Below are 57,671 nucleotides of genomic sequence, written 5' to 3'. Positions count from 1 at the left end.
GATACGGCCTGCTGGCTGACAAGCGATGTATGGACGGCTCTGCGCGACGGCGCCGGGGGATGGGGGAGAGATATATATCACCTGTCCGCCACCCGCTTGTCATCCCGGCCGAATGGCCTGCGAAAGCAGGCCGCAGAGCCGGGACCTCTTATCGCGAAAGCTGGCCGTACCGGGCGTAGGGGGCCCGGATCTGCGCCCTGATCAAGTCAGGGCTCCGCCCGGGAAGACAAAGGTATTGGAAATCCCGAAGCCACCGTCATGCCGATGACAATCGGGACCCAGCCTGCGACGCGACGCCATTGCAGGGTTCGGCGAAATCGATCCTGCGAGACTGGGTCCTGACTTTCGTCAGGATGACGCTGTGGGGCGGGGGTGTGCGTTGGATGAAGTGCCGGAGGTGTGTTTACCCACCAACCGCCCCCCGCATTTGCTCTCCCCCCTCGCGATTGTTAAGACTCTGCGACAGGAAAGCCGCCTGATTCACACCAATGATTCGCGCCCGCGCGCGAGGGTGTGGGATCGGCGGCGATTTTCGTGAGGGTGCGGTCGGGGCAATCGTGACTGCCATCGCGACACAATGAAAAGAGGGCCGCCTTGAGCGATCACGACGACACGCCGAACACCCCGGAAGACGGACCCGAAAACGGACCTGAAAACTCTGGCGGTCAGCCGCCGGCCCTGCCGGACGGGATTGGCAATATCGCCATCGAGGACGAGATGAAGTCGTCCTATCTCGATTATGCGATGAGCGTGATCGTGTCGCGGGCCATTCCCGATGCGCGGGACGGGCTGAAGCCGGTCCACCGTCGCATCCTGTATACGATGCACGAGAACGGGCAGACGCACGAGAAAGCCTATCGCAAATGCGCCACCGCGGTCGGTGACGTGATGGGTCGTTATCACCCGCATGGCGACCAGGCGGTCTATGACTCGCTGGTGCGCCTGGCCCAGGACTGGTCGATGCGCGTGCCGCTGATCGACGGGCAGGGCAATTTCGGCTCGGTCGATGGCGATCCGCCCGCCGCCTATCGTTATACCGAAGCGCGGATGCAGAAAGTGGCGCAGTCGCTGCTGGCCGATATCGACAAGAATACGGTCAATTTCATCGACAATTATTCCGCCGAGCGCCAGGAGCCGGTGGTGCTGCCGGCCCGCTTCCCGAACCTGTTGGTCAATGGCGCCGGCGGTATTGCCGTCGGCATGGCGACCAATATCCCGCCGCACAATCTCGGCGAGGTGATCGATGGCACGCTGGCCCTGCTGGAAAACCCTTCGCTGACCGAAGCCGAACTGCTGGATTATATCCCCGGGCCTGACTTCCCGACGGGTGGCCTGATCCTTGGTCGGACCGGCGCCCGCAATGCGGTGCTGACCGGGCGCGGCTCGGTGGTGATGCGCTCGCGCACCTCGATCGAGGAAGTGCGCAAGGACCGGATGGCGATCATCGTCCACGAAATCCCCTACCAGGTGAACAAGGCCTCGATGATCGAGAAGATCGCCGACCTGGTGCGCGAGAAGAAGATCGAGGGCATTGCCGATCTGCGCGATGAAAGTGATCGTAATGGCATGCGCGTGGTGATCGAGCTGAAGCGCGACGCCAATGCCGATGTCATCCTCAACCAGCTGTTCCGCTGGTCGCCGATGCAGACGAGCTTCGGCGCCAACATGCTGTCGCTCGTCGGTGGTCGTCCGCAATTGCTGGGCGCGCTGGACATCCTCAAGGAATTCCTGCGCTTCCGCGAGGAAGTCGTGGCCCGCCGCGCCAAGTTCGAGCTCAACAAGGCGCGCGACCGGGCGCATGTCATCGTCGGTCTGGCCTTGGCCGTGGCCAATATCGACGAGGTCATCGCCCTGATCCGCCGCGCCCCCAATCCGGCGACGGCGCGCGAGCAATTGATGGCGCGCGACTGGCCGGCCATGGATGTGGCACCGCTGGTCGAACTGGTCGCCGATCCGCGCTCCATGCTGCGCGACGACAAGACGCTGCGTCTCACCGAGGAGCAGGCGAGGGCGATCCTGGAGCTGCGCCTCAACCGCCTGACCGGTCTGGGCCGCGAGGAGCTGGGCAATGAAGCGGCAACGCTGGCCGAGCAGATCGCCGACCTCCTGGACCTGCTGCGCTCACGCCAGCGCGTGCTCGACATCATTCGCGACGAGCTGAGCGAGGTTCGCGACAACTACGCCACGCCGCGCCGCTCCGAATTCGTCGATGCCGAGCTCGACTTCGAGGACGAGGATCTTATTCCGCGCGACGAGATGGTCGTCACCGTCACTCATGGCGGTTATGCCAAGCGCACGGCGCTGTCCGACTACCGGGCCCAGCGCCGCGGCGGCAAGGGTCGCTCCGGCATGGCGACCAAGGATGAGGATTTCATCGCCACGCTCTTCGTCGCCTCGACCCACGCCCCGCTCCTCTTCTTCTCCAATCGCGGCATGGTCTACAAGACCAAGACCTGGCGTCTGCCGCTGGGCGCGCCGAACACGCGCGGCAAGGCGCTGATCAATCTGCTGCCGCTGGAACAGGGCGAGACGATCACCTCGATCATGGCGCTGCCGGAGGATGAGAGCACTTGGGCCGACATGAATGTCATGTTCGCCACCAATAAGGGCACCGTCCGCCGCAACAAGCTGTCCGACTTCGTCCAGGTCAATCGCAATGGCAAGATCGCGATGAAGCTGGAGGAGGATGATGACCGCATCGTCAATGTGGTGCTGTGCACCGAGCAGGACGATGTCTTCCTGACCACCCACAAGGGCCGCGCCATCCGCTTCCCGGCGACCGATGTCCGCGTCTTTGCCGGCCGTAATTCGGTCGGGGTGCGCGGCATCCGCCTGGCCGAGGGCGACGAGCTGATCTCGATGGCTATTTTGCGCCATATCGACGTGACTTCACCGGAAGCCCGCGAATACCTCAAGCACGCTACGGCAATGCGTCGGGCTCTCGGCGAAGAGGAAGTCGACGACACGCCGGTGGAGATCGACGGGGACGATGAGGGCGATGGGCTTGAGGGCCTGTCGACCGAGCGTCTCGCCGAGCTGGGCGCCGCCGAGGAATTCCTCCTCACGGTTGCGTCGGACGGCATGGGCAAACGTTCATCGGCCTATGATTTCCGGGTGATGGGGCGTGGCAATAACGGCGTCGCCGCCACCGATATCAAACGCGACGTGCCCTTGTCGGCCAGTTTCCCGGTCGATGATGCCGACCAGATCATGGCCGTCACCGATGGCGGCCAATTGATCCGATTCCCGGTCGACACCGTCCGAATCGCCAGCCGCTCGTCGCGCGGTGTCCGCCTTATCCGCTTGAATGAAGGTGAGAATGTCGTCGCCGTCGTGCGCATCCAGGATGCCGGTGACGACGGAGATGCGGTGGAGGAGGTCGATGTCGAAGGCGGCCCGATCCAGCCGGACACCGACGGATCATCCCCGTCCTCCGATGCTGATCCGGGACCGACCGAATAGCGCAGTTGCGGGCCGGAGTGATTGATATCGCTCCGGTCTTCTGCCAGACAGGGCCGGGCGCCAAGCCCGGGAGAGATTGGCCATGACCCGTACCGCGCTCTATCCGGGCACGTTTGATCCGCTGACCAATGGTCATATCGACATCATTGGCCGGGCTGTAAAACTGGTCGACCATCTGGTGATCGGCGTCGCCGTGAATGAGGGCAAGAAGCCGCTCTTCAACCTCGATGAGCGCGTCGAGATGGTCCAGGCCGAAATCGCCAAATTTGCTGATGGTGCCCAGATCGAAGTGCGGCCGTTCGACGGCCTCCTGATGCATTTCGCCGAGGAGATCGGGGCCCAGTCGATTGTGCGCGGGCTTCGGGCCGTGTCCGATTTCGAGTATGAATTCCAGATGGTGGCCATGAACCAGCAGCTCAATGATGATATTGAGACCCTGTTCCTGATGGCCGATCCACGTCATCAGGCGATTGCGTCGCGCCTGGTCAAGGAAATTGCCCGATTGGGCGGAGATGTCTCCGCCTTTGTGACGCCGAGTATCGAACGCCGATTGAAGGAGCGTCTTGCGTGATCATGCGTTTCACCCTTTCCGCCACACTGGCCCTGGCCCTCAGTGCCGCCGCCTGTGCCCGCGAAGCCGAGACCAGCGCCAGCGATGCAGAGGTCGCCCGTCATCAGCCTGCACCGACTGTGTCAGCCCAGGCCGAACCGACGGCGCCGCAATGGCAATTGCCGGACGATGCCTGGCGCACGGCGGACCAGGAAGACCTGCTCTATATCGACACGGATCACGGCATGGTCATTGTCGAAATGGCACCGGAATTCGCGCCCAACCACGTCGCCCGCATGCGGACACTGGCGCAGGAACGCTTCTACGATTTCCTGGTCTGGCACCGCGTGATCGACGGCTTCATGGCCCAGGGCGGCGGTTCGCGGTCCAATCCCGGTCATGCGGCCGATGTGCCGGGGCTGGAAGCCGAGTTCACCGTGCGTCGCTCCGGCGAGCCGGTCGTGACCGAATTGCAGGACCGCATCATCAATCCGCGCGCCCTGCCTCAGACCGCCAAGGCCGGTTTCTGGGACGGTTTCCCTGCCGGTACGCAGACTGCGGCACTGGCCGCGATCACCGGTGATGGGCAGGTCCAGTCCTGGTTGCTGCATTGTCGAGGCGCCGCCTCGGCAGCGCGCACGGGAGATCCGAATTCCGCCCGCAGCCAATTCTATCTCACACGCGGTCATTCCGAGCATCTCAACGCGCAATACACCTCGTGGGGGCGCGTTCGCGTCGGTCAGGAAGCGGTTGATGCGATTGCCGTCGGATCCGCCATGGACGATCCCGATTTCCGCCCGGATACGATCCGCTCGATGCGCACGGGCGATGAATTGCCGGCGGAAGATCAGGTCACGATCCAGGTCGCCGACACCGACAGCGCGGCCTTCGCCAGCTATCTGGACACGCTGCGTGACGCGTCTGGAAATCTGCCCGACATTTGCGATATCACCGTGCCGACCCGGATTATGGAATAGGAAGACCCATGGCTGAAGAACATCTCGTATTCACGCTTGAAGGCGGCGACGTCACCATCAAGCTGCGCCCCGACCTGGCGCCCAAGCACGTTGCCCGTATCACTGAGCTGGCGAAAGACGGCTTTTATGACGGTCTGACCTTCCACCGTGTGATTGACGGTTTCGTCGCCCAGGGCGGTTGTCCGAATGGCAATGGCATGGGTGGGTCCGGCCAGCATATCCCGGCAGAATTCTCTGCCGAACCGCATGTTCGCGGCACCATGTCGATGGCCCGGGCGTCGGATCCGGACAGTGCATCCAGCCAGTTTTTCATCTGCCTGGATGACGTGCCTTACCTCAACAACCAGTACACGGTCTGGGGCGAAGTGATCTCCGGCATGGAACATGTCGATGCGCTGCCCAAGGGCGAGCCGCCGGCCAATCCTGGCTCGATCGTCAAGGCGACGGTCGTCGAGGCCTGAGGCCTTGAGCTGGATAAAGACACTTGATCGAAAGGCGGCCACTGGCCGCCTTTCGGCTATCTATGACCGGGTTGCCGGCAAGACTGGTCAGATCGACAATATCCTCGCCGCCCATTCCCTGCGCCCGCACACGCTGGAGGGCCATATGGCCCTCTACAAGGCGGTGCTGCACCATTACGGCAACAGCCTCGACAAGGCCTATCTGGAAGCCATCGGCACCTGGGTTTCTTCGCTGAACAAATGCGCTTATTGCGTCGAGCATCATTTCGCCGGGCTTACGAGCTTGCTGGGTGATGAAGACCGCGCGGCGCAGATCCGCGCCGCCATTCACAGCGGTATTCTGGAGCGCGCCTTTTCAGGGCGCGAGCTGGCCGGCCTGCGTTATGCGGAAATCCTGACGCGCACACCCCATGCGTTGACAGAGCAACATGTCGTGGCCCTGCGGGAGGCCGGGTTCGATGATGGCGAAATCCTGGAGATCAACCAGGTCACCGCTTATTTCGCCTACGCCAACCGAACCGTGCTGGGCCTTGGTGTCAGCCATGACGGCGAGACGCTGGGCTTGTCACCGAAGGCCTCCGACGATCCGGAAAGCTGGTCTCACGATTGATCCGGGCGCGCGGCCGCAAGGAGCCGCATGCGCGCTATCAACGGGCGGTGGTCCGAGCCGGTATCCGGCCCGGCCGTGATCGACATTGTCCGCCAGTCCTCGCCGGCAAAGATATGGTCAATCCCGATCAACATCGGCGCGACGGGCAGATCGCCGGTCAGGCCTTCCGACGGCCAGCTCGGTAGGGCGATGGATCGGCGCTCCAGGCCGAGGTCGCGCTCAATGCGGGCGAGGGCGCGGGATGGGGCCGCCGCATTGAAATCTCCCATCACGATCAGGGTCGATTGATCCATCCGGGTCAGCGCACGCGCGAGATTGCGGCGCTGGCAGTCCTGCGCAGCGCTGGGGAAGGGCCAGGTGAGATGGACGGAGACAATGACGGCGTCGCGTCCGTCCGGCAGCTCGACCCGGGCCCAGACCGCCGGCGGCAACTCCCAGTCACAGGGTACGGCATTCTCGAAGGAGATTTCCGGCGGATGCCGCACGCAGCCACTGTCCAGCATCGGCAGGCGGGTGAGCACGCGGACGGACCGGCAGCGCGCGACATGCGGGAAGGCGGATTCCAGCTGGTCGACGGCCGACTTGGCCTGGCGGGTTGCCTCCTGCAAGGCGAGGATATCTGGCGCCAGGGCTTCGATCACGGCTGGTACGCCTGCCGCATTGGTGCCGAGACCCCACAGATTATGGGTCATGACGGTCAGTTCGGCGCCGCCGCCCGACGCATCGGCGACCGGTTCGAGGTCCAGCCTCCGCAGCCATTCCGGGATGGCTGGCAACAGGATCGCCGCCACGCCCAGCGACAATGTGACGGGCAGCCAGCGATGGCGATTGCGCAGTGAGAACAGCGTCACGGCGATTGTGGATATCGCGACCAGCGGCCATATCTGCCGCCAGGCGTCAAAGCCGCGCCAGACCGGCGCCAGTGTGATAAATGCGGCGAGGCTGAGGACCACGCACAGGGCCAGAACCGCGGAAATCGTGTGACGCAAGGCCGGGATTCTCCATTCGCAACGCAGGCTTTCTACACGCCAAAGATTGCGAAGCCGTGTGTCCGAATATAGACCCCGCAGCCATGCGTGTTTCCGACTTTGATTTCCACCTCCCCGAGGAGCGGATTGCCCTGCGTCCCGCCCGGCCGCGCGATGCCGCACGAATGCTCCATGTCGCCTCCAATGGCGTGTTGGCCGATCGCGGCGTGCGCGACCTGCCGGACTTGCTGCAGCCGGGCGATCTGATGGTGTTCAACGACACCCGGGTGATCCCGGCGGCGCTCAAGGGCGTGCGTCCCGCAAGGGCGGTGGGCGGCGGCGGACCGGTCGAGCTTGAGGTCAATCTGCACAAGCGCATCGACGCTTCGGCCTGGCGGGCCTTCGTGCGGCCGGCCAAGCGTTTGCGCACTGGCGACACGATCACGTTCAGCGAGACGCTCACGGCGAAAGTGACCGGAAAGTCCGAAGGCGGCGATGTCCGTCTGGTCTTCAACGCCACCGGTGCAGCGCTGGATGCGGCCATCGCGGTGGCCGGCGAGATGCCGCTGCCGCCCTATATCGCCCGCAAGCGCGGCGTCGACGAGCAGGACGAGGCTGACTACCAGACCCTGTTTGCCACCCACGAAGGTTCGGTCGCAGCGCCGACCGCCGGTCTCCATTTCACGCCCGAGCTGATGGCCGCGCTCGACGCGCGCGGCGTCGAGCAGACCCGCGTCACCCTGCATGTTGGCGCGGGAACGTTCCTGCCCGTGAAGTCGGACGATACCAATGACCATCAGATGCACTCGGAATGGTGCACGGTGTCAGAGCAAGCCGCCGCCGCCATCAATGCCGCCAAGGCCGAGGGGCGCCGGGTCATCCCGGTTGGCACCACGGCCCTGCGCACGATTGAGAGCCTCGCCTCGGGCCCGGGCGTGATCAAGGCCGGCAGCCGCGACACGGACATTTTCCTTACGCCGGGCTCAAGCTTTGCCATCACCGACATGCTGATGACCAATTTCCACCTGCCCAAATCGACGCTCTTCATGCTGGTCAGCGCCCTGTCGGGCCTGGACGTCATGCAGCGCGCCTACGCCCATGCCATTGCGGCGGAGTATCGCTTTTACTCCTATGGCGATGCCTGCCTGCTGGAGCGCCGCACATGACGACCTTTCCCTATGAGATCCACGCCACCGATGGCGCGGCGCGAACCGGTGTTCTGAAGACCAGCCGCGGCGATATCCGCACACCGGCCTTCATGCCGGTCGGCACGGCGGCCACGGTGAAGGCGCTCTATATGGACCAGGTCCGCGAGACCGGGGCTGACATCATCCTGGGCAATACCTATCATCTCATGCTGCGTCCCGGCGCCGAGCGGGTGAAACGCCTTGGAGGGCTGCACAAGTTTTCTACCTGGCAGGGTCCGATGCTGACTGATAGTGGCGGCTTCCAGGTCTGGTCCCTGTCCAAGCTGCGCAAGATGACCGAGGAGGGGGTGAAATTCCGCTCCCATATCGACGGGTCCGAGCACAATCTCACGCCGGAGCGCTCGATCGAGATCCAGGCTGACCTATTGGGTGCCGACATCTCCATGCAGTTGGACGAGTGCACGCCCTTTGGCTGTTCGGAAAAAGAAGCCCGCACCAGCATGGAGCTCTCCATCCGCTGGGGGCAGCGCTCCAAGGCCGCCTTCGGCCCCCGCGACAGTCAGGCCCTGTTCGGCATTGTCCAGGGCTCGGTGTTTGAAAACCTCCGCCGTGAGAGCGCCGAGCGGCTGATCGAGACAGGCTATGACGGCTATGCCATTGGCGGCCTGGCGGTCGGTGAGGGCTTCGAGAAAATGTGCGACGTGCTCGATTTCACCACGCCGCACCTGCCGAGCGAACGTCCGCGTTATCTGATGGGTGTCGGCAAGCCGATTGATCTGGTGGAAGCCGTCGCCCGCGGTGTCGACATGTTCGACTGCGTCCTGCCGACCCGCTCCGGTCGCCATGGCCAGGCCTGGTCGGATCATGGCCCGATCAATATCAAGCGCGCCGAGTTCGCCGAGGATGACAGCCCGCTCAATCCGGAGATCGATTGTCCGGCCAGCCGGGATTATTCGAAGGCCTATCTCCACCATCTCTTCCGGGCCGGAGAATATCTCTCGGCCATGCTGCTCTCCTGGCATAATATCGCCTACTTTCAGCATCTGACGGCGCGTATGCGGACCGCGATTGCGGTGGGTGAGTTCGAGGCGTTCCGGCGGGATTTCCGGGCGAAGTGGGAAGCGGGACAGGCCGAAGCCGCCGCGCGGGCTTCATGACGTTGGACCTTCGCATCGAGGCGCTGGATGCGGTCGCGATTGATGCGCTGAGGTCCGAATTTTCCGCGTTGCTGACGGACTGTGTCGAGGCCGGCGCGTCCATTGGTTTCATGTCCCCGTTATTGGCCGGGCGGGCAGAGGAATTCTGGCGCGGTGTGGCCGAGGCTGTAGCCCGTGGCGACCGTATACTGTGGACCGTGCGGGACACCGGTACAGGCACGCTTCTCGGCACCGTCCAGCTCATCATCGGCCTGCCGGATAACCAGCCGCATCGCGGCGATGTGGCCAAGCTGATGGTTTCGCCACAGGCCCGTCGCCGCGGCGTGGCCGACGCGCTGATGGCGGCGCTGGAGGCTCATGCGCGCAACACCGGACTGCGGACGCTCGTTCTTGATACGGTGACCGGTTCGCCAGCCGATGCGCTCTATCGCAAGCGTGGCTGGGTCGAGGTCGGGGCGGTGCCGGATTATGCGCTGTTCCCGGACGGCAGCCCCTGTTCGACGACTTTCTTTTACAAGACGCTTTGACCTTACGCCCGGCGCACTGAGTCGGTTGATCCCTGGCAGCGACACGTCAGACCCGCGCGTTCCGACGCGGACTGAACCATTGATCTCTTGTCTGCCAGCGGGCCTCAGCCCGGGTTTCAGGTCAAGGGCGCCGCAGGCGCCGCTTCGCGGGCAGGCCCCTTGAGCTGAAATCCTGGCTGAGGCGGTCTCTCGGCAAGCGATGAATGGGGCGGAGTGGCGCGCCTGGCGCAACCATCTGCCCGATGGCACTAGGGCATGGCCCGGTCCCTAGCCTGACTCCCGCACAAAAAATTGCCCCCGGGTTGGGCGACCCGGGGGCAGATGGGCTTCAGTCGGGGACAGGGGCTGAAGCCCGCTCGGGGAGGAGCAATTACCGGTTGGAACCGGACGGCCCGTCGTCGAGCTCTTCCGTATTCTCGTTGTCGCCATAGTCACTGTCCGACAGCGGGAATTCGCTGGCCGCATCTTCGTTGAAGCGCGGCAGGGCTTCATACTCGGCGCGGGTGTAGTCGATCACCGCGATCGGGCGACGGCCTTCCGGGGAGAAGGAGACCTGCGAGGCGTCGATCTGGACCTCGTGACCGCCGATATCCAGCCAGCCGCCGGCTTCGACCACGATGGCCTCGACTTCGCCCTCGGTGGTCAGGCGGACCCGTTCAATCTCGCCCAGGCGGCCACCATCCTTGGTGTGAACCCGCAGGCCGACCCAGTGGTGGTCGTCCGTATAGGGGGCGCGGTCGAGGTCGGAATTGTCCCAAGCCTCGGCCGCAGCGCGGAAGAGATCATTGTCCTGGATGAAGCTGGAACGCTGCGGTGCGTTGGCATCACCCTCAACCTCGATCACGTCTTCGGATCGGGACTGCGACAGATCCTGCTGCGCCATTGTGGCGGCGCCGATCAGGGCGAGACCACCACCGGCGGCAGTGGTCACGGCGAAAGCACGGGTCAGAATGGAAAGGCGTGTCATGATGACCTCCTTGGTTGTCCAACAACCGGCGTGAGCCGGGAATGACGACGTGCGTCATCATCATTCACCAGGACAACGGGGAGGGGCGGGGATTTGTTCCGCCAGCCTGCATGACAATGCGGTAAGGCGCGGTCTATTCCTGTTCGGCCTCGACCAGTCCATAGGCCTCGAAGGCGCGTCGCATCTGTGCCGGCGGACAGCCGAAACCGTCATATAGGCCGCGCAGATAGGCGCGTCGGCGTTGCGCCATTTCGCGTTGCTCGCGGGCCTCGCGTTCGATCCGGCCGGCGCCGCCAAGGAAGCGAACAACGGGACGGACCGGGTTCAGGCCGACAATCGTGGAGTGATAAAGGCCACGGGCGCCGTCCGCCGCGGCGTCAGGCGCCTGTGCCGCGATATGGGCGCTCTGGCCCATCCAGGTGTCGTGGTCATGATCCTCTTCCTCGGCCAGGCGCTGTTCTTCCTCGATATCCGGGCCGAGCACCACCGTCAGGCGGGCAATGTCCTGGGAAACGGTGGAACAGCGCCGCGGCGAGCCGTCACCGCCATAGGGGGTGGGCACGGTTTCTTCGCCCTCATCGACCATGATCCGGCCCGGGCGCTCGCGCGGCAGGCCGACAGCGTCTTCCAGCGCTTCGGCGGTTTCCTCGCGCGCAAAATTGCTCGCACTGCCGGTGGATTGCCGGGTGGAACTGCATGCGCTCGCGCTCATCGCCACGACCAGACATGCCAAAAGACTCAATCTTGCCCTCATGCGCTGCATTTTAATCGGTGATTGCGGCGAAATCTCATCAAAAATGCTGAAATCAGCAGGCAAAGCCCGATTGACCCCCCGGAATCGCGCGTATAGGTTCCGCCCTCCTCGTTCGGGGAGCCGATAGCTCAGCTGGTAGAGCAACTGACTTTTAATCAGTAGGTCCAGGGTTCGAATCCCTGTCGGCTCACCATTTCAAAGCCTTCCGCAATATCGCTAGTAATGGGACGTCGCCGCGTGCGGGACTCCGTCCCATTGACCGCACGCGCGAGGCGCGGACCCGTCCATAAAACCCATGCCAGCCAGCGGGCCGTATCCGGTTCTTGAGGTCAAGGGCGGCGCAGCCGCCGCTTCGCGGTTTCACCCTTGAGCTCAAGAACCGGATACGGCTTTCTCCCGGCAAGGGTTGAATGGCGAGGTGCGCGCATCACGCGTCTTTCCGACCGCGCGCAGGAAGAGGCGCGTCACGCCGGCGTTCAAGTCTTCCAACACTTCGCCACCGTCATCGCCGGCTTGTCCGGCGGAACTCGTTCATGCGTTCAACGGGGAAGCAAAGGTCCCCCGGATCGCGGCATTGCCGCGCCTGTGGGACGACGACGGTGTTGGTGCGAAGAGGCTGGGACTTGGCACATACCTCTGTCTCCGTACGCTCTCGCGCCGGAGAGGGAGGGGCGTAGCGTGTACGACAAGCACCTGTCAGTCTGCCGCCGCGACATCCCGGGAAATGGAAAACCGACCCTTGGCTGTGTTTGGCTTGACCTTCCTGCCATACCACCCCAGCTTCTCCGCAATAAAATGGGGAGGGGTTCATGCGTATCCGATATTTGGCATTGGGATTGGCAGCGCTGGCGGTCTCGGCGTGTTCGTCTGACGAGGAGGCCGTCTTCACGCCGGTCGCGGCCGAGGATCTGGTGCGTATGGTCGGGCAGGGCGAGCTGGTCGGCTTCGAAACCGAGGCGGGCGCCGCGGCCTGGATGGCCGTACCCTATGCCGCGCCGCCGGTTGGCGAGCTGCGCTGGCGGGCGCCGCGCCCGCCCTTGGCCTTCGACGCACGGCTGGACGCGCTTCAGGCTGGTGCGGTCTGCCCGCAGGTGACGAATAATCTCTCGGCTGGCGAGATCTATGAGATCGGCGAGCTGATCGGTGCCGAGGATTGTCTCACACTCGATATATATGCCCCCCGCGACGCGCAGCCCGGTGATGAGCTGCCGGTGATGATGTGGATCCATGGCGGCGCCAATGTCTGGGGTTCGTCATCCGCCTATGACGGCTCGAACCTAGCCAGCCAGCAGGGCGTGATCGTGGTCGCGGTGCAATACCGGCTTGGGCCGTTGGGCTTTCTGGCCCACCCGGCACTGCGGGCGGATGCGGAGATCGCCGATGATGCGGCGGCCAATTTTGCCCTTCTGGACCTGGTCGCGGCACTGCACTGGATCGGCGGCAATATCGAGATGTTCGGCGGTGATGCCGGGCGGGTGACGATTTTCGGTGAGAGTGCCGGTGCCTACAATATCGCCGGCCTGATGTCGACGCCGCAGGCGCGCGGGCTGTTCCACAGGGCGATCATGCAGAGCGGTGGCACCGCCTCGGTTCCGCTCGATATCGCCGAACAGGGTGGCGGCACCGATGCCGTGGCCGGTCTGGCTGCAGCGTCTGCCATCGCCGGCGATGGCGCCGATGGTGCGGCGCTGCGATCGGCGACGCTGGACACCGTCTTTGCCCCTTATCGCGATGAAAGCGGAGAGTTGACCTCCCTGCCGCGCATGATCGAGGACGGGGTGACGCTGCGCGAAGGCGGGATACTCGCGGCAGCCGAAGATCCGGACGGGTTTGCGCCTGTCCCCCTGATCACCGGAACCAATCGCGACGAGATGAAGCTTTATACGGTGTTCAACCCGCAATTGACGCGGCGGCTCGGGCCGCTCGTCTGGCTGCGGGATCGCGACGCCTATGAGGCCGCGGTCGAATATCCCAGCCGCAATTGGCGTCGCAACGCCGTTGACGACCTGCTGAACCGGCTGGCGGCAAACGGACGCAGCGATATCTGGGCCTATCGCTTTGATTGGGACGAAGGTGGTTCGGTGCTCGTGACCGACACGGGAGAGTTGCTGGGCGCCGCCCACGCCATGGAAATCCCCTTCGTGTTCAATCATTTCGAGCTGTTCGGATCGTTCGACCGCGTCCTGTTCAATGATCGCAATGCCGTCGGCCGCCTCGAACTCGCAGACACAATGGGGGCCTATTGGGCGCAATTCGCAGCCACCGGCGAGCCGGGTGACGGCATTGGCATGGGGCCGGACTGGCCGCGATGGACCGATACTGGCGCGGCGCTTCGGTTCGACACGCTCGATGATGGCGGGCCGGAAGTGTTCGCACGGACCGAGAGCCCGCTCGCCATCGCGTCGGACCTTGCTGCCGACGATCGGGTGAATGATGTCGAGCGCTGCCGCATCGCCGCTGGCATGACCACGCGCGAACCCGTTTTGACGCCCATTTTCGACAGCGTGCTGGACTGCCCGCAGGGCTAGTGGTCTGCTCAGGCACTTAGCCTCGCTGCGTTGCAACAAGCCACTGGTGACATGGGCGAGGCGCGTTATGCTGAGGTGGGCAGGGCATTCGGCTCGCCCGTGATTCGGCGGTTGGTATGGACTCACTCCTCTTCCAGGCAGCCATCTATCTCGGCGCCGGCGTGATCGCGGTCCCGATCGCACACCGGCTCGGCCTCGGTTCGGTGCTCGGATATCTGCTGGCCGGCGTGGCGATCGCGCCAGTGCTCGACCTGGTCGGCTCGGATCCGGAAAGCGTCCAGCATTTTGCCGAGTTCGGCGTCGTGATGATGCTCTTCCTGGTCGGCCTGGAACTACAGCCTCGCCTGCTCTGGGACCTTCGCGTGCGCCTGTTCGGGCTTGGCGGTTTGCAGGTCGCCGTGACAACCGCCGCCGTTGCCGGTTTCTGCCTCGCCATCGGTCTTGATCTGCGCCTGTCGATCGCGCTCGGCCTTATCTTCGCTCTGTCCTCGACCGCCATCGTCCTGCAGACACTGGGCGAAAAGGGCTGGTTGCGGACACAAGGCGGGCAATCAGCGTTCTCGGTTCTTCTCTTCCAGGACATTGCCGTCATTCCGATGCTGGCGCTGATGCCATTTCTTGCCCTGCCCGGCGGCGGGGAGGCGGCGGCGGAACTGGCGGCGCATGGCGGGGGCGATACGCCGTTCACGCATCTGCCGGCCTGGGCACAAGGTCTGGTGACGCTGGGCGTCGTCGGAGCGATCGTGCTTGGCGGTCGCTATCTGACCCGGCCGGCCTTTCGCATCATCGCCCGCACCGGCCAGCACGAGCTTTTCCTGTCGGCGGCGCTCTTCCTGGTGATCGGGATCGCGGTCCTGATGAGCATGGTCGGTCTGTCGCCGGCACTGGGCACATTCCTTGCCGGCGTGTTGTTGGCCGAGAGCGAATACCGCCACGAGCTGGTCAGCGATCTCGAGCCGTTCAAAGGCCTGCTTCTGGGCGTGTTTTTCATCACGGTCGGGGCGAGCATGGAATTCTCCCTGCTGGCGGACCATCCCGGCATGATCGTCGGACTTACCCTGGCCTTGATCGGTGTGAAGGGGTTGATCCTGCTGGGACTTGCCTTTGCCTTCCGGATGAAGGGGCGGGCGCGCTGGTTGTTTACCTTTTCCCTCGCCCAGAGCGGTGAGTTCGGCTTTGTGTTGTTGGCCTTTGCCAGCGGCGTCGATGTGGTGCCCGACGCTGTTGCCGAAATTGCCGGCTTGGTCGTCGCCCTGTCGATGATGGCGACGCCGGTGCTCATGATCGTCTTCGAGCGCTTTGTATCGCCGCGTGTGCGCCGGCCCGCGTCGCCCGAGCGCGAAGAGGACCTGATCGAGGAGGAGGCACCGGTCATCATCGCCGGGATGGGGCGTTTCGGGCAGATCGTCCAGCGCTTGCTGGTGATGGACGGCTACAAGCCGGTCGTGCTCGATAACTCCGCCGAGCATATTGAGGGCCTGCGGAAATTCGGTATACAGGTCTATTACGGTAATGCCATGCGACCGGGCCTGTTGGAGGCGGCCGGTATTGCCAGGGCGCGTTTGCTGGTCGTGTGTACCGACAGCCGAGAGCGCGCGGTCGAACTGGTCCATCACGTCAAGCAACGCTATCCGCATGTCTATGTGATCGCCCGCGCCGCCAGCCGGGAGCATGTCTATCAGCTGCGCGCGGCCGGTGCCGACCTGGCGATTCGCGAGATGTTCGGTTCGTCACTCGATGCGGCGCGGCGCTCGCTTGAAGTGTTGGGCGAGGCGCCGGAACGGGCGCGCCGCAAGACCGAGGCTTTCGCCCGTCATGACGAAGAGAGCCTGCAGCAATTATTCGAGGTCTGGGACGCCGACACCAATGTCTATGACAATGAAGCCTATATGGAAAAAGCCCGATCACGTGTTGTCTCCCTGGCCGAAATCATGGCCGAGGACATCGGAGATCCGGATGAAGACCCCGCGCGCGATGAAACCGAATAGGCTGGTTTTGCGTTGAGTCGAAACACCTCCCTGCGGAGGTTACAGGTCGGGCTGAATTGGTTAACGTGGTGTCGGCAGTGAGGGGGCCTATCGGTGACACAGCACCGCAGTTTTACGACGATCTTCGTCGGGGTGATTGTCGGCATCTTGCTGGTGTTGTCCTCGGCATGGTCGGGGGCGATGGCGGCGGCCATGCAGGACGTTGTTGTGCCCGGTTCCGACACCGCCGGCGAGACACCGGTCGAGGTCGTTCCGCTCACCCCGGCCCGACCGCTCGCCGACCTCGATCTGTGGGCGTCCCGCATCAATGGCTGGACCGAGGCGCATCGCGAGGCGATCAGTGTCCGCCTGTTTGACGCCTCCAGTCATGGTTTGCCGGACCTTGATCCCTTCGCACGCGCCATTCTCGATCCCGCGCGGCCCGAATCCGAACGGAATCATTTGGCCGGACTGGCGTATCTACGGTTTGCCGGGTGGCTGGAGTACGGCTTGATCGATGCCGAGACGCACGCGCCCCGGCGTCTGTTCGACAGTGAGGCGGCGCTGCTTGTTCGCCGTCTCGGCTGGGCCTTTGAAGCCGGGGATGCCGCCCAGGCGCTTGATGACAGTGTTCCCCAGGTCCGTGATTATGATGCCCTGCGCCTGGAAATGATGCGGGTGCTCGCGGTCACGCCAATCTGGGCCGGGATCGAAAGCGGTCCCTCACTCAGCCTCGGCGACAGCGGTCCGCGGGTCGATCAGTTGCGGACGCGGCTGACCTCGGAAGGCCTGCTGGATACGGTTTGGCGCGATGGCGACCCGTTCGATCTCCGCCTCGAGACCGCGGTGCGACGCTATCAGGGGCGGGCGAATCTCGCACCATCCGGGCGCCTGGACCAGGCGACGCTGCGCCAACTCAACCTTCCGCCAAATCGTCGCATTGGGCAGTTGATGGCCAATCTGGAACAGCGCCGCTGGCGGACGCGCGAGCTGGGGCGCCGCCATATCTGGGTCAATCTTGCCGATTTCAGACTGGAAGCCTGGGAGAATGGCGAGCTGGTTCGTGAGCACGAAGTCATGGTCGGGCGACAAGCCAGTTCGACGCCCGAGTTTTCAGAGGACATGCAGTATATTGTCCTCAATCCATGGTGGGGGTTGCCGGCCGGATCGGCGCGGCCGCGCTTCCAGTCCTTCCGACGCAATCCCGGCCTGGTGCGCCAGCACGGATTCCGGATCTACAACCGGGCCGGCGAACCGGTCTCTGTTTATGAGATCGACTGGAGTCGCTGGGGCAATGACTGGCCGTACCGCATGTCGCAGCCGCCCGGGCCGACCAACCCGATGGGGGAGGTGAAGTTCATTTTTCCCAATCGCCACAATGTTTACATTCACGATACGACCGAGCGTGACCAGTTCGTGCGGACCCGCCGGGACTTCTCGGCCGGCTGTATTCGCGTCCGTGATCCGCTTGCTTTGGCAAGCTGGGTTCTCGCCGGGCAGGCGGGTTGGGATCGTGATCGCATTGATGCCGTCACGGCGGGCAGTTCGCCGACCGTCGTGTGGCTCGACGAGCGCATTCCGGTCCATATTGCCTACTGGACCGTCGTCGGCGACGCCGAGGGGCGCGTGCGATATCTCAATGATCTCTACAGGCGCGATGGTAGCGTTATCGATGCCTATCTCGCAGCCTACGAATCCGGGTCCGGCCTGGCGCTGCCAGTGTCACGCGGTTCGGCCGGCGCAGTCGCTGCCAGCTTTGATTGAATGCATCGGGATATCCCCAAGCCGATGTAATCTTGCTACAGGTTAGACCGGCTGAACTGGCAAGTCGGCGACGCCGTCCCGGTTCTCAACACTTTGAAAATGAACAAGAATATATTTTGATGAGCGCGTGGTTGCAAATTGAGTGTAGCGTCACTGCAACGGGTACGAATTTTTACACCAAATGCTTGATTTCGCCCCCTGCGGTGTAGCGCTCGCGATCTAATTGTAGTAGAAAAAATCATAGGTATTGCCTTTTCAGGCCTTATCCTCGTGTCCGGCATTCGGTCGGAAACGGTCAGTCACACCAAGGGAGCCTCGCTCCCGGAGGGGGAATGATGAAGAAACGGCTTTTTACGGCGGTCGCCGTTGGGGCCTTCCTGGCAGCGGGTCCCGCGTTCGCTGACGAAGGCTGGTATGTGAGCGGCGCTGTCGGTTATGGCGGCCCGGGTGATACGGATGTCTCCGGTTCGCTGAATGGTGAAATTCAGGGTGAAGGCAATTGGCGCGAAGCCGTTGCACTTGGCTATGAATGGATGGACGGCTTCCGCCTCGAAGGCGAGCTGGCGCACCGCTACAATGATACGGGCGCTGTCGGCAGTTTCGAGCACAGCCTCAGCGACTTCCAGATCTGGTCTCTGATGGCGAACGCTATCTTTGACTTCAATCCGGATGGTTCCTACCACCCGTATGTCGGTCTTGGTCTCGGCCTTGCCGAAGTCAGCGGCACGCTTACAGGCTTCTCGGCCGGTACGACACCGATCAACCCGACTGCAGCGGACTACGTCATCGCGCAGGGCAGCGACAATCCGTTCGCTTGGCAGGTGATGGCCGGTATCGGCTGGGATCTGACCCAGCGTCTGACCCTGGACACGGAATACCGCTATTTCTCCACCGGCAGCACGGATTTTGATCCGGGCGTGAGCGTCGATGGTCTTGGTGGTCATGAAGTGTGGGTTGGTCTGCGTTATTCCTTCGCAGCTCCGCCGCCTCCGCCGCCTCCGCCGCCGCCGCCTCCGCCGCCGCCTCCGCCTCCTCCGCCGCCTCCGCCTCCGCCGCCTCCTCCGCCGGCGTGTGACGATGTCAGCTTCCCGGTCTACTTCGAATGGGATAGCTCGACGCTTACGGATCAGGCGCGTGCTGTTGTGGCTCAGGCTGCAAACCAGCGTGGTTCCTGCGGCGTCACTCGCGTGACCGTCGCGGGCTTCACAGACCGTTCCGGTGCAGCGTCCTACAATGTGGGCCTGTCCGAGCGTCGTGCCCGCGTTGTTCGTGACGAGCTGGTCCGCCTTGGCGTGGCAGCGAGCACGATCTCGATGGAAGCCTTTGGTGAGACCCGCAACGCCGTTGCGACCGCCGATGGTGTCCGCGAGCCGCTGAACCGCCGTACGGAAGTGGTTATCGTCCTCGATTAATCCTCGAGCACGAGCACTGAAATGGATGCGGCCCGGTGTTTGTCACCGGGCCGCATTTTTTTTGTTCTGGCCGCGCGTTTGGAAATTTAATGCGGCGAACGCGCTGTTTCGGGGCATGATTGGGCGGTTTTTCTGCTCTGCTGAGGACAGGCTTGACCGGTCCGGCAGGGCAGTACAAACCGGCTGAAATCCTTCGCACCATCCAGGTCGCGAAGCGTCGGGAGGACACTGATGAGCAAGCCGGACAAATCCTATCGCAAGCGACAGATCGCCGGGCAAACGCTGAGCCCGGAAACCCAGATGATGAGCTATGGTTATGACCCGAAGCTCTCGGAGATGTCGATCAAGCCGCCGATTTTCCTGACATCGACCTTTGCTTTTGCGACGGCCGAGGATGGTGCTGCCTTTTTCCGGGTAACGCTGGGCCAGGCCGAGGAGGGCGATCCCGAAGCCGCCGGTCTGATGTACTCGCGCTTCAACAACCCCAATATGGAAGTTCTGGAAGATCGCCTGGCGCTCTATGACGGCGCTGACGAAGCCGCCGTCTTCTCGTCCGGTATGGCGGCAATTTCGACCACGCTGATGGGGCTGGCCCATGCGGGTTCGGTCATCCTGCAGTCGACCCCGCTTTATGGCGGAACCGAAAGCCTGATCCGCAAATTTCTGCCGCACTATGGCATCAAGTCGGTCGATTTCTTCGCCGGCGCCCGCGAGGACGAATTGCGCGATGCCGCAGAAGCGGCCATGGCAGAAGGCGAAGTCTCGGTAATCTACACAGAGACACCGACCAATCCGACCAATGATCTTGTCGATCTTGCGGCTTGTCGCCGGATCGCCGACATGATCGGCGAGAAACAGGGCAAGCGCCCCTGGATTGTTGTCGACAACACCTTCCTCGGTCCGATCGGCCAGGCGCCGATCGCGCTCGGCGCCGATGTCGTCATCTATTCGCTGACCAAATATATCGGCGGTCATTCCGACCTGATCGCCGGCTCGGCGTCCGGGTCGAGTGCGGCCATGGCCCAGATCCGCGGGCTGCGCGGCTATCTCGGCACCAATCTGGATGCCCATACCTGCTGGATGTTGCTGCGCTCGCTGGAGACTGTGAAGATCCGCATGGAGGCGGCGGCGCTCGGTGCCCGCAAGGTGGCCGAGTATCTGCGCGACCATCCCAAGGTCGGTCGTGTCCGCTATCTTGGTTTCCTTGAGAAAGGCACGCGCGATGGCGATGTCTTCCACGCGCAATCCTCGATGGCCGGCTCCACCTTTGCCTTTGACCTTGCGGATGAGAAGGCGGCTTTCCGCATGCTCAATGCGCTGCAGGTCATGAAGCTGGCGGTCAGTCTTGGTGGAACCGAGACCCTGATCTGCCACCCCGGATCAACCACCCACCGGGGTGTCGACCCGGAACTGCGCAAGCGTCAGGGGTTTTCGGACGGGCTGGTGCGGATTTCGGTCGGTATCGAAAACCCCGACGATCTGATTGCCGATCTCGCCCAGGCGCTCGAGAATGCCTGATAGCGCGACCATGTAACCCCGGTCGACACATCCTGTCGGCCGGGGTGGACGGCTCCGTTTAAACGGCTATCACTGGATCATGCACGACAAACTGGACCTCAATCCGGACGAACGCGCCGCACTCGACTGGGTCGATACGCGGGCCGATGGCATGATCGAAACGGTCAAGGCCTGGTCGGCGATCAATTCCGGCAGCCGCAATGCGGCCGGGCTGGAAGCCATGCGCGGCGAACTCGAGACGGCCTTCGCCGAGACCGGTGGCGAGATCAGCGCGATCGAGCTGCCGCCAACCACCGTGGTCGATCCGGACGGCACGGTCCGCGAGCAGGCCTTCACGCCGTCCTTTCACTGCCGGATCCGGCCGCAAGCGCCGATCCGTATTGTCATGACCGGCCACCACGACACTGTGTTCCCTGCCGAGAGCGCCTTTCAGGCCACCCGTCTGTGGGATGAGGACACGCTCAATGGTCCCGGTGTTGCCGACATGAAGGGCGGCATTCTGGTGATGCTGCACGGCATTCTCGCCCTGGAGCGTTCGCCCTGGAAGGATGAGATCGGCATCGATGTGCTGATAAGCCCGGACGAGGAAATCGGTTCATTGGGTTCGGCTTCGGTGATCGCCGAGCTGGGCGCTGGCGCCGATATCGGCATGACCTATGAGCCGGCCCTGGCGGATGGATCGTTGGCCGGTGCACGCAAGGGGTCGGGCAATTGGTCGTTGAAGGTCACCGGTCGCGCGGCCCATGCCGGCCGTGAACACCATCTCGGGCGGAACGCCCTGGCGGCAGCCTGCCAGTTCGGCCTCGGCCTTGATGCGCTCAACGGCAAGCGTCCTGATGTCACTTTCAATCTCGCCCGCATTGATGGCGGCGGTCCGCCCAACGTGGTGCCGGACAATGCCGTCGCGCGTTTCAATGTCCGTGTGAAAACCGAGAACGACCGGGTCTGGGTTGAAGCAGAGCTGGAACGTCTCGTCGATGAGATCCGCATCCGCGACGGTATCGGGGCCGAGCTGCATGGTGGCTTTACCCGACCGCCCAAGCCGATGTCACCGGCCAATGCCAAAATGTTCGAATGGACCAAGGCGGCCGGTTCGACACTGGGCCTCGACATTCGCTGGCAGGATACGGGCGGGGTCTGTGAGGGCAATAATCTCTGGGCCGCCGGCTGTCCGAATGTGGATACATTGGGCGTCCGCGGTGCCGATATCCATTCCGATCGCGAGATCGTCAAACTGTCCAGCTTTGCCGAACGCGCCAAATTGTCAGCGGTCATGCTGATGAAGTTCGCGCAAGGCCAATTCGACGCGCGAGAAGCGCGCGCCCTGGCCAAGGGCCGGGCCTGAAGACTGATCGGGAGGGATCATGCTGATCGTACGTGCGGCCAAACGGTCGGACCTGGATGCCTTGGTGCGGCTGGCTGATGAGGCCGGCACCGGTTTCACCTCGCTTGCCGTCCCGCCCGAGGTCCTCGAAGAGCGCTTGACCAAGTCCGAGGCGGCTTTTTCAGGTCCCGGCGGCACCCAGACCGAAGACACCTACCAGCTGATGCTGGAAGACACCGAGACCGGCAAGATTGTTGGGTGCTCGGCAGTCAAGGCAATGGTCGGGGTATCGAAACCCTATTGGGATTTCAAGATTATGACGCTGGCCCAGCACTCCACCGAAGCGGACCGCCGCTTCGATATGGACGCCATGTTGCTGGTCAATGATTTCGCCGGCGCGTCCGAGGTGGGCACCCTGTTCGTATCCGAAGCCGGTCGCGGCAGCGGCGCCGGACGCTTGGTCGCCCAGTCGCGCTATCTCCTGATCGCCGCGGGGCCTGACCGGTTCGGCGACAAGGTGCTCGCGGAATTGCGCGGCGTGGTGCATGAAGACGGTTCATCGCCCTTCTTTGACCATGTCTCGCGGCCCTTTTTCCGGATGGACTTCGACGATGCCGACCGACTGTCGGCGGGGACCGACAACCAGTTCATCCTCGATCTCGGCCCACAACACCTGATCTATGTCGACTTGTTGCCGGAGGCAGCCCGAGCCGTGATCGGCAAGACTCACAAAGATGGCGAGGGCGCCTACAACCTGCTCAAGTGGGAGGGCTTCCACTATGATCGCTATGTGGACATTTTTGATGGCGGTCCGCTGGTGTCCACCTGGACCGAAAATATTCGCACCCTGCGCGAAAGCCGCGAGGTAACCGTACGCGCCGCGACTACCGCAGGCGGTGCCGAGGGTATTCTTTCGACCGACCGGTTCGAAGACTTCCGGACCTGTCAGGTCCAGCTGGTGGATGACGGCGATGTTGTCGGCGTTTCATATGACACCATGCAGGCACTCGACCTGCGCGAGGGCGACCGCGCCCGTTTCTGGCGACGCAAGAGGTAGGATCATGAATTTCATCAATGGCGAATGGCGCGACGGCACTGGCGCGGAACTGGTCTCCCACAATCCGGCTGATGACAGCCAGGTCTGGTCCGGTCGCTCGGCGGCCCCGACCGAGGTCGATCAGGCTTTTGCGGCAGCCCGAGCCGCTTTTCCGGCCTGGGGGCGTCGTCCGCTCGCCGAGCGCATCGCGATTGTCGAGCGCTTCAAGGCCGAGCTGGAAAGTCGCAAGGCCGAGATCGCAGAGCTGATTTCGTGTGAAACCGGAAAACCCCGCTGGGAAGGCCTGGCGGAAGCCGGCGCGATGATCGGCAAGATCGACATTTCCGTAAAGGCCAATGCCGAACGCGCTTCGGGCCACCAGGCGGAGATGCCGTTCGGTTATGCGCGACTGGCGCACAAACCACTCGGCGTCATGTTCGTTCTCGGCCCCTACAATTTCCCCGGTCACCTGCCCAATGGCCATATCGTGCCTGCGTTGATTGCCGGCAATACGATCGTCTTCAAGCCGTCAGAAATCACGCCCGGCGTCGCTGAGGCGATGGTCAAGGCCTGGGAAGCGGCGGGCCTGCCGGCGGGCGTGCTCAATCTGGTCCAGGGCGCCCGCGAGACCGGCGCCGCCGCCCTTGATAATCGCGAGCTTGATGGTGTCCTGTTCACCGGGTCATGGGGCACGGGCAAATTCATTCACCAGAAATTCGCCGGTCGCACCGGCGTCCAGCTGGCACTGGAAATGGGCGGTAACAACCCACTCGTCGTCTGGGGGGCCGAAGATGCCGAAGCCGCGGCGCGTATCGCCGTGCAGTCAGCCTATGTTACGGCCGGGCAACGCTGTTCCTGCGCTCGCCGGCTGATCCTGCCGGACGGCGAATTCGGTGAGGCCGTGATCGCGGAGATCATCCGGATTGCCGGCGCACTCTCGATCGGACGCTGGGATGACGAGGTTGAACCCTTTATCGGGCCGCTCGTATCGGCGCGCGCCGCACAGGGCGTGCTTGATGCCCAGACTGATCTGGTTCGACGCGGCGCCCGGCCGATTCTTGAGGTCGCACGCGTGCCCGAGCTCGGCGACGCTTTCCTGCGTCCCGGCCTGCTCGATGTGACCGGCGTCGACGTGCCGGACGAGGAGGTCTTCGGGCCGCTGATCCAGGTGAACCGCGTTGCCAGTTTCGAGGCCGCCATCGCTGCCGCCAACGATACGGCGTATGGCCTGTCCTCAGGTCTGGTCTCGGATGACGAGGCGTTGTGGGAACAGTTTTGGGTCGAGAGCCGGGCCGGGATTGTCAACTGGAACCGGCCGACCTGTGGTGCGGCCTCGAACATGCCGTTCGGCGGACCGGGGCAATCCGGAAACCTGCGGCCGAGCGCCTATTATGCAGCCGATTATTGCGCCTATCCCGTTGCCACCCAGGCTGCTCGTAAGCCCGAGCGCATGGCGGTGAAAGGGGTCGATGGGGCATGACCGCGCGGGAGGCGAATTTCGACGGTCTGATCGGCCCGACCCATAATTATGGCGGGCTGTCGGACGGCAATCTGGCCAGTGCCAAGAATGAGGGCCTCGTCTCGTCGCCGCGCGAGGGCGTGCTTGAGGGCCTGGCCAAGATGAAGCGGCTTGCCGATGCCGGGCTGGTCCAGGGCCTGCTGCCGCCGCATGAGCGCCCCTTCCTGCCGCTGCTGCGCCGCGCGGGTTTCACCGGATCCGACGCCCATGTGATCGAGACTGCCTGGAAGCAGGCGCCCGGCCTGGTTCGCAAGGCGAGTTCCGCCTCACCGATGTGGGCCGCCAATGCGGCCACCGTGTCGCCATCAGCCGATACCGCTGATGGGCGCCTGCATTTCACACCGGCCAACCTCCTGACCACGCTGCATCGGTCCATCGAAGGGCGGCAGACCCAGCGTGGCCTGTCTTGGGCCTTTGCCGACAGGTCCCGCTTTGCCGTGCACGACCCCTTGCCGATGCAGGCGGACTTCGCCGATGAAGGCGCTGCCAACCATGTCCGGCTGTGTGACGAGCAAGGCGGTGAGGGGGTTGAGATTTTTGTGTATGGCCGCACGGCTGGTGAGAGCTGGAGCGGCAGCTTCCCGGCCCGCCAGACGCTCGAAGCCTGCCAGGCCGTCGCGCGGTCGCACGGGCTGGACCCCAAGCGCTGCGTTTTCCTGCGTCAGTCGCAGGCGGCGATCGACGCCGGTGCCTTCCATAATGATGTCGTTTGTGTCGGGACACGGACGACGCTGTTTTTCCATGAGCAGGCCTTTGAGGACCGCGACAGTGCGCTGGAAGCGATCCGGCGGGCGGCAGACGGCCTGTTTGATCCGGTCTTTGTCGAAGTACCGGAAGTCGAGGTTCCGATTGCTGACGCGATCACAAGCTATCTCTTCAACTCGCAGCTTCTGGAGTGGCCGGGTGAGGGGCGATTGGCCCTGATCGCACCGAAGGAGACCGAGGAAACCGCGACGACCCGCACCTATTGCGAGACGATGGTCGCCGGCAATGGACCGATCGGTCGCGTCGAGTTTGTGGATGTTCGCCAATCCATGCGCAATGGTGGCGGGCCGGCCTGTCTGCGGCTGCGGGTTGTGTTGACGCCGGAAGAACAGGCTGCCGTTACGCCGACCGCCCTGATGACAGACTCGCTTCATGCGCAGCTCACAACCTGGGCGAACACCCATTACCGTGACCGTCTCAGACCCGACGATCTCGGCGATCCGGCCTTGTTGCGGGAATCGCGCGAGGCGCTTGATGCGCTGACGGGAATTCTCAATCTGGGCAGCGGGTTTTATCCTTTCCAGCGTGTCTGACTTGGTCGTCGATATGCAGAATATTCTTATTCTTCAATGCGCTACCCAAACGGGAATTTCGTGATAGGTTGCCGCCTTCATCTCGTCGGGGGAGGACGAAGTTGACTGAGGCCAAGCCTGTTCCGGTTATTCTTGTGGACGATGATCCGGATGAGCACTTCTTGTTCAAGGCGGACCTGGAGGACGCGGGGGTCGACTTCGAGTTCAATGGTTTCACGCGTCCGGAAGACGCGATGGAGCACTTGAATGCGCGCGCCAGCGCTCCGGTTCTTGTCCTGTGTGATTTGAGTCTGGCCGGAGGTGACGCACTGGCTTTCATTCGCGACACCCAGGCACGGCTCGGCGGCGGTGCGATCGGTGTCTATTCCGGTGCCCGCAATCCCGAGATGGAAGAGAAGTGCCGCTCGGCCGGCGCGATGTTCTACATCGTCAAACCGGTTTCCCGCGCCAAGCTGGTCGACGCTCTGGCGAAATCCGGCAAGCTCAGCCTCGCCGAGCAGGGCAATGGCCGTGTGATATTGGTCGCCGGCTGACTGGCGGTGCAAGTTCAGACAGCCTTGGCCTTTCCGGCCAATCCCCCCGCCATAGCGTATTCCTGGCTACCGCGTGAGTAGACGGTGTCACCATCGTCTAAATCTGAGGGTTTGAACTCTGACAGGGCTGGAAGGCGCTCATAGATTGGCGCGAAGTCGGCATAGGTGGCTTCCATCAGCTCGTCATAGCTGTCGATCACAAAATAGCTCTGCTGGAAGTCATCATAGCGGTAATCGGTACGCATGATGCGCTCGAGGTCGAAATGGATCCGGTTGGGCGATTGCGCTTCCAGGCTGAAAATGGACTCGGCGCGTGAGGACACGATGCCGGCGCCATAGATGCGGCGACCTTCCGGCGTGTTGATCAGGCCGAACTCGACCGTGTACCAGTACAGCCGCGCCATGTGCTTGATGGCATCGAACTCCAGCGAGCGCAGGCCGCCCTTGCCATAGGCTTGCATGTAGTCGGCGAATACCGGCTGGGTCAGCAGCGGCACATGACCGAAGACATCATGAAAAATGTCGGGCTCGGGCAGGTAGTCCAGCTTTTCGCCGTCACGGATGAAACGACCCGACACAAAGCGGCGGTTGGCGAGGTGGTCGTAGAAATCCCTTTCCGGAATCAGACCAGGCACGGTCACGACGGTCCAGCCGGTCAGTTTTTCGAGTTTTTCGTTGACGCGACGGAAATCCGGAATGCCGCCTTCATTGAGATTGAGCATGTCCAAGCCGGCGAAATGTTCCGGCGCGGCGCGGCCCTTGAGGACCTTCATCTGGCGCTCGTAGAGTGTTGTCCAGATCGCGTGCTCTTCGGCGGAATAGCGGTCCCATTTCTGTGCGATGGTAAAGTCGGCGGCGGGTTCCTGTTCGGCCACGACGGGATCATTGACGGGCATGGGTCGGCTCCGGTTGCGCCAGTGCGTATATTAGTTTCATATGAAACTAATATACGCCGAAACGGCCGCGAACCCAATATCAGTTTTCTGCGAAACCTGCGTTCCGCGCATGAAAAACGCCGCTCCCGGTGCAGGAGCGGCGTTTTCGTGCCAGAGCGTTGATTCAGCCCGTGCAGAGCACATCGACGAGGGCGGCGCATTGGCCGGTGGTGCAGGCCTGGTTCTGGCCGATGAACCAGGTCCGCGTCCGGTTGTAGCGATCAACGCTGTAGTGGGCGGCCTGGCGAAGCCCGGCGGCCCGGCACATCCGGTCAGCGGCTTCCTGGTCACAACGGCTGCCATAGCCGCCGAGGCAGCGGTCGACCGCATAACCATTGATCTCGGGACGCGGGAAGAAAAGGCTGTCGACGCCACGCGTACCGCCGCGGATGTCGAGACGTCCACCTGGCCCGCTCGGGCCGCCCGGTCCACCCCAGCTGCTGTCGACGCGGCGCAGCGACGTCACGCGGTTGCGCAGGCCGAGGCGCGACAAGTCGCTGATCTCGCCTTCGACGCGTTGGCAGCTATCGGTGAAACCCTCATCATCGCAGATGATCCAGGTCTCGCCGCGTGCCACGATCAGGCTGTCGGCGCGGTCATTGAAGCCCATGCGTGAGAGGTTGGAGATATCGGCATCCACCGCAACGCGCTGGCCGGCGAAATTCGTTCCGTCGAACAGGAAGACGCCGGAGCGCGGTGTTTCGCCGCCACCCGGGCGACCAGGGCGGCTGGGGCGACCGGCATAGTCAGGCTCGGCCGAGCTGATCTCGCCGCCCATGCCGCCACCGATATTGGCGATGTCGCTATCGATGACCATGCAGGCGCCGTCGAAATTGGCGTGCTGGCAGGCAACCCAGGCGCCGCGGCCGCGATGCCGGACCGAGCGCGCCTGGTCATTGAAGCCGATGCGGGTGAAGTCCGGCGTGCTGGCGGTCACTTCCACGGCTCGGCCGGTGAAATTGGGTCCGGAATAGAAAGTCAGCGACGGGCCGCTACGTCCGCCGGGGCGACCGGGGCGCCCCGGTGCGACCGGGCGCAGCGATGTCAGCTGGTCGTTCATGCGGCCCATCGAGGCCTGGCCGGACGTGTGGATTTCACACGTGCCATTGTAGTCGTCATGCTGGCAAAGCTCCCACTCGCCGGAGACGATGCGGAAGGATGAGGTGCGATCATTGAACCGGACCGAGTCGAGATTGCGGACATCGCCGGTCACCTCGACCTGGCGGCCGCGATAATTGCTGTCCTCGAAAAGGATGATCGATTGTGCACTGGCCTGGCCAGCCAGGGCGGTGAGGAACAGGCTGATTGCGGCCTGTCCGATGCGTTTCATTGTCATGGTCATTTCCCCTCATTCGGGTCTGGGCATGGTCAGACCCGACCTTGTCACAGCGATTGTGAACCCCTGCCCGACAGGTGATTCATCCGGCGTTCATCGCCGACCTATTGCGGATCCTGTTCCGGTTCATCGGTCGTTTCCTGGTTGCGGTTGCGGCGTTGGTTGAGCAGGCCACGGAGCAATTGTTCGGCCGGATCGCGCTGTTCCGCTTCGTCGCCAGTCGTCGCTTCGTCGTCATCCTCGCCCAGGCCGATCGCGTCGAGCAGGCCGTCACGCAATGCGTCGCGCGGAGTCGTGGCGCCATCACTGCCGAGCGCATTGTTCAGTGCACCTTGCAACAGGGCCCGGCCGACGGCTTCGGTGTCGACACCGACCGACACATTGTTGAAACCGCCGCGCAGCCGGATCGGCACGGTGATGCCGCGCAAATCACGCTCGCCGCCCTGGCCCTGGATGGACGCGACCGCGCGTGGTTGCAGACGGTAGTCCAGCGATTGGCCAGCCAGATTGACATCGCCGGCGCCCTCGACCCGCAGCAGCGGCGACAGCATCAGCAGGTCTTGCTGGGATATCCGGCCGTTCGTGATCGAAAAGCTGCCGGTCAGCGACGAGAAGTCGGTTGCCTGTTGCTCGCCGGTGCTGGCTGCCTCTTCGTCTTCCGCGTCGCCGCTTGTGCCGCTGCCGCCGACGAGCTGACTGACATTGCGGATCGTCTGGGCGATGTTGATGCCGACAATGGCGCCGTCGGCGAAGCTGAAATCGCCGCTACCGCCGAGTGAATTCATGATCGCTGCCTGGGAATTGCCCGAGGCCGACAGGTCCAGCGTCATGGCGCCGGTGCCCAGCAGTTTGTCGAACCCGGCGGCCGCTTCCAGGAAGGAGCCGGCATCGAGACTGTCGAGCGAGGCGGTGAGGGAGTAGCTTGGCCGGTTTCCGCGATTGTTGGCAACCACCGTGGCGCGGCCCTGCCCCTCATAGAGCGAGATGTTTTCCAGCGTTGCTTCCAGGCGGCTATTGCGCAGTTCGACGCGCAGACGGGCATCGGTGACCTCGATGTCCTGGAAGACCAGACGTCCGACCGTCAGGCGCAGATCGGCATCGACAATGCCCAGCCCGGCCAGATCGATCGGGGCATCACTCCAGGGCGGGATGCCGCCGCCGGTTGTCGGCGCCGGTGGCGTCGATGTCGCTGGCAGATAGGGATTCACATCCAGCTCGGCGAGCGTCAGGCTGCCGGTCAGGCTTGGCTTGTCGCCGGCCAGATTGACGTTGATGTCGGCAGACCCGGCAATCGCATCCAAGGCCAGTGTCGAAGCTGCAAGGCGGACCTGGCCGGGCGCGCCGGTCAATTGTCCGACCGTGCGGAAGCGCTCCAGATTGTCACCTGCAGGCAGGGGCGCGCCGGCGAAGGCGGCCAATGCGCGAACCGACGGGATGGTGGTGTCGATCCGGCCTTCATAGGCAATGGCCTCGCCCTCCAGGATACGGCCATCGAAACTGAGATCTGCCAGATTGCCGCCGAGCGTCAGCGCGACGGGAGTTTCGCGTCCCTCGAAGAAATCGCGAATCGACCCGAGCGTGGCGGAGAAATCCAGGCTTTCGCCATCGGCATTGAGAGCGCCGGTCAGGCGGGTTTCCGTATCCAGCGACGGCAGGGCGACCGACAGGTCGAGCCCGGTAATGGCCCGGCTCTGATTGCCGTCGGCAAAGTAGATCGCGCCATTCTCGATGCGCACGTCTCCGAAACTGGCCTCGATCGGCAGGGCGCCTTCGCGGCGGACAAACCCATCGCCGGACGGCGCGGGTGTCGGCGTGGCACTGTCGGCGGGCGTGAAGGTCCAGTTATTGCCGGACCGGTTCTGGGCCAGGCGGATGGTTGGTTCGACCAGCACGAATTCGGTGATCTCGACACGCCGGCTCAAAAGCGGAATGAGGCGCACGCCGACCCGCATCTCGCGCATTTCGGCAAAGGCGTCATCGCCGAAGCCTTCGGCATTGGCGATCGATACGTCGCTGGCCCGTATCTCCAGTCGCGGAAACACTTGCAATGAAATATCGCCGGCCAGGGAGACCTCGCGGTTGAGCGCGTCACGGGCGGCGGTCTCGACCGGTTCGCGATAGGTGGACGCCGGAATCACGGATGGCAGGATGAAGATTGCAGCAACTGCGAGAACGACGACCAGACCGAGGGCAACAGCGAGGCGTTTCATGGGGAGGGGACTCCGAAATGGCTGAATTAACACGCTAGCAGGCGTGTTTGTCGCTTTCTTGGCGAGACGCGAAAAACACTCTGCGCTAAGGTTATCGCTGATTGCGGCAACACCAAAGGGGGGAAAACTCATGTCGGCAAAACCACCGGTCGATCTGGTTCGGCGTCGTGAAATGATCATGGGGTTGGCGGCAGGCACGGTTCTGCCCTTCGTGGCCGGATGCGCGGACAATGCAGCGCTTGGGCGCAGCCAGTTGATGCTGGTGTCCGACGGTGAGCTCGCCCAGCTCTCGGACCGGGCGTGGCGGGACAGCCTGCAGCGCGAGCGCGTGCTGCGCGACCCGTCCTATCAACGTCGCCTGCAGCGTGTCGGGGACCGCGTCGTCGCAGCGTCCGGGCAAAACCATCTCGATTGGGAGTTCGTCGTCTTCGACAGCGATACCGTCAATGCCTGGGTCCTGCCGAATGGCAAGGTCGGCTTCTACAAGGGCATTCTCGATATCATGGAGACCGATGACCATATCGCCACCGTGATGGGCCATGAGGTCGGCCATGTTGCCGGGCGGCACTCGGCCGAGCGGGCCAGTCAGCAAATGGCGGCCCAGATGGGCGTCTCGCTGCTCGCCAGTGCGATTGGCTCCGCCGGCTCGGATTATGCGCGTTACAGTGATGATATCGGTGCCGCACTCGGCATGGGCGTGACCTATGGCGTCATCCTGCCCTATTCGCGGGAGCACGAATATGAGGCCGACCGGCTCGGCGTCGATTACATGGTGGGATCCGGCTATGATCCCCGCCAGGCGGTGGATTTCTGGGTCGGCATGTCGGCCATGAATGATCACAACTCGGCTGAGTTCGCCTCCACCCACCCGTCCGATGACAACCGCGTCGCCGCGATGCGGGCCCATATCCAGGCACGCGGCTACGCGTCCTGATCACCATCGTCAGGGCGGCTGCAGAGCCCTCTGCAAAAGCCTTGACGGGGTGCTTGCCAGCGCGGGGCGGGAAGGCTAGTTTCCCGCGCCTCATGCCAAGGTTTGCAGCCGCGCTGCCGGCCAAGCGTCATGACAAAGTGTGCCGCCTTAGCTCAGTTGGTTAGAGCGCTAGATTGTGGATCTAGAGGTCCCCTGTTCAAACCAGGGAGGCGGTACCATAACAACCTGTTTAAAAACAGTATCTTGAATCCAATTCCCAGAATGGTTTGCGACAGCGATTCTGGCTTTTCAGTCATTGGGCATCAATTGAGTGTTGACCGGCTATAGGCTAGTGGGCTTATTCCCTACTACCTCTCTTATTTCGAGAGTCCGAGCCTCTCATGGTTCATAATTTGAGTTGCGGCGAGTGTGCCGGGAGCGGAGCCCGCGCGTTGCTCGAGCGACCGGCTCGCTGCGGGCGTCGGCCCGCCTAGGGATGAGTGAGGCCGGTGGTGGTTGTCGTCGTGGTGCCGTCGCCGCCAGTACCTGCGGGCGTGGACGAGGCTGTCGAAGGCTTCTTGGTAGAGCCGCCGCAGCTTTTTCTGGTTCATGGTGAGGCCCTCATGTTCCTGCATCAGTCCGATCCGCCGGTAGCCGAGGCGACGACGCGCTGCTGCGATCTCACACTTACGAGTGCGGATCTGCGGGCTGTCGGGCACGCCTTCGGGCCTCACTGTCTTCGGATTGTGTCACCATTGCCATCTCGATCGCCGCTTCGGCTACGGCATCAGGCGTGGCTGTCATCCGCCGCAACCCGAATTTCGTTGTCGGGCCGCAGCTTGGCGCCACCTGAGCGTCTTGCGCGTGGACTCGGAGGCTGCTTTAATATTTTGCTAAAGAGGACCGGAGCACATGCATAGCATCGAAACATTCCCGCGCGACACGCCATCATACCTGTTCATCGGCGGCAACCCGCGTTCAGGCACAAGCGCTCTGACGTCGCTGATAAACCATCACCCAGACGCAGTTGTCGGCATGGAGCGGTATGCCCCCCTTTGGGGGAGGGACGAGTTGACTCCGGCACATTTCACGGCCGAGGAGTTCTTCGCCCCGCGCGACTTCGACGCCGGAAAACGTGCCAGAGAGTTCGAGCGTGAGCGCTATCAGGCCCGGTACGACAAAACAGTTCTGCGTGGCGATAAATACCCATACGTGACGCGCCACCTCGATTACATCACAAGTACCTTTCCGGGGTGCCAAGTGCTGTTTATCTTGCGTAATCCGCTGTCGGTAAGCGAGAGCTTTCAGGCGCGCTTTGACAACCCGGATGATAAAGCGTTCGCTCTCGACGGAATTCAGGCGCTCACGCGCTGGAACAACTCTCTGCGTCAACTAGCCGACGGGTTGGCGGCGGGGTTGAACATCGCGGTCGTAACGTATGAACGTGCGTTTGCCTCGCGCGAAGCCGCTACGCGCATTTTTGAAACGGTCGGGCTGCCCCCGGAAAGTGTGGATTGGCTTGGCGTTGATCGCGTCGTCCAACGCGCTGCAGAACTGAATGTCGCAGAAACAAGCCGTAACGAAGCGACCCGCTGGAAGATAGCCATGGAGGCTAATTTCGACCTCTATCGCAAAATGGTGAATGAGGCCTGTATCCTTCGGGATATGTAGCCTGATCCATAATCGAAACCTGAAGGGCCCCGCTTCGGCGGGGCTTTTTATTGGCGAAATTGAGAAGCCGTGGATGAGCGTGGCAGATGATCGCCATTGGTACTTGGGTAAGCGGGGTCCATCGCGCTCATACTTGCCATTGCGACCCAGATTGTAGGGCTAAGCGTGTGGGGCGGCTCGCTAGGTATAGGTTTATGTCGTTTCACGATGGCTAGAGTCGCTCTGCCAGGGAGCGCTCACTGTGAGTTTTCATAAGGTTGTTCACCCGGGCTGAAGCCTTGAGACTGGTTGTTGCGACACGACCAGAGGAAAGGAGCGCCCGGATGAACAGCGATAGGAATGCCAGAACGACGCCGTATTCGCGAGCCTTGATTGTACAGCGCCATGCTGCCGGTGAGACGGTCGCGGCCATTGCTTCGGCCTTTGGGATATCGGCTCGGACCGTCTACAAATGGCTGGCGCGATACCGCGTGGGCGGCGATACCGGGCTAGACACCGCGTCGAGTGCACCGCGCCGGCCGGCCCGGCGGATCGGTGAGTGGTGAAGGGATGCCGCGGCCCGGCTTCGCCGCGATTACCGCATGACGGCGGCCGAGATCGCCGACCGGCTGCGTCTGGCCCGTTCGACCGTGGCGCGCTGGCTCAGGCGCATGGGACTGGGGCGGCTGTCAGCGCTGGAGCCACGACCGCCCGTCATCCGCTATCAGCGCGAGCGTCCGGGCGAGCTCATCCATCTGGACATCAAGTCACTGGGCCGCTTCAACAAACCCGGTCATCGGGTGACCGGCGGGCGCAAGGGCAACCGCAATCCCGGCGCCGGCTGGGACTGCGTCCATGTCGCCATCGATGACGCCACACGCCTGGCCTATGTCGAGGTCCTGGCCGACCAGAAACGCGGCACGACCACCGCCTTCCTTGTCCGCGCTCTGCGTTGGTTCAAAACCCGCGGCATCCGTGTCGAGCGCGTCATGACCGACAATGGCGGCCCTTATGTCTCGCGCCTCTTCGCCAAAGTCCTGCGCTGGCTGGGCATCCGCCACATCCGCACTCGGCCCTACACGCCGCCCACCAACGGCAAGGCTGAGCGCTTCATCCAGACCCTGCTTCGAGAATGGGCCTACGCCATCCCCTACCGATCATCCGACAGCCGAAACCGGGACCTTGAGCGATACCTGGACTGGTACAACACCAACCGACCACACTATGCTCTTGACAGGCAGACGCCAGCCAAAAGGCTTAGAACCTTGCTGAACAACGTCTCGAGAAACTACACCTAGCTCGCATTGTGTCCATCTACGCGCATCGCCACGATTCCCCCCACCCCGCACAAGAAAAAGCCGCCCCCGACACGGACGGCTTTTCTCGTTTTCGGGATCCGCTGCCGGATCACGCGATGTCGATGACGACCTTGCCGATGGCCTGGCCGCTGGTCAGGCGGGCATGGGCGTCGCCGACCTGGTCGAGGGTGAAGCTTGTGTTGTCGAGCAGCGGGGTGACGGCGCCGGCATCGACCAGGCGGGCCAGCTCGGTGAGGATGGCGCCATGGGTCTCGCGTCCGACATCATGCAGCATCGGGATGAGCATGAAGACGACATGCAGGGATAATCCTTTGAAATGCACCGGGGTGAGGTCGAGTTCGAGCAGGGAGACGGTCGAGGCGACCTGGCCGTTCAGGGCGGCGGCCTCGAAGGAGTTGGTCATGTTGGCGCCGCCGACCGTGTCGAACACCACGTCGAAACCCGCGCCGCCGGTCTGCGTAGCGACATAATCGGCCACGCTCTCGGTGCGGTAATTGATCGCCGTGGCGCCATAGCTCCGGATGATGTCGAGCTGTGCATCGCCGCCGCCCGTGGCCGAGACCGTCGCGCCGAGATGGCGGGCGATCTGGACGGCGAGATGGCCGACACCGCCAGTGCCGCCATGCACCAGCACGCTCTGACCGGCCCGGGTGCCGGCGCGTTGCAGGCCTTCCATGGCGGTGATGCCGACCAGGGGCAGGGCGGCGGCTTCGCGCATGGAGAGGCGTTTCGGCTTGTGGGCGATCAGGCGGGTATCAGCGAGCATGTATTCGGCCAGCGCGCCGGGCAGGTCGGCAAGACCGCCGGCGCAGCCATAGACCTCGTCGCCAATGGCAAAACCGTCGACGCCGTCACCGACAGCGTCGATCGTGCCAGCGAAATCCATGCCGAGCAGGGCGGGCAGGTCGGGCGCGAGCGGCAGGTTCTCCTGGCCGAGCTGGCGGATCATCGTGTCGACCGTATTGACGCTGGTGGCCGCGAGGCGGACCAGGACATAGCCCGGCTTGGGCTCGGGGCGGGGCAGATCGGCGGCGAGGAAGGGGGCATCGTTGCCGTAGGAATTGAGGATCATGGCTTTCATCAGAATTTCCCGGTATTGGCTTGGCCCGTTGGTGAGCAGCCCCCGAGATAATGCCTATTCAGATCAATAAAATTGGTCTTACCAGGGCTTCTGAATTTTGATTTTGAATATAATCAGATATCGTGTCCGGGCGTTGATGGGTCTTGCCAGCTCGGGGCGCGGCCGATTTTCTCGGTAAGAAAATCGATGAAGACGCGGACCTTGGCGGTCAGGACATTGGATTTCGGATAGACCAGCCAGATCGCCGAGCCGTCATCAATCTCGTGATCGGGCAGGACCCGCACCAGCAAGCCGTCCTGCAAATCCCGGTACAGGCTCCAGAGCGAACTCATCGCAATGCCCGCACCGGCCTGTGCAGCCAGGCGCATGCTGGCTCCGTCGTCACAGATGATCCGCGGCCTGGTGCCGGCGGGCGGGAATGTCCCCGACGCACCGGTTCCCGCCGTTGACAGGGTGCGGGGCGGACCGTTGGAGAAGCCGATCAGCTGGTGATCGGCCAGGTCCGCGGCAGTGGAAGGCGTGCCGTGCCGCGCCAGATAGTTCGGCGAGGCGCACAATATGCGCCGGTCATCGGCCAGCTTGCGGGCCCGCAGGGAACTGTCCTCGATGGCATAATTGCGCAGCGCCAGGTCATAGCCGCCCTCGATCAGGTCCATCTGTGTGTCCGACAGTTTCAGGTCGAGGTGGAGGCCGGGGTGGCGGTCGAGGAATTCCGGCAGGATGGGTGCGATATGAAGCTGGACGAATGTGCTCGAGGCGGCGAAACGCAAAGTCCCGGAAACATCCATCCGAGTATTGCCGAGTGCGGCGTTTGCCGCGTCTGCCTGGGCCAGGATTTCGCGCGCGAAGGGCAGGAATTCCGCACCTTCCAGAGACAGCGAGACCTTGCGGGTCGAGCGATGGAGGAGGTCGGCACCCAGCTTGCGCTCGAGCTTGGCCAGCCTGGCGCTGGCCACGGCCGGGGCCAGGCCGAGCTGGCGGCCGGCGGCGCTGATGTTGAGCAGGTTTGCAGCAAGGACAAACAGGCGGACGCCATCGGTATCCATGATCATTTCCTTCCAGAGGCGGGGGCGTGGCAGGCAGGACCCTCACAGTCAGATTGTCGTCGATAACCGAAAACTGAAACCAAGAATGACGCATTTACCCTGAATTCGACAGCCGTAATTTGTCGTCTCTGCATTCACGGCGCTGGAGACTGGCATGTCGAAGACCATACTGATCACCGGCGCGACCGATGGCCTCGGCCTGGCAACCGCCCGCGCCCTTGTCGGCCAGGGTCATCGCGTGCTTGTCCATGGGCGAAGTCGGGCCAAGCTGGACGCCGCCCGACAGGCACTGCTGGAGGTCAATAGCGACGGCGCGGTTGAGAACTTCCAGGCCGACTTCGCCGAGCTCGAGGGTGTCGATGCCCTGGCGGCCATGCTGGCGGAACGGGGCGGCGATCTGGATGTCGTGATCAACAATGCCGGCGTCTTCCGCCTGCCGGGCGAGACGCGCAACCGGGCCGGCCTCGATCTGCGCTTCTTCGTCAACATGATCGCACCCTATCGGCTGACGCTGTCATTGCTGCCGCTGTTGCCGGCCGAGGGGCGGGTGATCAATCTCAGTTCGGCCGCCCAGGCCCCGGTCGATCTCAAGGCGGTGAGCGGACAAGTCGATCTGGACGACGGACAGGCCTATGCCCAGAGCAAGCTGGGCCTGACCATGTGGTCCGGCTGGCTGGCCGGACGCGTCGGGCCGGGTGGGCCGGGCATTCTCGCCGTCAATCCCGGTTCCTTCCTGAAAACCAAAATGGTGAGCGAGGCCTATGGCGTCGCTGGCCATGATATCGAAACCGGCGTCGACGCGCTGATACGCGCGGCGCTGGACGATACGTTCAGACAGGCGACGGGCCAGTATCTCGACAATGACAAGGGCGGGTTTGCCGCTCCGCATCTCGACGCGCTGAACCTTGAAAAATGCGCGCGATTGGTGGAGCTGCTCGATGCAATTCTGGCGCGTCTCGAGACCGGCGCCGGCGACGCGGGCCACTCAATTGCTTCGACCGGCTGAACCGTCAGCCCCCGCGAGGAAGGTATTCGCGGGGGCGACGATCCTGTAGAGGTCAGCGTGTCCCCGATCCCGCTGTCTCAGCCGCAGCCGCTGCGTCCGCCCGGGCGGCGATCAGCGTGCGGGCCTCGTCATTGCTCTCGACCTGTTCGATCGTGTCGAAATAGCAGCGGTCGTCGCGGGTTTCGACGTATTCGAAACGGGGGTTGTGAATGGTGCTGAAGCGACCAAGGCTCAAACCGAGATGCATGCCGGACCTCAGCCCGCTGCAGCGACGCTGTAGCGTGACCAGGTAGCGGCGGCTGGCACCGGCGCGCAGCACCAGGTGCTGACGGTCGAGCACGGCATAGCCGTTCACATTGCGGATCCGGATCGGGCCGTCGCTGGCTGCCGGTGCCGCTTCGCCGGCGACAGCGCTTGGCGGCGGGTCGGCAGATGCGGGCGCGCTCGTGATAGCCAGGCATGACAATGCTGTCAGGCCAGCGATAACGGGGTTCAGGCGTGTCATGCGTCGTCTCCTTCAGGGTCGGAGGCCCGTTTGCGGGCCTCGTGTCAGGTCGGACGTCCCTCTCATATATTATTGGCGCGTACGGGGTTTGTTGCAAGCGTGTCGGCGGGTGTCGTTAACGCCGGGTTAGCCACGTTTGCGTGAGTCTGCATGGGCGATTCGATCTTTGCGAGTCGCCACGATCCGGCAGCAACGCCCGCGGAGACGAAAATTGGTCAGCCCCGTCGACACCCACAGCCAGGACTTTACCATGCGCGCCATTCGCCAGGCTGCGCAGGAGACTGGCACGGATTTCAATTTCCTGGTCGACACAGCCGCCCGTGAAAGCAATTTCGATGTCCGGGCGCAGGCGCGCACCTCCAGCGCCGCCGGCATGTTCCAATTCATCGAGCAGACGTGGCTGGGCGTGCTCGCGCGGCGCGGCGCCGACCATGGCTATGAAGAGGCCGCCCAAGCCATCAGCCAGGACGCCAATGGCCGGTTCACGGTCAGTGATCCGACGCAACGCCAGCAAATTCTTGACCTGCGCTTTGATGCCGTGGCGTCGGCCCGCATGGCCGGTGAGCTCGCGGCCGAGAACAACTCCGTGATCGAGGCGCGCATCGGTCGCCCCGCTTCGGGCGGTGAGCTTTATGCCGCGCACTTCCTTGGTGCCGGCGGTGCCGCCGAGTTGATCAATGCAGCCGCCGCCGATCCCGAGCAGCGAGCCGATACGCTGTTCCCGGCAGCGGCTCGCGCCAATCGCCCGATCTTCTTCGAAGGCGGTCGTCCGCGCTCAACTTCTGAAGTGCTTGCCGTGCTGACCCATGAGGGCGGTGGCCATGGTCGCGTGGATACCCGACGCGTCGCGACCGCTGCGGCCGTCCAGGAAGTTGGCAATATGCTGGCCACGCCGATCAATGACGGCATGGTGGCGCCATCGCCAGTGGTCCAGTCGGTGGCCTCGATGCGGAGCAATCTCCAGGTCGGTAATGGTGAGTTGTCGCCGGCGCTGGTGGAAATTCTCGCCTCGCTTGACGCGCCGCGCAGCGGCCGGACGCGCAATTCGTAAACCGGGAAGCGGCATCGGCAAGCTTTCGTTAAGCATGTTGCGGCTAGATTCCCTTTTGATCCGCCTGTCTTGAAACGGAAGCCCGATGAGTGTCGTTGCCCTTCGTAACCGTCTGACAAATGACGATATTCGCCGCCTGGTGAAGGGTGAGTCGGATGAGAGCCGGGCGATGGCGGCCCGCAAGATCTGTCGCCGCATGGACGCCGCCTCCCTGACCGAAGCGGAACGCACCGCCGCCCGTGACATTCTCGACATGATCGCGCGTGACGCGACCGAGCTTGTGCGACGGGCGCTTGCGATAACCCTGCGTCAATCGCCCAACCTGCCGCGCGAGATTGCCCGCAAGCTGGCTGCGGATGTCGACAGTGTCGCGACACCGGTTCTGCAATCCTCGCCGGTCCTGACGGATGACGACCTGTTGTCGGTGCTTGAAACCGCTGACACGGCCAAGCGCTGTGCGATTGCGCAACGTGAGCGGGTCGCGCCGATCGTTGTTCACGAAATTCTCGACAGCCGGGACGAGGACGCGGTGTCAATTGCGGCCGCCAATGATGGAGCCGAGTTTGATGACGCGGCCTATCAGCGTGCCTTTGCCGAGTTCTGCGAGAGCAGCGGCGTGATGGACGCGTTTGTGGCGCGCTCGCAATTGCCGCTCAGCGTCACCGAACGCCTGATCGCCCATGTCAGCGATGTCGCTCTCAACAGGCTCGTGAAAGCCCATGCCCTGCCGCCGCAACTGGCTGTGGAGCTGTCTGAAGGCGCCCGCGAGCGGGCCACGTTGGATCTGGTTGACCAGGCCGGGCTCGCGCACGACCCCAAGCATTTCGTCCAGCAATTGCGGTTGAACAGCCGGCTGACGCCATCGCTCATCCTGCGCGCCCTGTTGCGCGGCCATATCGCCTTTGTCGAGCACGCTTTCGCTGAATTGGCCGGGGTTACCCATTCGCGGGCCTGGTTGCTGGTGCATGATGCCGGGCCGCTGGGCTTGCGCGCCGTGTATGACCGCACCGGCATGCCGTCGCGGCTTTATCCGGCCGTACGCGCGGCATTGGACGTCTATCACGGCATGGAAGTCCCGCAGGACGAGATCGGTCGCGCCCAGTTCCGGCGCGTGCTGGCGGAACGCGCCATCACCCGCTTTCAGGGCATTCCGGAAGAGGATCTGGACTATGTTCTCAGCCGTTTCGACGAGGACGTGGAAAGCATCAAGCTTGCCGGCTAGGCAAACCCGCCATCATCGGGATAGAAAAAAAAAGCCGGCGTTTGACGCCGGCTTTTTTTGTTCTTGCGAGTATGGATGGCTAGGAATCAGTCGTCCTTCCATGGCTCCGCGAAGGCCGTTGTTTGAGCCTCCAGTTCGCCGGCGAGGGCCGCCGCGACCGGATCATTGTCGTCGCGGATATTCTGCGACAGGGCCGCGCGGATCGCACCGACATGTGCCAGGGCGAGGGCGGTCGGTGCCTTGGCGCGCTTCTCCGGCATGTCGATCATCTTGGTCAGCGATTTGGCCAAGCGGGTGATGATCGGGAATTCATAGGTCGCGCCAAGGCCGCGCAGGTCGTGGGCGCGCACGAAGAGGTCTTCGCCCTCGCTGCCCTCGAGGCCTTTCTCGCGAACGATCTTGGCTGCCGCTTCGAGTTTCACGACTTCTTCTTCCAGCCATTGGCCGAAATCAGTGCGCAAATCCTTGAGCGCTTCCTCGGCCTTCTGGATCATGTGCAGATCGCCCTGGCTGATGGGCCCACCAACTTTGATCTGCAACATGTTCGGGGCGGAGATGACCTCCACATCCTTGTTATTGGCCATGAGACGTCCTCTTAGCTGGCAGTCGCGAGCGAAGCGTCAGGAGCGCCGGCCCGGTGTTGTGATGTTGACCCGAGGGTCTCGCGCAGGGTCTGGGCGAGGTTGGCCGCGGTAAAGGGTTTGGTCAGGAAGGCATCGACGCCGGTCTGGCGGGCCTGACGGATGCGTTCCTCGGCGCTGTAGGCCGACAACATGATCACCGGCAGGTGCGGGGCCGGGCTGTGGCGCCGGTCGCGTAGCGTCCGTACGAGATCGAGTCCGTCGCGTGGCTTCATCTTCCAGTCGGTGATCAGAAGGTCGACCGGCTTGGCCCGCAGGACATCAAGGGCCCGCTCGACCGTGTCGGCCTCGATCACCCGGTTGCAACCGAAGGCCTGCAACGAAACCCGCAGTGCCCCGCGCAGCGCGGCGCTGTCGTCCACCAGAAGGATGGTGAGACGGGATAAGGTCGTGTCCAGCGCGAAGTCTGTCATCGTGGGCCCGGGTCCGCTCGATCAAATCGTACGGTCAGACTAGCGCGGCTTGCTTAACGCCAGCCTAAATCCGTTCAGTTTTCGAACTGCTCGACCAGGATGCGTTCGGCGAGATCACGGCCGGGATCAAACAGCATGGTCAGCGTCACATCATGGGCTTCTACCACATCAACGCGGGCCACTTCACGGAATTCCTGATTGTCGGCCACCGCAGATACCGGCCGCAGGGATGGTTCGACGATCTCGAAGCCAACCCGGACATTGCGCGGCAGGAGCGCCCCGCGCCATCGCCGTGGCCGGAAGGCGCTGATCGGGGTCAGGGCCAGCACGGTTGAGGTCAATGGCAGGATCGGCCCGTGGGCAGAGAGGTTATACGCCGTCGACCCGGCCGGCGTCGCGACCAGGATGCCGTCGGCCTGCAACTCGGACATCCGGCTCTTGCCGTCGATTGTGATCTTGATCTTGGCCGTTTGCCGGGTTTCGCGCAGCAGCGAGACCTCGTTGATAGCGAGGGCCTCGAAGGGTTTGCAGTGGATGTCTTCCCCGAAGGCACGCAGCGGATGGATACGCGCGCGCTCGGCTTCGGCAATCCGTTGCGGCAGCCCGTCCTCGCGAAACTCGTTCATCAGGAAGCCGACCGATCCGAAATTCATGCCATAAACCCGCGCGCCGGTGCGAATCGACATGTGCAGAGCGTCAAGCATCAACCCGTCGCCACCCAGGGCGACGATGACATCCGCCTCTTCGATGGGCGCATGGCCATAGAGGTTTTCAAGGCGCGACTTGGCGGCCTTGGCCTCAGGTCGGGGGCTGGCGAGGAAGGCGAGAGAAGCGGTGATGGGCGTGCTCGAAGGAAAACCTGATGAAACAGGTTCTTATTCAAGCCCTCGTGCCCATTTGGCGCAAGACCTTCGCCGCTTTTTCCGGACCGTACATGCGGAAGACATTCGCCGCTGCCGCCATGGCATCGCCTTCCAACGCCTGGTGGATGCGGCCAGAACGCTGCAACGTCTTGTGGATGATCGGATAGGCGGTGCGGTCCAGCTGGGCCGCCTGGCAAGCCATGGCGGCGGCGCGGACACCGCTCATCGCCAATGCGATGCGCCATTGCGACGCCTTGATGTCGCACAGGGCGGCGATCGCGTGATCGAACACAGCTTCCTTGCCGGCCTTGAGCGCGTCCATCGCGAAACGGCCGCTCAGCTTGCCGGCGGATTTTGCATCCTGGACTTCGCGGGCGGCCTCCTTATCGACATCTTCCGGTGTCGCGCCGAGTGCAGCGTCAACGGCGAGGCTCTCGACTTTTGCCTTGTCGAGGCCAAACCGGCGGTAGAGTTCCTCGCGCCAGTTTTCCGGCAACATGATGCAGAGTTGAGTCGCGTAGTCAGTCGACAGGTCGTGGCGGCGGGCCAGCGCTTCACGCAGCTTGGGATGCTCGCGCGCCACGTGGAGGCAGACCTCCAGCGTGTTCTCGGAGATTTCCGCGGTGTCGTTGTTGGCCAGCGCGCGCAACACAATTGGTTCGCCTGGCTTGGCAAGGCGATCGGTCACGGGCAGGCAGAGATTGGCACGCATGGCGAGGTGGCGCCGGTGATCGATCGAGCCGGTTTCGGCGAGTTCGATCATGTCTTTCTGCGTCAACTGATCGCTCTTTTCGATGATGATCGCGGAGATTTCGATCTGGTCGAAGGCGAAGTGCCGGATCGCTGAATGCGGTGCCCAATCGCAACCGGCCAGCTTTTTGGCCATTGCCATCTTGGTGTCGAGGTCCGACTTGGTCGACAGTGTAATGAGCAGGTCGCCGGCGACTGGTTCGGCCGATGCCGACAAGGGCTGCGCGACACACATCTCCGTTACGCTCAGCGCAAGCTGCTGGCGTTTGTCGGGGTCGCGTACAGTCGCGAGAAGATGGAGCGCGTCGGCTGGTTTTGCGGCCATGGGTCTTGATTTGCGAACCGTTACATTGACGGTTATCGATGACAGGAACGCCTTGAAAACTTCTTAATTCGGGCGGTGACGAGAGGGGTTTCAGCCATGGATGACATCCGGCCGGCGTCATTGCTCACACGCTATTCGAACGTGCGGCAGCAGACGCAATCCCTGGTCGTCGGCTTGAGCGAGGAGGACATGCTGGTCCAGACCATGGCGGATGTCAGTCCGACCAAATGGCACCTGGCCCACACCACCTGGTTCTGGGAGACGTTCGTGCTTCGGCAGTATCTCGCCGGATATCAGGAATTTTCCCCTGAATTCAACTACCTGTTCAATTCCTACTATGACGGGATTGGTGATCGCCACGCCCGGGCCGAACGTGGCTTTCTCAGTCGCCCGCGCTTGGCCGACGTGATGGCCTATCGTGATCATGTCGATGACGCGATGGCGCGTTTACTGACCGTTGACCATGGCGATAAAAATGCACGACTTGCGCCGCTGATTGAACTCGGGATCGCGCATGAGGAGCAGCATCAGGAGCTCATCCTCACTGATATCAAGCATGTGCTGTCACGCCATCCGTTTTCCCCCGTGGCCTTTCCGCCGGCGCGCCGCACCGAGCCCGCGCCGATTGCCGAGCCGGGTTGGGTCGAATTTGCTGGCGGCACGGTTGATATCGGCGTCGATGGCGTCGGCTTTCATTTCGACAATGAAGGGCCTCGGCATCAGGTGATCCTTGTCCCCTTCGCCTTGGCCGACCGTCTGGCGACCAATCGGGACTATGCAGACTTCATCGCCGATGGCGGCTACGCGACCCCGTCGCTATGGTTGTCGGATGGTTGGGCGCGTTTACAGGATGAGGCGTGGTCAGCGCCCTTGTATTGGCGGCAGGGCGATGCCGGTTGGCAGGAATTCACGCTGCACGGGCTGCACCCGCTCGACCTGGACGCGCCGGTGATCCATCTCAGCTATTACGAAGCCAGCGCCTTCGCCGAGTGGAGCGGTGCGCGCTTGCCGACCGAAGCCGAGTGGGAACACGCTGCGCAGCGGGCACGGGGACCGGATGGCCGATATGCGCAGCCTGGTGTTTCCGCCCATCCCGGCATCACGCCGTCCAACCCGTCCGGCGTGACCGGGCTGCGCCAGATGTTCGGTGACGCTTGGGAGTGGACGCGGTCTTCCTACTCGGCCTATCCGCGCTTTCGTCCGGCGGCCGGCGCGGTTGGCGAATACAATGGCAAATTCATGAGCGGGCAGTATGTCTTGCGCGGCGGATCCTGCGCGACGGCGCCTTGGCATGTGCGCGCGACTTACCGCAATTTCTTCCCGCCGGCGGCGCGCTGGCAGTTTTCCGGTGTGAGACTGGCGCGGGATATTTGACGGGCGGGCCGGCAGGCCCGATCCTGCGCATTGTTGGCGATAACGATACAAGCCATGGGGAGAACATCATGGACGATCAAACAAGCATGTCGGTCAAGGACCAGGTTTCGGCCGAGGAGTGGAAGGCGCGCTGTGACCTTGCCGCCCTGTACCGCCTTGTGCGGATGCACGGGTGGGATGACCTCTTTTTCACCCATATCTCGATGCGGATACCCGGACCGGATGAGCATTTTCTGCTCAACCCGTTCGGCCTGCTTTATGAGGATGTGACCGCGTCGAACCTGGTGAAGATCGATCTCGACGGTAATGTCCTGCCGCCATCGCGATACGGAATCAATCCGGCCGGTTTCACCATTCATTCGGCGATCCACGCGGCCCGGCATGACGTTGCCGTGGCCCTGCATCTGCATTCCGATGCCGGCGTTGCCGTCGCGGCCCAGAAGGGCGGGCTTCGCCCGATTTCCCAGCTGGCGATGAATGTCTTCAATGATGTGAGCTATCACGACTATGAAGGTATCGCCCTGGAGTCCGAGGAAAAAGAGCGGCTTGTGGCGGATCTCGGCGAGAAGAACCTGATGATCTTGCGCAACCATGGGACGCTGTCGGTTGGCGATCACCCGTTTAGCGCGTATATTCGCATCTATCTACTGGAGCGTGCCTGCAAGATCCAGGTCATGGCCCAGGCGGGTGGAGAGCTGATTGAATGGGACGAGAAGATGCAGGACCGCGTCTTCGGGCAATCTTCGGAGATCGCGTCCAACGACTTCTTCAAGGAGATAGCCTGGGCCGCGATCATGGATCGCGTTCGCCGCGAAAGCCCCGGCTTCGAAGTCTGACCGCAATCGCCTGTTTGGCCGGTGCATCAGGGCTCGCCCTGGATGCGCCGGCCGACGCGGGTGCCTGGCCCCAGCCGCAGGGCGAGGGCGTTATCATCATGACTACTCTGGTGGATCGCGCCGACACGAGGTTCGACGGTGATCGTCGACGCTCGGATGACGGCTATTTTCACAAGGATGAGACGGCCGCTTATCTCGAATACGGGCTTAGCGGACGTGATACGATGGTTGTCCGGATCGCCTGGCAGGATGTGCGGCGCGCGCGTGGGCAATCCTATGACGAGGCGCGGGGCCTGGCAGCCAGTGAAATCGGTTGGCGGCGCCAGGTCTGGCGTCGCGATGCGACTGTTGCGTCGTTGCAAGCGATGGCCCTGATCCCCGGCCAGGGCGAGAATGTCGCCAATCAGGCTTTTGGATCCGGCGAAATGGCTGCGGAACTGCGTGCGCTCCTCGGACAAGGCCTGGGGCGTCACGGCTTTGTCGAGGCCCAGACCGCCTGGCGATGGCGTGACGGGGAATATCTGGACGAAGCACGGCTCGATCTGACCGCCGGCTGGCGTGTGACTGATCGTTGGCAGGTGCTGGCCCAGAGCTTCTCGGTCTGGAGTGTTGAAACGGATCGGCCCGGCGCGCGCGCCTTCGATCAGCACAAGCTGCAGCTGTCTGTCAGTCGCGAGCTCGGCGCGCAGACGATCCAGATCGGTGCATCGTTCACGCCCACCGGTCGCAATGCAATCAACCAGCAGGCCTTGTTTCTGTCGGTGTGGCGGCGGTTTTGATCCTAGTCGTCTGCGGTTTCGACGGCGATATGGGCAATGACATCCCGGCGATCATCGGCGTCACGCAGGCCGACAAAGCTCATCCGGTTACCCGGAACGAGCGCGCGGGGGTTGGCGATCCAAGCATCGAGTGCGTCGAGGTCCCAGACCAGACCGGCTTCGGCGAGCTGGCTCGAATAGCTGAAGCGGTCCGCGCCTGCGGCAGGGGCTCCGATAATCCCGTGTAGATTGGGTCCGACCGTGTGGCGCCCCCCATTGTTGAGCGTGTGGCAGGACTGGCAGCGGCGGAACTGGCGCGCGCCATTGGTCAGGTCTGCATTGACATAGTCGCCGCCCAACTCGGCGAGAATGGCGGCGGTGTCGCGGCTCGCTGCGGGGGGCGTGTCTCCGGCAGTGGCCGCCGCGTCGTTGGACGTTGGCGAGGATGCGTTCGTGTTGGTCGACGGTGTGTCGTTGCCGCCGCCGCAGGCGGCAAGGGCAATGGCCGGCAGGAGTGTGAGAAGGGCGCGTGTCATGGTCAGTTCCCCGGTTGCGGATCGAAGCCCGTTTATAGCGCTGCAAGATTGCACCAACATGCGGCACGATGACACCAGGTTGCCAAGCCTGGTCGCAGGTCTCCAGCTTGCGCAGGCCGTCATCGTTTTTTCGCTTGTCTCTCGCAACACAATCACGAAGAAGTATTGCGGGGACCCAATAGAGGCATCGCGAGCGGATGCAAGACCGATCACGGCTGTCGGCCGTCATGATATGTGGAGCCGGTCATTCCGGTTCGACACTGCTGGGCATGATCCTCGGCAGTCATACCGATGCTTTCTACATGGGTGAGGGCGGCAAGGCCCGTTATCTCGGCGACGAGAAGAAGCCGCTGCGCAAGCGCGTCTGCAAGATCTGCGGTGAGGACTGTCCGGTCTGGGCCGGGTTTGAATGGGATGGTTGCTCGCCGCTCTATGCCCAGGTCGCGGCGCATGTCGGCAAGTCTGTCATCATTGATTCGACCAAGGATGAAGGCTGGATCGAGGACCGGGCGGCGGAGGTTCGCAGCGGTGGAGGTCGGCCTGTCCTGCTTTTGTTGAGTCGCGACGGGCGGGCCGTGGTCAATTCACGGCTGCGCAAATACCCTGATCGCGATCCCGGCGAGCAAATTCAGGCCTGGGTCGACAAGATGGCCACCGCACAGGCGCTGTTCGATGCGTTCGATGGCCCGAAAATGCGCGTTCGCTATGAAGATCTGGCGGGCAACAGTGCCGCCACCATTCGCGCACTCTGTCACTTGATCGGCCTGGACTACCAGCCGGCAATGGCGGATTTCAGCGCCGTCGAGCATCATGTGTTGGGCGGTAATAGTGGAACCCAGTTCATCGCTGCGCGCTCGCGTTTTGACGATCCGGACGAGGCCTTTGTCAGCCTGGGTTCACGGACCCGCGACTATTATGAAAACCATTCCGGTGGAATCGAGCTTGATCTGCGCTGGAAGACAGAAATGAAGCACGAACATCTCGCCCTGTTCGAGCAGATGGCTGCGACGGCCAATGCGCCGTTCCAGTGGGGGGAATGACAATGGCGAAAGTTGATCTGGTTTTTCGTCAGATTGACGAGCGCACGCGTGACGTGGCGCTCGAGCTGGCGATCGAGAACATCCAGCCGGACAATGTCCACATCATCGACGATGTCCGGCCCTTTACCGAGTGCGTCGCGCAAATGCTGCGCATCGAGCATGATTGCGACTATGTCGTTTATGTCGATGCGGATTGTTTGATCCTGGAGAACATCCGGCCTTTCATCGACAGCTGCGACGCGCCCTATGTCGACGCCTATGTGTCGGATCGGTTCCGCGGGCGGCTGCATTGCGGCGTCCATATCACGCGCATCGATCTGGTGCGGGCCATGGCCGCTGTCGACATCCCCAAGGATGACCTCAAATACGTGCTGCGACCGGAATCACGCCTGCGCAACCTAGCCATGAAGCCAATGGGTTCGGCCAAGCAGTTCCGCAATTTCGACATTCTGCACGATCACTTCCAGTCCTACCGCCACATCTTCATGAAATACGCGCTGCGTGAGCTGCGCAGCCGGGTGAAGGTGCAGCGGCAACGACTGACACGGTCGATGAAAAAATGGGTCACGACCGAGGGTGACTTCTGCGACCTGACGATGGCGCGCTACGCGGTCGACTATGCCCGTCGCATGGTGCCCACGACAGCCACGCCGGACGAGGTTCACGCCTTTATCGCAGCGCTGCCGGATCATGCCGAGGCCGAGTTGGCCAAGCTCGGCCTGACGGCCGAAACGCCGTTTACGCGTGCCGATCTGGATGCTTGGCTGACCGCCAATGCCGACCGGGTCGCCTATGGTCAGAAAGCCGACAAACCGAAAGTCTTCGGCCTTGGCCTGTCGCGCACGGGCACCCGCAGCCTGACGTCCGGCCTGCAGATGCTCGGCTTTGACTGCAGCCATTACCCGATCGATGAAGATACCTATATCGAGATCGCCAACGCCCAGTACGACCTGACCCTGCTGCGCTATTTCGATGGTTTGACCGATATCACGACCATTCCGATCTATCAGCAGCTGGACAAGCAGTATCCCGGCTCGAAATTCGTGTTGACCGTGCGCGACAAGGAGAGCTGGCTGGGGTCGGTGTCTCGACACTACTACAATCGCCCGGCCTTCAAGGATGTCGAGGACCCCGACGAGGAAGTGCATCTGCGGATGCGCCAATTCCTGCGCGCAGCGGTTTATGGTTGTTACAATTTTTGCCCGGACCGTTTCTCCTGGGTCTATGACCAGCATGTGCGCGATGTGATGGCTTTCTTCAAGGACCGTCCCGAGGACCTGCTGATCATCGACATCTGTTCCGGTGAAGGGTTTGAGAAGCTGGCGCCGTTCCTTGACCGTCCGGTGCCGGCCGAGGCTTTCCCGCACAAAGGGGCTGTGTTGTCGCGTCGTATCGCTGAAGAAGCCGAAGCCCAGAAGGCCCGGGTCGCCTGATCCTGCATGTCCGACCCTGACCCGGACAGTGTGAGCGAACCGGTCCCGCCCCTGCGGGACCGGCTTTCGGCCGCCGGTCGGACCTTGGCCATCATCGCCAAGACGCGCCCTGGCCTGACACTGGGCATCTCTGTCTTGACGGTCGTGGCAGCCTTGCTGCCACCGGCCGCGCTTTACGTTTCCAAATTGCTGATCGACGGTGTGGTGGCGGCGATCGGCTCCGGGCTGGAGGCTGACCGCAATGCAGCGCTTCGCTGGGTGGTGGTCGAGGCCGGTCTGCTCGCTGTCCTCTTGGTGGTGCGGCGGGGGCTGGTTTTCCAGAAGGCCCGCCTTCACGCTGAACTCGGCTTTGCCGTGGCTCGCCTCATCCTCGACAAGGCAAACCGTTTTTCCCTTGCCCAGATTGAGCATCCGCGCGTCCAGGAAATGCTCATCCATGCCAAACAGTTTGCGGCGGCCCGGCCTTACGGGCTGATCGTCCGCTGTTTTGACATTCTGCAGGCCGGGGTCACGCTGGTCTCGATCATTGCGCTTCTCGCCGCCAGCGCGCCCTGGCTCATCCTTTTGATGTTGGTCGGGGGCTTGCCGGCCTTTCTCGGCAATCTGCGCTTTTCGGGCGATGCCTATCGTTTCTACACCGCCCGCTCGCCGCAAATGCGTGAGCGCAACTATCTGGAAAGTCTCGTGACCAATGAGGCGGCGGCGCGCGAAAGGCTGCACTACGGGCTCGGCGCGCCCTTGCTGGGCCGGTTCTCCGACCTGTTTCATGACATGCATGATGGCGACCGGCGCCTTCAGGGGCGTCAGGCGGTTATCGGATCCCTGCTGGGTATTGGCGGGTCGGCGATCTTTCTCGGTGGCAAGCTGTGGATCGTGGTCGCCACGATCGCCGGTCGCTTCAGCCTTGGCGACATGACCATGCTGATCGGCCTGCTCAAACAGGGCCAGAACGCGGTCAATGCACTGCTGGCAGCCTTTACCGGCAGTCATGAGGATCTTCTCTATGTCACCCGGCTGTTTGCCCTGCTTGATCTGGACGAGGGCCGCACGGCCGGTCTGGCCACTGAAGGTCCGACGCCCGGCGACGGCTTGCGTTTCGAGAATGTCAGCTTTGCCTATCCGGGTGCCAGTACGCGCGCGCTCGACAGGGTGAGCTTTCAGCTCGCACCAGGGACCCGGCTCGGCCTTGTCGGCGTCAACGGGTCAGGCAAGACGACTTTGGTCAAGTTGGCTGCCGGCCTCTATCGCCCTGATACAGGCCGGGTCCTGCTGGACGGTCTTGATCTGGCCGAATGGGACCCCGCGGCGCTGTCGCGCCGGATCGGCGTCATGTTTCAACCGCATGTGAACTACAAGCTATCGGTGCGCGACAATGTTGAATCCGGGATCGGCCTGGCGACATTGTCACCCGACGCGATGGATCGCGCCCTTGCGGCGGGGCTGGCGCGCGAGCTGGTCGACGAGCTGGAAAATGGTGTCGAGACCCGGCTGTCGAAGCGCTTTGCCGAGGGCGTGGAGCTGTCCGGCGGCCAATGGCAGCGCCTTGCCATGGCCCGCGCTCATGCCAACGAAGCGGCGGACATTCTCATTCTGGACGAGCCGACGGCGGCACTGGATGCGGAAGCGGAGTCGGCTTTCATGGCACGACCGCTCGCGCCTGGTCGCTCGCTGATCCTGATCAGTCACCGCCTGTCCAATCTGCGCACGGCCGATCTCATCATCCTGCTTGATCAGGGGTGTGTAGCCGAGGTCGGTGATCATGAAACATTGATCGGGCAGGGCGGCGCCTATGCGAACCTGTTTGCTCTGCAGGCTGATCCCTACCGCACATGAAAACGGCCCGCGTCGCCGACGCGGGCCGTCCCCCTCACATGTCGAGTGCGCCCTAGAAGCGCTTCGACACGTTGATGAAGAAGCGGCGACCGATCTGGTCATAGCCACCGCCCGACGGCACATTGCGCGTCGTCAGATTGCCAAGTCCGACACCCATCGTACCGAGGTCTTCATCGATCTGGGGCGGGTCTTCATTGGCGATGTTCTGGACACCCATCGTCACGCGCCAGCTCTCCTGGGACAGTGACACCGAGATGTCATGGTATTGCGCCGACGGAACATCGAACTGTGCCGGTGTGCCGGCCCCGATGAAGTTCGGGTTTTCCGTCACATTCACTTCTCCGATCCAGCGCGCGCGATGGAAGAAGGTGAGGTCACCCCAATCCGTCGACGTGAAGAGCCGGTTGGTGAAGGTGCCGCGCCATTCCGGATTGCCCAGCGTGTTCAGCGCCTCGTTGACATTGGTCACGCCGGCCAGCGTGATCGTCGTCGTGATGTCTGTCGACTGGGTGAGGGCGGTGTCCGACGTGAAGGTGAAGTTCCGGCCCATCGCTTCGAAGTCCATGTTGAAGCGAAGGTTATAGTCCAGACCTTCCGATGTGTTGGACGACACGTTGAACGGCGTCGTATCCACCTCGTTGAGATATTGCGTGTTCGGGTCACGCACGCGGCGGGTACAGAACGGATCGTTCGGGAAGTTGGCGGACCGATAGCAATTGGCCAGGATCTGGCCGGCGGTCGGAACCAGGATCGAGTCGGAGACCTCGATTTCATAGTAGTTCACGCCCAGCGTCAGATCGAACAGGTCCGTGAACGGCTGCTCGATCACAAAGCCCAGCGAGATGGCTTCCGACGTTTCAGGGTCGAGGCCTGGATTGCCGGACCGGAAGGCTTCAAAGCCGGATGTGCCGGTAACCCCGAGTGTGAACGGATCGACGCCTTCCGCCGCGCAATTGTCCAGCACGATCTGGGCGCGACCGTCGAGATCGCCGATACCGTCGCCATTGCTGTCCGCGCCAGGGGCGTAGATCGGATTTCCGGTGACCGGATCGGTCCCGACTGCCGTGGCCGGCACGCCGCAAGGGTCATTGACGAAGCCGATAAAGCCCGACTGCCCGCCCAGGAAGAGTTCCCGCAGGTTCGGCGCCCGGAAGGAGGTGCCCATCGTCCCGCGCAGGGTGAGGAAGTCGACCGGGACCCAGCGTGCGCGGGCACTCCAGGTGGAGTTTTGTCCGTAGAACTCGTGGTCAACCAAGCGGGCTGCCGCTTCAAACGTGATTTCCCGTGCGAACGGGCGGTCCTGGATGATCGGGGCAACGACTTCGCCGTACACCTCAAACAGCTCAACAGAGCCTGCCGAAGAACGGTCCTTGAAGAAGTTCAACCCAAGACCGCGTTCGGCAACTTCACCGGATCGAGAATCCAGGGATTGTTCACGCCATTCCGATCCAAGCACCACCGAGACTTCGCCATCGAGCAAGTCGAACACCGGACCGGTGACGAAGCCACCGAGAATGCGTTCATCGACAAAGGTGGTGATCTCGCGTTGGCCACGCAGCCAGTCGATCCCGGCCTGGCCTTCGGCAAAGCTGGCATCGGCGCCATAAAGGCTTTCCGACCAGAAGTTGATCGGGACGCAGGTCTCCGGTGTCCGTGACTGGAAGAAGCCACCTGGCGTCGGTACGCCGCAAACCGGCAGGCCGCTGGTCGGATCCGCCGTTGCCGACGCCGACAGGTTGAGATTTTCCTCAAGCGTTACGGTTCGCGACGAATAGCCCATCGACCGCGTGTAACCGGCGAAGACTTCATAGTCCCAGCCCGGTGCGCCCATGAAGCCGAGATCGCCTTGCAGACCGTTATAGGTCCGCCATTGCTCAAGCTCGACAACCGCTTCGTTGTCCCAAGGAGCCATCAACAGGATGGAACCGGGAGCACCGAACGGGTTGAACGGGTTGTCCGCGTTGAAATCGACCGTGAACTGGGCCGGGCCACCATTGAAGTAGGTCTGGCGATTGGAGAAGGAGGTTTCGGTGAAGAAGTTTGTGCCCGGCAGCCAGTCATCGAGATCATACGTGGCCGTCAGGAAAAAGACCGAACGCTCGAACTCCGGTGACTCATAGGCGTTGACCACGCGCGAATTGTTCAGGGCCTGGTCCGAGAAGCCACCAGCATTGGGGCCACGGCCGTCGACGAAGCCGGCAACACCGAGGTCGGAATCGGTGGCTGAGGTGCCGGGGGCGCCGTAGAACAAGGTGAAGCTCGGCAGCAGGATGCCCAAACCGGATTGGAAGGCATGCGCCGTGCCGCAGGTCTCCGTCGTTGTGCCGTCACCATTATCGACGATGTCAAACGAACAGTATTGACCGCCATCGCGAGCCATCCAGTCGCGCTGGGTGCCAGTCAGCTCTTCACTGCGGACAAGTTCCGCTGCGAATACGAAATTGGCACGACCTTCGCTGCCGCCGACCAGGAAGTTCGCACTCGACTGTGAGCCACCGCTGTCTTCGGGAATGGTTGTGAAGGCCTCAACCTGGAGGCCGTCGAACTCGGTGCGCAGAATGATATTGGTCACGCCGGCGACCGCATCCGACCCATACACCGACGAAGCTCCGTCCAGCAGGATGTCGACGCGCTGGATCAAGGAGGAGGGTATCAGCGAGACGTCCGGGAAGGACGGCGCGCCCTCCACACCGGCTGGTGCGAAACGGCGGCCATTGATCAGCACAAGCGTCCGGTCGGCGGCAAGGCCGCGCAAGGAAACGGCCTGCCCGCCCGGGCCGGCATTGCCGACAAATTGGGCGTTGGTCTGCAAGTCAAGCTGGGCGCCCTGGACAACCGTGGTCGAGCGCAGGATTTCACCGACATCGATCAGGCCGGCTTCCTGGATCGTGTCTTCGTCGATCACCTGCAGCGGCGAGGTCGAGGTGAAACTGTTGCGGCGAACGCGCGAACCGGTCACGACGATGCGGTCCTCATCTTCGTCGGCTTCTTGCTCGGGCGAGGACACGCTCGCCGGTTGCTGCGCAAGGGCAGGTGACACCATCAAACCGGCCGCGGCAAAGCCGGCCAGGACGGTCGATCGCAGAATTCGCGACTTGAAGTCTTCGTCTCTCATTTTATCCCCTCAGGAGTGACGGCCCGGCCTGTGGCCGAGCCATTTGAGTTGGCCCGGCGGCAGGCCCCCTCGGGGACCGGCGGGCCGGGCAACGCCGCAGGACGGCGCATGGGACGGATAGAGCGGAATGGGTTGAACACACTGACAGGCCAATGTTGCGAGCCGCGGCAGGGCGTAACAAACGGGCGTGACGTCGACGAACGACGGGAAAATCGGGTCAAAAATGGAATCCGGTGCACGGGCGGCGGCTGTATCGCGACCAGGGTTGAACCCGTGGGGCCTTGGCGATGGCGGAGCAGCCAATCTGTCGGGGAGGTCAGATTGCGGACAGGCAGCGGTTTGGCGGATCGGATAAAGTCCGGGCCGGACTGCGTGCTTGTCAGCCCTGGGAGGGCAGGGCCAGTCGCGATGACGCCGTGTTTGCCAGATGGGCCTGCAAGAGTTCGGCGCCGCGAGCGCTCACCGGGAAGCCCTGACCTGACCGGAGGGTGAGGCGGACGACGCGGCCGCGCTCTCGGGCACAGGATGCAATCTCGCTACCACGCACCAGATGAGACCGGTGGATATGGATGAAGCCCAGCCGGGTGAGTTGCACGACGAGTTCGGCGAGCGTCGCGCGGTGCAACCATTCACGATCATGCGAAATGAGGGCGACATAATTGCCTTGTGCACTGACGGCGATGATGTCGGCCATATCAAGAATGTCCTCCTGGCTGCCACTGCGCAGGATGATGTGATCGGCTGCCGGCTCGGTCTGGCTGGCTTGGCGCCGGACGGATCCAGCATAAACATCGCCCAGAAGTGCGGTCAGTGCGATCATGACCGGGTCCCAGACCCAGTTGATCAGGGGGATCTGGTCAAGAATTTGCGCCGGCGGCGCATCCAGGAAGGGCGCGTAGACGAAGACGATGTGCAGGTAGACCAGAAAAATCGCGGCGACACCGAGCATCACCAGTTCGCTCAAGGCGATCAGGGTCGGTGTCGCGAGCAGGGCTTGGCGCGCCCGTGTGATGGCGACCGCCGGGAAGATTCCGAGCCAGGGAATCATGATGACCGATTGCCCCTGCACGATTTCCACTATCGTGTGCGCAATCCCGAGGCGGGACATGTCGAGCGATTGGGCGAGCGTGAACACGACGAGCAGGCCGATCCAGGCGGCGGTGGTCGCAAACAGGATTCGCACCCACCGTTTCAGCGGAAGTGCCTCACAAGCTTGCCACCACGATTGGATCATACGTCCCTCACAGACACTACCGATACCGTCTCTGGACTGCGGTCAGATTTTCCGGCGCGTTACAGTCTCGACATGTCGCAGCGGCGCGTTGGGTGAAAAAGTTGCGTGCGACGAACATCGGAACGCCGCACGCAACAAGGAGGGATAAGGGCTCGTGACTGCCCAAGCGTATCCGGGATCCAAGACACCGAGTGACACGCACCGCAACGTGACCACGGTCGGGCGGCAGCGGCGAGCGGAATTCAACGAGCGGCGGCAGAACGCGACCAATTGCGGATTTGCGGCCCAATCGCGGGTGTTTGTCGATGAACGACCCCCGGCATTCATGTCAGAAACTGCCCGGTTCGGCCCGGCGGGGCCTGTGATAAACACGAAATTGCGTCATTCGCCCCAGAAACCGGGGTGGTTTGTCATTCTTGGCCGCTCCGCCTCTTCCTCCATCAGCTTGACCGCGGATATCATGTAAGCAGTTGATTTTATTGATGGAGAAAATGTAATGCGGTGCGTTGTCCTGGAAAGCCGGCCCCTTGCACGAGCGCATCTTGTGCAGGCCGTCCAGCGGCATACCGCCATTCGTGTTGCTGTCGCGACGGCCTCCGTCGAGGCGCTTCCGCCTGTTTGCGGTTCCCGGGACGCGGACGTTCTCTTTCTTGACGCCGATCACCCGCGGCTCGACGCCGCGCTGGCGGCGCTGCGTGATCTGGGAAGCCGGGCGCCAGTAGTCGTCATGATGAGCGATTATCCGGATCGTGCCATCGACGCCTTCGACCGCGGCGCGAGCGATTTCCTGCTGCGGCCGATCGAGACGGGTCGACTCGCGGTGACCATTGATCGTCTGCGTCAGCTCGTTCAGGACCGTCAGGCCCAGGTCCGTGCCGGACTTCTCGAGGAAGCGCTTTGTGACCTGCGCCAGAAATCCGGCGCTGGCGATCCCGCCGGATGCGGTCGAGACTTCTGGATATCGGGGCATGGCGCCCGGGTTCGGATCAGCCAGTCGGAAATTGTCTGGCTGGAGGCGGCGCGGGGTTATGTCTATTTTCACCTGCGGACCCGAAAACTGCTCGAACGTACGACCATGAAAGAGCTTGAGGCACGGCTTGACCCGACCCGGTTCCTGCGGCTGCACCGGTCTGCGATCGTCAATGTCGATGAAATCTCGGCCGCCCTGCGGGATCGCCATGGCCTGTATGCGGTACAGCTGACAAATGGGACCCAGGTCCGGGTTGGCCGCAAATATCGCGACGGGCTTGCCGATCTCATGCAGCGAACCCAGGTCCGGCCGCGGGAGGAACACCAGGCAGCCTGATTCCTCACACCGTCGACGCCAGGGACGAGCAGGCGCGGCCCAATGGTGCCCGTCGCGGCGAAGCATCGCGGCGCAGGGGGCCGTTCCACAGTTGATATTCCGTTGTGGCAAAGCCGTTCCGGCTGGTGACTGCGCCGGGATGCACAAACACGCGCATTCCTCGATTGACTTCAAAATGCCCGGGCCATAAACATCGCCCTCCTCGCAGCGGGGGCCACGGAAACGGGGCGCCGGCGACGAGGGGAGGGCAATCGCCCTTCAGGCTTTTCATAGGCGCTTTTCATGTCCGGCGCCGGCGATGATTTCCTCGGAAAACAACGCTGGTCACGACGCGCTGCAGAAACCCTGAAGAACGTGATTGACTTCAAACTTGGGGCGGCTTAAACACCGCCCTCCTTGGCCGGGGCGGCGATTTGATTGTCCTTCGGTTATCGGGTTCGGCGGCGCGTTTGTGTTGTTT

46 protein-coding genes, 2 tRNA genes and 1 pseudogene are annotated in these 57,671 nt (G+C 62.9%); 33 read left to right on the top strand and 16 right to left on the bottom strand.

Annotated features, from left to right (window positions below; translation table 11 throughout):
- The first annotated feature begins 678 nt into the window (after positions 1 to 678).
- The 5 genes from gyrA (at position 679) to AWH62_RS13035 (ending at position 6,060) form a co-directional block, all read left to right on the top strand.
- Positions 679 to 3,462, top strand: coding sequence for a DNA gyrase subunit A (gene gyrA, locus AWH62_RS13055; RefSeq protein ID WP_369823723.1), 2,784 nt, complete (start codon positions 679 to 681; stop codon positions 3,460 to 3,462).
- 82 nt (positions 3,463 to 3,544) lie between these two features.
- On the top strand, positions 3,545 to 4,033 hold the full coding sequence (gene coaD, locus AWH62_RS13050; RefSeq protein ID WP_075190943.1) for a pantetheine-phosphate adenylyltransferase: 489 nt from the start codon (positions 3,545 to 3,547) through the stop codon (positions 4,031 to 4,033).
- 2 nt (positions 4,034 to 4,035) lie between these two features.
- Positions 4,036 to 4,989: a peptidylprolyl isomerase gene (locus tag AWH62_RS13045; RefSeq protein WP_083635187.1), complete on the top strand. Its 954-nt coding sequence runs from the start codon at positions 4,036 to 4,038 to the stop codon at positions 4,987 to 4,989.
- Between the two features lie 8 nt (positions 4,990 to 4,997).
- Positions 4,998 to 5,450, top strand: coding sequence for a peptidylprolyl isomerase (locus AWH62_RS13040; RefSeq protein WP_075190942.1), 453 nt, complete (start codon positions 4,998 to 5,000; stop codon positions 5,448 to 5,450).
- A 4-nt stretch (positions 5,451 to 5,454) separates the two neighbouring features.
- Positions 5,455 to 6,060: a carboxymuconolactone decarboxylase family protein gene (locus AWH62_RS13035; protein WP_075190941.1), complete on the top strand. Its 606-nt coding sequence runs from the start codon at positions 5,455 to 5,457 to the stop codon at positions 6,058 to 6,060.
- Here AWH62_RS13035 and AWH62_RS13030 read toward each other — a convergent pair.
- Positions 6,051 to 7,049 carry an endonuclease/exonuclease/phosphatase family protein gene (locus AWH62_RS13030; protein WP_075190940.1) on the bottom strand — a complete coding sequence of 333 codons (999 nt, stop codon included), beginning with the start codon at positions 7,047 to 7,049 and terminating at the stop codon, positions 6,051 to 6,053. The genes AWH62_RS13035 and AWH62_RS13030 overlap by 10 nt on opposite strands.
- A gap of 83 nt (positions 7,050 to 7,132) precedes the next feature.
- On the opposite strand from AWH62_RS13030, the gene queA reads away from it, so the two are divergent.
- Genes queA through AWH62_RS13015 form a run of 3 tightly spaced genes read left to right on the top strand, consistent with a single transcriptional unit; the run spans position 7,133 to position 9,860 of the window.
- A complete protein-coding gene (queA, locus tag AWH62_RS13025; RefSeq protein ID WP_075190939.1) occupies positions 7,133 to 8,194 on the top strand; it encodes a tRNA preQ1(34) S-adenosylmethionine ribosyltransferase-isomerase QueA in 1,062 nt (353 codons plus the stop codon).
- Positions 8,191 to 9,333, top strand: a complete 1,143-nt coding sequence (gene tgt / locus AWH62_RS13020; protein WP_075190938.1) for a tRNA guanosine(34) transglycosylase Tgt — start codon at positions 8,191 to 8,193, stop codon at positions 9,331 to 9,333. The genes queA and tgt overlap by 4 nt, the downstream gene beginning before the upstream one ends.
- Complete coding sequence (locus AWH62_RS13015; protein WP_075190937.1) at positions 9,330 to 9,860, top strand: N-acetyltransferase; 531 nt, start codon at positions 9,330 to 9,332, stop codon at positions 9,858 to 9,860. Before tgt ends, AWH62_RS13015 begins: the two co-directional genes overlap by 4 nt.
- A 370-nt stretch (positions 9,861 to 10,230) precedes the next feature.
- Here AWH62_RS13015 and AWH62_RS13010 read toward each other — a convergent pair whose 3' ends face one another.
- Entirely contained in the window at positions 10,231 to 10,827 is a 597-nt protein-coding gene (locus AWH62_RS13010; RefSeq protein WP_075190936.1) for a PRC-barrel domain-containing protein, read from the bottom strand.
- A 133-nt stretch (positions 10,828 to 10,960) separates the two neighbouring features.
- Positions 10,961 to 11,539, bottom strand: a complete 579-nt coding sequence (locus AWH62_RS13005; RefSeq protein ID WP_075190935.1) for a hypothetical protein — start codon at positions 11,537 to 11,539, stop codon at positions 10,961 to 10,963.
- A gap of 159 nt (positions 11,540 to 11,698) precedes the next feature.
- On the opposite strand from AWH62_RS13005, the gene AWH62_RS13000 reads away from it, so the two are divergent.
- From AWH62_RS13000 to AWH62_RS12950, 11 genes are all read left to right on the top strand, one after another.
- Positions 11,699 to 11,774 (top strand) — tRNA-Lys (locus AWH62_RS13000).
- Between the two features lie 616 nt (positions 11,775 to 12,390).
- A complete protein-coding gene (locus tag AWH62_RS12995) occupies positions 12,391 to 14,109 on the top strand; it encodes a carboxylesterase/lipase family protein (RefSeq protein ID WP_075190934.1) in 1,719 nt (572 codons plus the stop codon).
- 116 nt (positions 14,110 to 14,225) lie between these two features.
- Positions 14,226 to 16,097 carry a monovalent cation:proton antiporter-2 (CPA2) family protein gene (locus AWH62_RS12990; protein ID WP_075190933.1) on the top strand — a complete coding sequence of 624 codons (1,872 nt, stop codon included), beginning with the start codon at positions 14,226 to 14,228 and terminating at the stop codon, positions 16,095 to 16,097.
- 93 nt (positions 16,098 to 16,190) lie between these two features.
- On the top strand, positions 16,191 to 17,840 hold the full coding sequence (locus AWH62_RS12985; RefSeq protein ID WP_075190932.1) for a murein L,D-transpeptidase: 1,650 nt from the start codon (positions 16,191 to 16,193) through the stop codon (positions 17,838 to 17,840).
- 335 nt (positions 17,841 to 18,175) lie between these two features.
- Entirely contained in the window at positions 18,176 to 19,252 is a 1,077-nt protein-coding gene (locus AWH62_RS12980; RefSeq protein WP_075190931.1) for an OmpA family protein, read from the top strand.
- Positions 19,253 to 19,483: 231 nt separating this feature from the next.
- A complete protein-coding gene (locus AWH62_RS12975) occupies positions 19,484 to 20,770 on the top strand; it encodes a cystathionine gamma-synthase family protein (RefSeq protein ID WP_075190930.1) in 1,287 nt (428 codons plus the stop codon).
- Between the two features lie 79 nt (positions 20,771 to 20,849).
- Positions 20,850 to 22,115, top strand: coding sequence for a hydrolase (locus AWH62_RS12970; protein WP_075190929.1), 1,266 nt, complete (start codon positions 20,850 to 20,852; stop codon positions 22,113 to 22,115).
- Between the two features lie 19 nt (positions 22,116 to 22,134).
- Positions 22,135 to 23,151, top strand: a complete 1,017-nt coding sequence (locus AWH62_RS12965; protein WP_075190928.1) for an arginine N-succinyltransferase — start codon at positions 22,135 to 22,137, stop codon at positions 23,149 to 23,151.
- A 4-nt stretch (positions 23,152 to 23,155) separates the two neighbouring features.
- Complete coding sequence (astD, locus tag AWH62_RS12960) at positions 23,156 to 24,610, top strand: succinylglutamate-semialdehyde dehydrogenase (protein WP_075190927.1); 1,455 nt, start codon at positions 23,156 to 23,158, stop codon at positions 24,608 to 24,610.
- Complete coding sequence (gene astB, locus AWH62_RS12955; protein WP_075190926.1) at positions 24,607 to 25,947, top strand: N-succinylarginine dihydrolase; 1,341 nt, start codon at positions 24,607 to 24,609, stop codon at positions 25,945 to 25,947. Before astD ends, astB begins: the two co-directional genes overlap by 4 nt.
- Before the next feature lie 101 nt (positions 25,948 to 26,048).
- On the top strand, positions 26,049 to 26,480 hold the full coding sequence (locus AWH62_RS12950) for a response regulator (protein WP_075190925.1): 432 nt from the start codon (positions 26,049 to 26,051) through the stop codon (positions 26,478 to 26,480).
- A gap of 14 nt (positions 26,481 to 26,494) precedes the next feature.
- On the opposite strand, the gene phhA is transcribed toward AWH62_RS12950, so the two are convergent.
- From phhA to AWH62_RS12935, 3 genes are all read right to left on the bottom strand, one after another.
- Entirely contained in the window at positions 26,495 to 27,376 is an 882-nt protein-coding gene (gene phhA / locus AWH62_RS12945) for a phenylalanine 4-monooxygenase (RefSeq protein WP_075190924.1), read from the bottom strand.
- A gap of 163 nt (positions 27,377 to 27,539) precedes the next feature.
- Positions 27,540 to 28,751: a beta/gamma crystallin-related protein gene (locus AWH62_RS12940; RefSeq protein ID WP_158025629.1), complete on the bottom strand. Its 1,212-nt coding sequence runs from the start codon at positions 28,749 to 28,751 to the stop codon at positions 27,540 to 27,542.
- 104 nt (positions 28,752 to 28,855) lie between these two features.
- On the bottom strand, positions 28,856 to 30,961 hold the full coding sequence (locus tag AWH62_RS12935) for an AsmA family protein (protein WP_075190922.1): 2,106 nt from the start codon (positions 30,959 to 30,961) through the stop codon (positions 28,856 to 28,858).
- A 130-nt stretch (positions 30,962 to 31,091) separates the two neighbouring features.
- Between AWH62_RS12935 and AWH62_RS12930 the strand changes: the two genes are divergently transcribed.
- The 4 genes and pseudogenes from AWH62_RS12930 to AWH62_RS12910 all read left to right on the top strand — a co-directional run bounded on the left by AWH62_RS12930 (position 31,092) and on the right by AWH62_RS12910 (position 34,822).
- Positions 31,092 to 31,895 (top strand): M48 family metallopeptidase, encoded by an 804-nt coding sequence (locus AWH62_RS12930; RefSeq protein ID WP_233128325.1) that lies wholly within the window; start codon positions 31,092 to 31,094, stop codon positions 31,893 to 31,895.
- A gap of 141 nt (positions 31,896 to 32,036) precedes the next feature.
- Positions 32,037 to 32,113: transfer RNA gene (locus AWH62_RS12925), tRNA-His, on the top strand.
- Positions 32,114 to 32,786: 673 nt separating this feature from the next.
- Positions 32,787 to 33,545: a sulfotransferase gene (locus AWH62_RS12915; RefSeq protein ID WP_075190920.1), complete on the top strand. Its 759-nt coding sequence runs from the start codon at positions 32,787 to 32,789 to the stop codon at positions 33,543 to 33,545.
- Between the two features lie 323 nt (positions 33,546 to 33,868).
- Positions 33,869 to 34,822 (top strand): annotated as a pseudogene (locus AWH62_RS12910) (IS481 family transposase).
- A gap of 109 nt (positions 34,823 to 34,931) precedes the next feature.
- On the opposite strand, the gene AWH62_RS12905 reads toward AWH62_RS12910, so the two are convergent.
- Positions 34,932 to 35,924, bottom strand: a complete 993-nt coding sequence (locus AWH62_RS12905; protein WP_075190919.1) for a zinc-dependent alcohol dehydrogenase family protein — start codon at positions 35,922 to 35,924, stop codon at positions 34,932 to 34,934.
- A 113-nt stretch (positions 35,925 to 36,037) separates the two neighbouring features.
- A complete protein-coding gene (locus AWH62_RS12900) occupies positions 36,038 to 36,970 on the bottom strand; it encodes a LysR family transcriptional regulator (protein WP_075190918.1) in 933 nt (310 codons plus the stop codon).
- Positions 36,971 to 37,124: 154 nt separating this feature from the next.
- Here AWH62_RS12900 and AWH62_RS12895 point away from each other — a divergent pair, with 154 nt between their 5' ends.
- A complete protein-coding gene (locus AWH62_RS12895) occupies positions 37,125 to 37,976 on the top strand; it encodes an SDR family NAD(P)-dependent oxidoreductase (RefSeq protein WP_075190917.1) in 852 nt (283 codons plus the stop codon).
- 52 nt (positions 37,977 to 38,028) lie between these two features.
- Here the strand turns inward: AWH62_RS12895 and AWH62_RS12890 are convergent, their stop codons facing one another.
- Positions 38,029 to 38,481, bottom strand: a complete 453-nt coding sequence (locus AWH62_RS12890) for a DUF6491 family protein (protein ID WP_143743053.1) — start codon at positions 38,479 to 38,481, stop codon at positions 38,029 to 38,031.
- Between the two features lie 250 nt (positions 38,482 to 38,731).
- Between AWH62_RS12890 and AWH62_RS12885 the strand changes: the two genes are divergently transcribed.
- Positions 38,732 to 39,532 (top strand): hypothetical protein, encoded by an 801-nt coding sequence (locus AWH62_RS12885; protein WP_233128324.1) that lies wholly within the window; start codon positions 38,732 to 38,734, stop codon positions 39,530 to 39,532.
- Between the two features lie 85 nt (positions 39,533 to 39,617).
- Entirely contained in the window at positions 39,618 to 40,754 is a 1,137-nt protein-coding gene (locus tag AWH62_RS12880) for a DUF2336 domain-containing protein (protein WP_075190914.1), read from the top strand.
- 86 nt (positions 40,755 to 40,840) lie between these two features.
- On the opposite strand, the gene AWH62_RS12875 is transcribed toward AWH62_RS12880, so the two are convergent.
- The 4 genes from AWH62_RS12875 to AWH62_RS12860 form a co-directional block, all read right to left on the bottom strand.
- Positions 40,841 to 41,338, bottom strand: coding sequence for an Hpt domain-containing protein (locus tag AWH62_RS12875; RefSeq protein ID WP_075190913.1), 498 nt, complete (start codon positions 41,336 to 41,338; stop codon positions 40,841 to 40,843).
- 11 nt (positions 41,339 to 41,349) lie between these two features.
- Positions 41,350 to 41,808 (bottom strand): response regulator, encoded by a 459-nt coding sequence (locus tag AWH62_RS12870; RefSeq protein WP_075190912.1) that lies wholly within the window; start codon positions 41,806 to 41,808, stop codon positions 41,350 to 41,352.
- A 74-nt stretch (positions 41,809 to 41,882) separates the two neighbouring features.
- Entirely contained in the window at positions 41,883 to 42,647 is a 765-nt protein-coding gene (locus AWH62_RS12865; RefSeq protein WP_075190911.1) for an NAD kinase, read from the bottom strand.
- Positions 42,648 to 42,687: 40 nt separating this feature from the next.
- Positions 42,688 to 43,746, bottom strand: a complete 1,059-nt coding sequence (locus AWH62_RS12860) for a DUF2336 domain-containing protein (RefSeq protein WP_075190910.1) — start codon at positions 43,744 to 43,746, stop codon at positions 42,688 to 42,690.
- A 96-nt stretch (positions 43,747 to 43,842) separates the two neighbouring features.
- On the opposite strand from AWH62_RS12860, the gene egtB reads away from it, so the two are divergent.
- The 3 genes from egtB to AWH62_RS12845 all read left to right on the top strand — a co-directional run bounded on the left by egtB (position 43,843) and on the right by AWH62_RS12845 (position 46,735).
- Positions 43,843 to 45,120 carry an ergothioneine biosynthesis protein EgtB gene (gene egtB, locus AWH62_RS12855; RefSeq protein WP_075190909.1) on the top strand — a complete coding sequence of 426 codons (1,278 nt, stop codon included), beginning with the start codon at positions 43,843 to 43,845 and terminating at the stop codon, positions 45,118 to 45,120.
- A 68-nt stretch (positions 45,121 to 45,188) separates the two neighbouring features.
- Positions 45,189 to 45,956 carry a class II aldolase/adducin family protein gene (locus tag AWH62_RS12850; protein WP_075191141.1) on the top strand — a complete coding sequence of 256 codons (768 nt, stop codon included), beginning with the start codon at positions 45,189 to 45,191 and terminating at the stop codon, positions 45,954 to 45,956.
- A gap of 98 nt (positions 45,957 to 46,054) precedes the next feature.
- Positions 46,055 to 46,735, top strand: a complete 681-nt coding sequence (locus AWH62_RS12845; RefSeq protein ID WP_143743052.1) for a hypothetical protein — start codon at positions 46,055 to 46,057, stop codon at positions 46,733 to 46,735.
- A gap of 2 nt (positions 46,736 to 46,737) precedes the next feature.
- Here AWH62_RS12845 and AWH62_RS12840 read toward each other — a convergent pair whose 3' ends face one another.
- Positions 46,738 to 47,250, bottom strand: a complete 513-nt coding sequence (locus AWH62_RS12840; RefSeq protein ID WP_075190907.1) for a cytochrome c family protein — start codon at positions 47,248 to 47,250, stop codon at positions 46,738 to 46,740.
- 227 nt (positions 47,251 to 47,477) lie between these two features.
- Here AWH62_RS12840 and AWH62_RS12835 point away from each other — a divergent pair, with 227 nt between their 5' ends.
- The 3 genes from AWH62_RS12835 to AWH62_RS12825 are packed head-to-tail and all read left to right on the top strand — an operon-like array spanning position 47,478 to position 51,556.
- Positions 47,478 to 48,290, top strand: coding sequence for a sulfotransferase (locus AWH62_RS12835; RefSeq protein WP_233128323.1), 813 nt, complete (start codon positions 47,478 to 47,480; stop codon positions 48,288 to 48,290).
- Between the two features lie 2 nt (positions 48,291 to 48,292).
- Entirely contained in the window at positions 48,293 to 49,723 is a 1,431-nt protein-coding gene (locus AWH62_RS12830) for a sulfotransferase family protein (RefSeq protein WP_075190905.1), read from the top strand.
- A 6-nt stretch (positions 49,724 to 49,729) separates the two neighbouring features.
- Positions 49,730 to 51,556 carry an ABC transporter ATP-binding protein gene (locus AWH62_RS12825; protein ID WP_083635183.1) on the top strand — a complete coding sequence of 609 codons (1,827 nt, stop codon included), beginning with the start codon at positions 49,730 to 49,732 and terminating at the stop codon, positions 51,554 to 51,556.
- 52 nt (positions 51,557 to 51,608) lie between these two features.
- Here AWH62_RS12825 and AWH62_RS12820 read toward each other — a convergent pair whose 3' ends face one another.
- Both AWH62_RS12820 and AWH62_RS12815 read right to left on the bottom strand, forming a co-directional pair.
- On the bottom strand, positions 51,609 to 54,671 hold the full coding sequence (locus AWH62_RS12820; RefSeq protein WP_075190904.1) for a TonB-dependent receptor domain-containing protein: 3,063 nt from the start codon (positions 54,669 to 54,671) through the stop codon (positions 51,609 to 51,611).
- Between the two features lie 379 nt (positions 54,672 to 55,050).
- On the bottom strand, positions 55,051 to 55,854 hold the full coding sequence (locus tag AWH62_RS12815) for a LytTR family DNA-binding domain-containing protein (protein WP_158025628.1): 804 nt from the start codon (positions 55,852 to 55,854) through the stop codon (positions 55,051 to 55,053).
- A gap of 547 nt (positions 55,855 to 56,401) precedes the next feature.
- Here AWH62_RS12815 and AWH62_RS12810 point away from each other — a divergent pair.
- Positions 56,402 to 57,211 carry a LytTR family DNA-binding domain-containing protein gene (locus AWH62_RS12810; protein WP_075190902.1) on the top strand — a complete coding sequence of 270 codons (810 nt, stop codon included), beginning with the start codon at positions 56,402 to 56,404 and terminating at the stop codon, positions 57,209 to 57,211.
- Positions 57,212 to 57,671: the final 460 nt, after the last annotated feature.

It is taken from the genome of Maricaulis sp. W15 (assembly GCF_001924955.1).
Taxonomy (GTDB): Bacteria; Pseudomonadota; Alphaproteobacteria; order Caulobacterales; family Maricaulaceae; genus Maricaulis; species Maricaulis maris.
The sequence above is the reverse complement of the archived record's forward strand: the minus strand, read 5'-3'. Positions and strand labels throughout refer to the sequence as shown.

Bases quoted from the DNA above. Each gene is read 5' to 3' on its own strand.
- coaD (WP_075190943.1), top strand. From the start codon at position 3,545: ATGACCCGTACCGCGCTCTATCCGGGCACGTTTGATCCGCTGACCAAT.
- AWH62_RS13045 (WP_083635187.1), top strand. From the start codon at position 4,036: ATGCGTTTCACCCTTTCCGCCACACTGGCCCTGGCCCTCAGTGCCGCC.
- AWH62_RS13040 (WP_075190942.1), top strand. From the start codon at position 4,998: ATGGCTGAAGAACATCTCGTATTCACGCTTGAAGGCGGCGACGTCACC.
- queA (WP_075190939.1), top strand. From the start codon at position 7,133: ATGCGTGTTTCCGACTTTGATTTCCACCTCCCCGAGGAGCGGATTGCC.
- tgt (WP_075190938.1), top strand. From the start codon at position 8,191: ATGACGACCTTTCCCTATGAGATCCACGCCACCGATGGCGCGGCGCGA.
- AWH62_RS13015 (WP_075190937.1), top strand. From the start codon at position 9,330: ATGACGTTGGACCTTCGCATCGAGGCGCTGGATGCGGTCGCGATTGAT.
- AWH62_RS13010 (WP_075190936.1), bottom strand. From the start codon at position 10,827: ATGACACGCCTTTCCATTCTGACCCGTGCTTTCGCCGTGACCACTGCC.
- AWH62_RS13005 (WP_075190935.1), bottom strand. From the start codon at position 11,539: ATGAGCGCGAGCGCATGCAGTTCCACCCGGCAATCCACCGGCAGTGCG.
- AWH62_RS12995 (WP_075190934.1), top strand. From the start codon at position 12,391: ATGCGTATCCGATATTTGGCATTGGGATTGGCAGCGCTGGCGGTCTCG.
- AWH62_RS12990 (WP_075190933.1), top strand. From the start codon at position 14,226: ATGGACTCACTCCTCTTCCAGGCAGCCATCTATCTCGGCGCCGGCGTG.
- AWH62_RS12980 (WP_075190931.1), top strand. From the start codon at position 18,176: ATGAAGAAACGGCTTTTTACGGCGGTCGCCGTTGGGGCCTTCCTGGCA.
- AWH62_RS12975 (WP_075190930.1), top strand. From the start codon at position 19,484: ATGAGCAAGCCGGACAAATCCTATCGCAAGCGACAGATCGCCGGGCAA.
- AWH62_RS12970 (WP_075190929.1), top strand. From the start codon at position 20,850: ATGCACGACAAACTGGACCTCAATCCGGACGAACGCGCCGCACTCGAC.
- AWH62_RS12965 (WP_075190928.1), top strand. From the start codon at position 22,135: ATGCTGATCGTACGTGCGGCCAAACGGTCGGACCTGGATGCCTTGGTG.
- astD (WP_075190927.1), top strand. From the start codon at position 23,156: ATGAATTTCATCAATGGCGAATGGCGCGACGGCACTGGCGCGGAACTG.
- astB (WP_075190926.1), top strand. From the start codon at position 24,607: ATGACCGCGCGGGAGGCGAATTTCGACGGTCTGATCGGCCCGACCCAT.
- phhA (WP_075190924.1), bottom strand. From the start codon at position 27,376: ATGCCCGTCAATGATCCCGTCGTGGCCGAACAGGAACCCGCCGCCGAC.
- AWH62_RS12940 (WP_158025629.1), bottom strand. From the start codon at position 28,751: ATGACAATGAAACGCATCGGACAGGCCGCAATCAGCCTGTTCCTCACC.
- AWH62_RS12935 (WP_075190922.1), bottom strand. From the start codon at position 30,961: ATGAAACGCCTCGCTGTTGCCCTCGGTCTGGTCGTCGTTCTCGCAGTT.
- AWH62_RS12930 (WP_233128325.1), top strand. From the start codon at position 31,092: ATGTCGGCAAAACCACCGGTCGATCTGGTTCGGCGTCGTGAAATGATC.
- AWH62_RS12915 (WP_075190920.1), top strand. From the start codon at position 32,787: ATGCATAGCATCGAAACATTCCCGCGCGACACGCCATCATACCTGTTC.
- AWH62_RS12905 (WP_075190919.1), bottom strand. From the start codon at position 35,924: ATGAAAGCCATGATCCTCAATTCCTACGGCAACGATGCCCCCTTCCTC.
- AWH62_RS12900 (WP_075190918.1), bottom strand. From the start codon at position 36,970: ATGGATACCGATGGCGTCCGCCTGTTTGTCCTTGCTGCAAACCTGCTC.
- AWH62_RS12895 (WP_075190917.1), top strand. From the start codon at position 37,125: ATGTCGAAGACCATACTGATCACCGGCGCGACCGATGGCCTCGGCCTG.
- AWH62_RS12890 (WP_143743053.1), bottom strand. From the start codon at position 38,481: ATGACACGCCTGAACCCCGTTATCGCTGGCCTGACAGCATTGTCATGC.
- AWH62_RS12885 (WP_233128324.1), top strand. From the start codon at position 38,732: ATGCGCGCCATTCGCCAGGCTGCGCAGGAGACTGGCACGGATTTCAAT.
- AWH62_RS12880 (WP_075190914.1), top strand. From the start codon at position 39,618: ATGAGTGTCGTTGCCCTTCGTAACCGTCTGACAAATGACGATATTCGC.
- AWH62_RS12875 (WP_075190913.1), bottom strand. From the start codon at position 41,338: ATGGCCAATAACAAGGATGTGGAGGTCATCTCCGCCCCGAACATGTTG.
- AWH62_RS12870 (WP_075190912.1), bottom strand. From the start codon at position 41,808: ATGACAGACTTCGCGCTGGACACGACCTTATCCCGTCTCACCATCCTT.
- AWH62_RS12860 (WP_075190910.1), bottom strand. From the start codon at position 43,746: ATGGCCGCAAAACCAGCCGACGCGCTCCATCTTCTCGCGACTGTACGC.
- egtB (WP_075190909.1), top strand. From the start codon at position 43,843: ATGGATGACATCCGGCCGGCGTCATTGCTCACACGCTATTCGAACGTG.
- AWH62_RS12850 (WP_075191141.1), top strand. From the start codon at position 45,189: ATGGACGATCAAACAAGCATGTCGGTCAAGGACCAGGTTTCGGCCGAG.
- AWH62_RS12845 (WP_143743052.1), top strand. From the start codon at position 46,055: ATGACTACTCTGGTGGATCGCGCCGACACGAGGTTCGACGGTGATCGT.
- AWH62_RS12840 (WP_075190907.1), bottom strand. From the start codon at position 47,250: ATGACACGCGCCCTTCTCACACTCCTGCCGGCCATTGCCCTTGCCGCC.
- AWH62_RS12835 (WP_233128323.1), top strand. From the start codon at position 47,478: ATGATATGTGGAGCCGGTCATTCCGGTTCGACACTGCTGGGCATGATC.
- AWH62_RS12830 (WP_075190905.1), top strand. From the start codon at position 48,293: ATGGCGAAAGTTGATCTGGTTTTTCGTCAGATTGACGAGCGCACGCGT.
- AWH62_RS12825 (WP_083635183.1), top strand. From the start codon at position 49,730: ATGTCCGACCCTGACCCGGACAGTGTGAGCGAACCGGTCCCGCCCCTG.
- AWH62_RS12820 (WP_075190904.1), bottom strand. From the start codon at position 54,671: ATGAGAGACGAAGACTTCAAGTCGCGAATTCTGCGATCGACCGTCCTG.
- AWH62_RS12810 (WP_075190902.1), top strand. From the start codon at position 56,402: ATGCGGTGCGTTGTCCTGGAAAGCCGGCCCCTTGCACGAGCGCATCTT.